This window comes from Halomonas shantousis (assembly GCF_054654615.1).
The window spans coordinates 2851492-2908297 of sequence record NZ_BAAIER010000002.1; the positions used below are offsets into that span (position 1 = coordinate 2851492).

52 protein-coding genes (2 of these 52 running past the window's edge) are annotated in these 56806 nt (G+C 63.5%); 10 read left to right on the forward strand and 42 right to left on the reverse strand.

Translation table 11 applies throughout. From position 1 onward, the window contains the following. The 3 genes from gshA to ACYQ12_RS13650 form a co-directional block, all read right to left on the reverse strand. On the reverse strand, positions 1-1378 hold the 5' portion of the coding sequence (gene gshA / locus ACYQ12_RS13640) for a glutamate--cysteine ligase (RefSeq protein ID WP_459872733.1). The gene continues 218 nt to the left of window position 1, outside the view; the window shows 1378 of its 1596 coding nt (coding positions 1-1378); it begins with the start codon at positions 1376-1378; its stop codon lies beyond the left edge, outside the window. Between the two features lie 194 nt (positions 1379-1572). Then, positions 1573-3942: a Tex family protein gene (locus ACYQ12_RS13645; RefSeq protein ID WP_459872735.1), complete on the reverse strand. Its 2370-nt coding sequence runs from the start codon at positions 3940-3942 to the stop codon at positions 1573-1575. 177 nt (positions 3943-4119) lie between these two features. Then, positions 4120-4356 (reverse strand): DUF1127 domain-containing protein, encoded by a 237-nt coding sequence (locus ACYQ12_RS13650; protein ID WP_459872737.1) that lies wholly within the window; start codon positions 4354-4356, stop codon positions 4120-4122. Between the two features lie 110 nt (positions 4357-4466). On the opposite strand from ACYQ12_RS13650, the gene ACYQ12_RS13655 reads away from it, so the two are divergent. After that, positions 4467-5321 carry a LysR substrate-binding domain-containing protein gene (locus ACYQ12_RS13655; RefSeq protein WP_459872739.1) on the forward strand — a complete coding sequence of 285 codons (855 nt, stop codon included), beginning with the start codon at positions 4467-4469 and terminating at the stop codon, positions 5319-5321. Between the two features lie 322 nt (positions 5322-5643). Here the strand turns inward: ACYQ12_RS13655 and ACYQ12_RS13660 are convergent, their stop codons facing one another. The 4 genes from ACYQ12_RS13660 to yrfG all read right to left on the reverse strand — a co-directional run bounded on the left by ACYQ12_RS13660 (position 5644) and on the right by yrfG (position 9481). After that, entirely contained in the window at positions 5644-7227 is a 1584-nt protein-coding gene (locus tag ACYQ12_RS13660; protein WP_459872741.1) for a phosphoenolpyruvate carboxykinase, read from the reverse strand. Between the two features lie 224 nt (positions 7228-7451). Continuing rightward, the gene (gene hslO, locus ACYQ12_RS13665) at positions 7452-8327 is read right to left on the reverse strand and encodes an Hsp33 family molecular chaperone HslO (RefSeq protein ID WP_459872743.1); all 876 of its coding nucleotides are present in this window, start codon (positions 8325-8327) and stop codon (positions 7452-7454) included. 41 nt (positions 8328-8368) lie between these two features. Beyond that, complete coding sequence (locus ACYQ12_RS13670; RefSeq protein ID WP_459872745.1) at positions 8369-8761, reverse strand: RNA-binding S4 domain-containing protein; 393 nt, start codon at positions 8759-8761, stop codon at positions 8369-8371. A 54-nt stretch (positions 8762-8815) separates the two neighbouring features. After that, positions 8816-9481 (reverse strand): GMP/IMP nucleotidase, encoded by a 666-nt coding sequence (yrfG, locus tag ACYQ12_RS13675; protein WP_459872747.1) that lies wholly within the window; start codon positions 9479-9481, stop codon positions 8816-8818. 83 nt (positions 9482-9564) lie between these two features. Here yrfG and nudE point away from each other — a divergent pair, with 83 nt between their 5' ends. Continuing rightward, positions 9565-10158 carry an ADP compounds hydrolase NudE gene (nudE, locus tag ACYQ12_RS13680; RefSeq protein WP_459872749.1) on the forward strand — a complete coding sequence of 198 codons (594 nt, stop codon included), beginning with the start codon at positions 9565-9567 and terminating at the stop codon, positions 10156-10158. 90 nt (positions 10159-10248) lie between these two features. Here the strand turns inward: nudE and ACYQ12_RS13685 are convergent, their stop codons facing one another. From ACYQ12_RS13685 to ilvD, 3 genes are all read right to left on the reverse strand, one after another. Continuing rightward, entirely contained in the window at positions 10249-10713 is a 465-nt protein-coding gene (locus ACYQ12_RS13685) for a hypothetical protein (protein WP_459872751.1), read from the reverse strand. A 179-nt stretch (positions 10714-10892) separates the two neighbouring features. Beyond that, a complete protein-coding gene (locus ACYQ12_RS13690; RefSeq protein WP_459872753.1) occupies positions 10893-11960 on the reverse strand; it encodes an oxidoreductase in 1068 nt (355 codons plus the stop codon). A gap of 111 nt (positions 11961-12071) precedes the next feature. Continuing rightward, a complete protein-coding gene (ilvD, locus tag ACYQ12_RS13695) occupies positions 12072-13916 on the reverse strand; it encodes a dihydroxy-acid dehydratase (RefSeq protein WP_459872755.1) in 1845 nt (614 codons plus the stop codon). 219 nt (positions 13917-14135) lie between these two features. On the opposite strand from ilvD, the gene ACYQ12_RS13700 reads away from it, so the two are divergent. Beyond that, positions 14136-14903 carry an SDR family NAD(P)-dependent oxidoreductase gene (locus tag ACYQ12_RS13700; RefSeq protein WP_459872757.1) on the forward strand — a complete coding sequence of 256 codons (768 nt, stop codon included), beginning with the start codon at positions 14136-14138 and terminating at the stop codon, positions 14901-14903. A gap of 81 nt (positions 14904-14984) precedes the next feature. Here the strand turns inward: ACYQ12_RS13700 and lon are convergent, their stop codons facing one another. From lon to nrdR, 9 genes are all read right to left on the reverse strand, one after another. Continuing rightward, complete coding sequence (gene lon / locus ACYQ12_RS13705; RefSeq protein WP_459872759.1) at positions 14985-17423, reverse strand: endopeptidase La; 2439 nt, start codon at positions 17421-17423, stop codon at positions 14985-14987. 114 nt (positions 17424-17537) lie between these two features. Next, positions 17538-18800: a DUF945 family protein gene (locus ACYQ12_RS13710; protein WP_459872761.1), complete on the reverse strand. Its 1263-nt coding sequence runs from the start codon at positions 18798-18800 to the stop codon at positions 17538-17540. A gap of 87 nt (positions 18801-18887) precedes the next feature. Then, positions 18888-19361, reverse strand: a complete 474-nt coding sequence (locus ACYQ12_RS13715) for a phosphatidylglycerophosphatase A family protein (protein ID WP_459872763.1) — start codon at positions 19359-19361, stop codon at positions 18888-18890. After that, entirely contained in the window at positions 19358-20326 is a 969-nt protein-coding gene (thiL, locus tag ACYQ12_RS13720; protein ID WP_459872765.1) for a thiamine-phosphate kinase, read from the reverse strand. Before thiL ends, ACYQ12_RS13715 begins: the two co-directional genes overlap by 4 nt. An 18-nt stretch (positions 20327-20344) precedes the next feature. After that, entirely contained in the window at positions 20345-20866 is a 522-nt protein-coding gene (gene nusB / locus ACYQ12_RS13725; protein ID WP_459872767.1) for a transcription antitermination factor NusB, read from the reverse strand. Beyond that, positions 20863-21345: a 6,7-dimethyl-8-ribityllumazine synthase gene (gene ribH, locus ACYQ12_RS13730; RefSeq protein ID WP_459872769.1), complete on the reverse strand. Its 483-nt coding sequence runs from the start codon at positions 21343-21345 to the stop codon at positions 20863-20865. The genes nusB and ribH overlap by 4 nt, the downstream gene beginning before the upstream one ends. A 171-nt stretch (positions 21346-21516) precedes the next feature. Continuing rightward, positions 21517-22680: a bifunctional 3,4-dihydroxy-2-butanone-4-phosphate synthase/GTP cyclohydrolase II gene (gene ribBA, locus ACYQ12_RS13735; RefSeq protein ID WP_459872771.1), complete on the reverse strand. Its 1164-nt coding sequence runs from the start codon at positions 22678-22680 to the stop codon at positions 21517-21519. Between the two features lie 184 nt (positions 22681-22864). Beyond that, positions 22865-23995: a bifunctional diaminohydroxyphosphoribosylaminopyrimidine deaminase/5-amino-6-(5-phosphoribosylamino)uracil reductase RibD gene (ribD, locus tag ACYQ12_RS13740; protein ID WP_459872773.1), complete on the reverse strand. Its 1131-nt coding sequence runs from the start codon at positions 23993-23995 to the stop codon at positions 22865-22867. A 52-nt stretch (positions 23996-24047) separates the two neighbouring features. Then, positions 24048-24536: a transcriptional regulator NrdR gene (nrdR, locus tag ACYQ12_RS13745; protein WP_459872775.1), complete on the reverse strand. Its 489-nt coding sequence runs from the start codon at positions 24534-24536 to the stop codon at positions 24048-24050. Between the two features lie 172 nt (positions 24537-24708). On the opposite strand from nrdR, the gene ACYQ12_RS13750 reads away from it, so the two are divergent. The 3 genes from ACYQ12_RS13750 (at position 24709) to crcB (ending at position 27304) form a co-directional block, all read left to right on the forward strand. Next, entirely contained in the window at positions 24709-24957 is a 249-nt protein-coding gene (locus ACYQ12_RS13750; RefSeq protein ID WP_459872777.1) for a GlsB/YeaQ/YmgE family stress response membrane protein, read from the forward strand. A gap of 102 nt (positions 24958-25059) precedes the next feature. Continuing rightward, positions 25060-26862 (forward strand): sugar phosphorylase, encoded by a 1803-nt coding sequence (locus ACYQ12_RS13755; RefSeq protein WP_459872779.1) that lies wholly within the window; start codon positions 25060-25062, stop codon positions 26860-26862. 64 nt (positions 26863-26926) lie between these two features. Continuing rightward, positions 26927-27304: a fluoride efflux transporter CrcB gene (crcB, locus tag ACYQ12_RS13760; protein ID WP_459872781.1), complete on the forward strand. Its 378-nt coding sequence runs from the start codon at positions 26927-26929 to the stop codon at positions 27302-27304. A 15-nt stretch (positions 27305-27319) separates the two neighbouring features. On the opposite strand, the gene ACYQ12_RS13765 is transcribed toward crcB, so the two are convergent. From ACYQ12_RS13765 to ACYQ12_RS13820, 12 genes are all read right to left on the reverse strand, one after another. Then, positions 27320-28540, reverse strand: a complete 1221-nt coding sequence (locus ACYQ12_RS13765; protein ID WP_459872783.1) for a glycosyltransferase family protein — start codon at positions 28538-28540, stop codon at positions 27320-27322. A gap of 3 nt (positions 28541-28543) precedes the next feature. Next, on the reverse strand, positions 28544-29416 hold the full coding sequence (locus ACYQ12_RS13770; protein WP_459872785.1) for an HAD-IIB family hydrolase: 873 nt from the start codon (positions 29414-29416) through the stop codon (positions 28544-28546). A gap of 255 nt (positions 29417-29671) precedes the next feature. Continuing rightward, positions 29672-30586 (reverse strand): 2-dehydro-3-deoxygalactonokinase, encoded by a 915-nt coding sequence (locus tag ACYQ12_RS13775; protein ID WP_459872787.1) that lies wholly within the window; start codon positions 30584-30586, stop codon positions 29672-29674. Next, complete coding sequence (locus tag ACYQ12_RS13780) at positions 30583-31269, reverse strand: 2-dehydro-3-deoxy-6-phosphogalactonate aldolase (RefSeq protein WP_459872789.1); 687 nt, start codon at positions 31267-31269, stop codon at positions 30583-30585. Before ACYQ12_RS13780 ends, ACYQ12_RS13775 begins: the two co-directional genes overlap by 4 nt. Positions 31270-31450: 181 nt before the next feature. Further along, positions 31451-32599, reverse strand: coding sequence for a galactonate dehydratase (dgoD, locus tag ACYQ12_RS13785; protein WP_459872791.1), 1149 nt, complete (start codon positions 32597-32599; stop codon positions 31451-31453). A gap of 128 nt (positions 32600-32727) precedes the next feature. Next, complete coding sequence (locus ACYQ12_RS13790; RefSeq protein WP_459868995.1) at positions 32728-34029, reverse strand: TRAP transporter large permease; 1302 nt, start codon at positions 34027-34029, stop codon at positions 32728-32730. Further along, positions 34030-34656 (reverse strand): TRAP transporter small permease subunit, encoded by a 627-nt coding sequence (locus tag ACYQ12_RS13795; RefSeq protein ID WP_459872793.1) that lies wholly within the window; start codon positions 34654-34656, stop codon positions 34030-34032. 95 nt (positions 34657-34751) lie between these two features. Then, positions 34752-35780: a TRAP transporter substrate-binding protein gene (locus ACYQ12_RS13800; RefSeq protein WP_459872795.1), complete on the reverse strand. Its 1029-nt coding sequence runs from the start codon at positions 35778-35780 to the stop codon at positions 34752-34754. Between the two features lie 91 nt (positions 35781-35871). After that, positions 35872-36651, reverse strand: a complete 780-nt coding sequence (locus ACYQ12_RS13805) for a FadR/GntR family transcriptional regulator (RefSeq protein ID WP_459872797.1) — start codon at positions 36649-36651, stop codon at positions 35872-35874. Positions 36652-36880: 229 nt separating this feature from the next. Then, on the reverse strand, positions 36881-38143 hold the full coding sequence (gene glyA / locus ACYQ12_RS13810; protein ID WP_459872799.1) for a serine hydroxymethyltransferase: 1263 nt from the start codon (positions 38141-38143) through the stop codon (positions 36881-36883). A 151-nt stretch (positions 38144-38294) separates the two neighbouring features. Then, positions 38295-40832, reverse strand: coding sequence for an ABC transporter permease (locus ACYQ12_RS13815; RefSeq protein WP_459872801.1), 2538 nt, complete (start codon positions 40830-40832; stop codon positions 38295-38297). Next, positions 40829-41545: an ABC transporter ATP-binding protein gene (locus ACYQ12_RS13820; protein ID WP_459872803.1), complete on the reverse strand. Its 717-nt coding sequence runs from the start codon at positions 41543-41545 to the stop codon at positions 40829-40831. The genes ACYQ12_RS13815 and ACYQ12_RS13820 overlap by 4 nt, the downstream gene beginning before the upstream one ends. Between ACYQ12_RS13820 and ACYQ12_RS13825 the strand changes: the two genes are divergently transcribed. Beyond that, complete coding sequence (locus ACYQ12_RS13825) at positions 41544-42191, forward strand: arylesterase (protein WP_459872805.1); 648 nt, start codon at positions 41544-41546, stop codon at positions 42189-42191. The two genes, ACYQ12_RS13820 and ACYQ12_RS13825, sit on opposite strands and share 2 nt — an antisense overlap. Positions 42192-42213: 22 nt before the next feature. Here ACYQ12_RS13825 and ACYQ12_RS13830 read toward each other — a convergent pair whose 3' ends face one another. Next, on the reverse strand, positions 42214-43101 hold the full coding sequence (locus ACYQ12_RS13830) for a DMT family transporter (RefSeq protein ID WP_459872807.1): 888 nt from the start codon (positions 43099-43101) through the stop codon (positions 42214-42216). Positions 43102-43236: 135 nt separating this feature from the next. Beyond that, the gene (locus tag ACYQ12_RS13835; RefSeq protein WP_459872809.1) at positions 43237-43506 is read right to left on the reverse strand and encodes an Rdx family protein; all 270 of its coding nucleotides are present in this window, start codon (positions 43504-43506) and stop codon (positions 43237-43239) included. Positions 43507-43675: 169 nt separating this feature from the next. On the opposite strand from ACYQ12_RS13835, the gene ACYQ12_RS13840 reads away from it, so the two are divergent. The 3 genes from ACYQ12_RS13840 (at position 43676) to ettA (ending at position 47144) form a co-directional block, all read left to right on the forward strand. Continuing rightward, a complete protein-coding gene (locus tag ACYQ12_RS13840) occupies positions 43676-45004 on the forward strand; it encodes an MFS transporter (RefSeq protein WP_459872811.1) in 1329 nt (442 codons plus the stop codon). Between the two features lie 111 nt (positions 45005-45115). Next, on the forward strand, positions 45116-45310 hold the full coding sequence (locus ACYQ12_RS13845; RefSeq protein WP_459872813.1) for a PA3496 family putative envelope integrity protein: 195 nt from the start codon (positions 45116-45118) through the stop codon (positions 45308-45310). Positions 45311-45482: 172 nt separating this feature from the next. Beyond that, positions 45483-47144, forward strand: coding sequence for an energy-dependent translational throttle protein EttA (gene ettA, locus ACYQ12_RS13850; RefSeq protein WP_459872815.1), 1662 nt, complete (start codon positions 45483-45485; stop codon positions 47142-47144). Positions 47145-47227: 83 nt separating this feature from the next. Here ettA and ACYQ12_RS13855 read toward each other — a convergent pair. The 9 genes from ACYQ12_RS13855 to ACYQ12_RS13895 form a co-directional block, all read right to left on the reverse strand. Then, a protein-coding gene (locus tag ACYQ12_RS13855; protein ID WP_459872817.1) for an IS3 family transposase occupies positions 47228-48588 on the reverse strand; the annotation gives its coding sequence in 2 pieces (ribosomal slippage) (positions 47228-48132 and positions 48132-48588; 1362 coding nt in all). Between the two features lie 119 nt (positions 48589-48707). Beyond that, on the reverse strand, positions 48708-48863 hold the full coding sequence (locus tag ACYQ12_RS13860; RefSeq protein ID WP_459872819.1) for a DUF1328 family protein: 156 nt from the start codon (positions 48861-48863) through the stop codon (positions 48708-48710). Positions 48864-49011: 148 nt separating this feature from the next. Then, positions 49012-49926 carry an LpxL/LpxP family Kdo(2)-lipid IV(A) lauroyl/palmitoleoyl acyltransferase gene (gene lpxL, locus ACYQ12_RS13865; protein WP_459872821.1) on the reverse strand — a complete coding sequence of 305 codons (915 nt, stop codon included), beginning with the start codon at positions 49924-49926 and terminating at the stop codon, positions 49012-49014. A gap of 57 nt (positions 49927-49983) precedes the next feature. After that, entirely contained in the window at positions 49984-51078 is a 1095-nt protein-coding gene (gene alr / locus ACYQ12_RS13870; RefSeq protein WP_459872823.1) for an alanine racemase, read from the reverse strand. 89 nt (positions 51079-51167) lie between these two features. After that, on the reverse strand, positions 51168-52622 hold the full coding sequence (locus ACYQ12_RS13875; protein ID WP_459872825.1) for a TolC family outer membrane protein: 1455 nt from the start codon (positions 52620-52622) through the stop codon (positions 51168-51170). A gap of 418 nt (positions 52623-53040) precedes the next feature. Then, positions 53041-54018 carry an RNA polymerase sigma factor RpoS gene (gene rpoS, locus ACYQ12_RS13880; RefSeq protein ID WP_459872827.1) on the reverse strand — a complete coding sequence of 326 codons (978 nt, stop codon included), beginning with the start codon at positions 54016-54018 and terminating at the stop codon, positions 53041-53043. Positions 54019-54130: 112 nt separating this feature from the next. Continuing rightward, positions 54131-55327 carry a peptidoglycan DD-metalloendopeptidase family protein gene (locus ACYQ12_RS13885; protein ID WP_459872829.1) on the reverse strand — a complete coding sequence of 399 codons (1197 nt, stop codon included), beginning with the start codon at positions 55325-55327 and terminating at the stop codon, positions 54131-54133. Further along, entirely contained in the window at positions 55320-56261 is a 942-nt protein-coding gene (locus ACYQ12_RS13890) for a DUF368 domain-containing protein (RefSeq protein ID WP_459872831.1), read from the reverse strand. The genes ACYQ12_RS13885 and ACYQ12_RS13890 overlap by 8 nt, the downstream gene beginning before the upstream one ends. Beyond that, positions 56258-56806 carry the 3' portion of a protein-L-isoaspartate(D-aspartate) O-methyltransferase gene (locus ACYQ12_RS13895; protein WP_459874527.1) on the reverse strand. 138 nt of this gene lie beyond the right edge of the window, so the window shows 549 of its 687 coding nt (coding positions 139-687); its start codon lies off the right edge, out of view; its stop codon occupies positions 56258-56260. Before ACYQ12_RS13895 ends, ACYQ12_RS13890 begins: the two co-directional genes overlap by 4 nt.

A 56806-nucleotide genomic window follows, 5' to 3' on the forward strand; every position in this document is an offset into this window, starting at 1 on the left:
CGTCACGCTCCAGCGCGGCCAGCAGCTGCCCGGACGGGGTCAGTCCGGCATCGTCGAGGCGCGGCGTCAGCGCGGCCAGCGCCTCGGCATGGGGCGTGCTGTCCTCGATCAGATCCAGCAGCTCGGCGACGCCGGCAAGTTCGGCGAAGATCTCCTGCGCCCGTTCACGCAGATAGCACTGGCGGCCGTGAACATCGAGACGCAGCTCAGGATCGCGGCCACGTTCCACCACCAGGCGACGGTTGTCATCCAGGCGATCGCACTCATCATCGGAGATCCATGGGCTTTCCGAGAGCAGGCACCACACCAGGAACGTGTCCAGGAAGCGCATCTGGGTCTCGTCGATTCCCATTGCCAGGAACGGGTTGAGATCCAGACAGCGCACCTCGATGTATTCGACACCACGCGCCTCCAGGGCCTGCGTCGGCGTCTCGTGATGGCGGGCCACCCGCTTGGGACGGATATCGCTGTAATACTCGTTCTCGATCTGCAGGATATTGGCATTGAGCTGCTGCCAGTCACCGTCGTTGTCGACGCCCAGCGCCTCGTAGGCCGGCCAGGGCGCCGAGATGGCGTGGCGCAGAGTGCCGACGTAGTTCGACAGTGAATTGAAACAGATGCGTAGCTGCGACTGGACCTTGTTCTGATAGCCCAGATCCGACATGCGCAGGCTGGTGGCATAGGGGGAAACCAGGGTCTCGCGCCCGTGCGCCTGGAGCTTGTCGGGCACCTTGCCGGTCAGGAAGCTGCGATCCAGCGCCGGCGAGGCGCCAAACAGATAGAGCAGCAGCCAGCTGTTGCGACGGAAGTTGCGGATCAGGTCGAAGTAGCGGCTCGAACGGTAGCCATCGAGATTCTCGTCGCCGCGTCCGTCCAGCTCACGCAGCAGCGGCCAGAACGCTTCCGGTAGCGAGACGTTATAGTGCACCCCGGCGATCGCCTGCATGATGCGGCCATAGCGAACGTCGAGCCCCTTGCGGTAGACATGCTTCATGGTGCCGATATTGGACGTGCCGTAATCGGCGATGGGCACGCTGTCGTTGCCTGCCAGTCGGCTGGGCATGCTGGCCGGCCAGATCAGCTCGTCCTCGAGATGACGATAGGTGTAGCGATGCAGATCGGCGAGAAACGCCATGGCATCCCCGGGCCGGCAATAGACGGGCGTGATGAACTCCAGTAGCGCCTCGGAATAGTCCGTGGTGATGTGCGGATGGGTCAGTTTCGACCCCAGGGCATAGGGGTGGCGCGTCTGGGCGATGCGTCCCCGGTCATCGACACGTAACCCCTCCTTTTCGATGCCGCGACGCAGGCGGCCGATTTTTCCCTGGCGGGCTGGCCCCTTAAGCCGGGCGATGGCGGTGGCGAGTTGCTCGGACAAGGTGAATACCCTATGTCATGGGAGAAGAAGGCCTTCTCCATTACGTTGCGCCGGCACCAATCCGGCGATCGTGCCATGAAGCGGATAGCGATGCCGGATGCTGAGCGCAGCCAGGATCCGGCAATGAATGTCACATTATGATGATCGCATCCAGGCTTGCAAGGTAAGCCCGCTTGGCCTGACGAAGTCCAGGGTCACTTGCCCCGGCGCGCCTTGAGCAGCGCTTCACCCAGCGCCCCCATCGGCGATGCCTCCACCGGGTTACGTGATGACCCACCGCGGCGGGCCTTCTGAGGACGCCCCTTCGACGCCTCACGCCCCTGGCGCGCGCCGCCTGCCGAGCGGCCCTCCTGCTTCTCGCCAGGCTCGTCGGAGAGGCGCATCGACAGACCGACCCGCCCCCGGTCGAGATCGATATCCATGACCTTGACCTTGACGATGTCGCCGGCCTTGACCACCTGACGGGGATCCTCGATGAACTTGTCGGACAGCGCGGAAATGTGCACCAGTCCGTCCTGATGGACACCGATATCGACGAATGCGCCGAAATGCGTGACGTTGGTGACGGTGCCCTCGAGAATCATGCCCGGTTGCAGATCGCTCAGCTTTTCCACGCCTTCACGGAACTCGGCGGCACGGAACTCGGGACGCGGATCGCGCCCCGGCTTGTCGAGCTCGCCGAGGATGTCGGTCACCGTGGGCACCCCGAAGGTATCATCCACGTAGTCGGCGGGCCTGAGCGACTTCAGGAATGCGCTGTCACCGATCAGACTGGCCAGTTCGCGGTCGTTCTTCTCGGCGATACGCGATACCACCGGATACGCCTCGGGGTGAACCGCGCTGGCGTCGAGCGGATTGACGCCATCCATGATGCGCAGGAAACCGGCACACTGCTCGAAGGTTTTCGGCCCCAGACGGCTGACCTTGAGCAGTTCGCGACGGTTCCGGAAACGCCCTTCGCTGTTGCGGTGCATGACGATGTTCTCGGCCAGCGCCGGGTTGAGCCCCGAGACCCGCGAGAGCAGCGCACCCGAGGCGGTGTTGAGATCGACCCCCACGGCGTTGACGCAGTCCTCGACCACCGCTTCCAGGCTGCGCGAGAGCTGCACCTGAGAGACGTCGTGCTGGTACTGCCCCACACCGATGGACTTGGGCTCGATCTTGACCAGCTCGGCCAGGGGGTCCTGCAGGCGCCGGGCGATCGATACCGCGCCGCGGATGGTGACATCGAGTTCAGGAAACTCGCGAGCGGCAAGCTCCGAGGCCGAGTAGACCGAGGCACCCGCTTCGCTGACCATGACCTTGGAGATCCGGTGTGGCGCCATCTTCGGTGCCACGCGCTTGACCAGCTCGGCGGCCAGCTTGTCGGTCTCGCGGCTGGCGGTACCGTTACCGATGGCGATCAGCTCGACGCCATGCCTCTCGACCAGCCGCTCCAGAACCATGAGCGACTCGTCCCAACGATTCTGCGGTGCATGCGGATAGATGGTGGCATGCTCCTTGAACTGGCCGGTGGCATCGACGACGGCGACCTTGCATCCCGTACGCAGCCCCGGATCCAGCGCCAGGGTCGTGCGCGGCCCCGCCGGCGCCGCCAGCAGCAGATCCCCCAGATTGGTGGCGAATACCTCGATGGCATCGAGTTCGGCACGTTCGCGAAGCCGCCCCATCAGCTCGGTCTCGAGATGGGTGTAGAGCTTGACCCGCCAGGTCCAGCGCACCACCTCGCGCAGCCAGCGATCGGCGGCACGACCCGAACCATCGCCTGACAGTTCGATGCCGACGTGCCGGGCGATGGCGACCTCGGCGGGATGAATCGGCGCCTCGTCCTCGTTCGGCAGCTTGATCGCCAGGCCCAGCACGCCCTCGTTGCGGCCGCGAAACATCGCCAGCGCACGGTGCGAGGGAACCTTCGCCAAGCGCTCGTCATGCTCGAAGTAGTCGGAGAACTTGGCGCCCTCCTGCTGCTTGCCATCGATCACCCGCGCGCAGAGCTCCCCCTCGTCCCACAGGCGATCACGCAGACGGCCGACCAGCTCGGCATCCTCGGCGAAACGCTCCATGAGGATCTGCTTGGCGCCGTCGAGCGCGGCCTTGGCATCCTCCACGCCCTTGTCGGTATCGACGTAGTCTGCCGCGACCGCCTCCGGCGTCAGGGTCGGATCATCGAGCAGAGCATCGGCCAGTGGCTCGAGTCCGGCTTCACGGGCAATCTGCGCCTTGGTGCGGCGCTTCTTGCGATACGGCAGGTAGAGGTCTTCCAGACGCTGCTTGGTATCCGCCTCGCGGATCTGGCCGGCCAGCTCGTCGGAAAGCTTGCCCTGCTCGTCGATGGCGGCCAGTACGGCCTCGCGACGCTCTTCCAGTTCGCGCAGATAGCGCAGACGCTCCTCGAGCGTACGCAACTGCCCATCATCGAGCCCACCGGTGGCCTCCTTGCGGTAGCGCGAGATGAAGGGCACGGTTGCCCCGCCATCGAGCAGCTCCACGGCGGCACTGATCTGCTGGGAACGTACGGCGAGTTCTTCGGCGAGGCGTTGGGTGATCTTGAGTTTGGCGTCCATGTGAACCTTGCAATACTGACGAACCGTGGCGCTGACATGGCACTTCACAAGCGGGCGACACGGCGGAACCGGAAGCCTGCACGGCGGCAGGCTTCTGCGAAATGGCGACAAGGTATCACAAACCCCGCCGCGTGCGCATCGCGGCGGCACGGCGGGAATGGAGGCGGCTCTCGATCATCAGTCGTGATCCCAGAACGGGCGGCGTGCTTCCCGCGTCACGTCAGCCCGCGACAGGCCGATATCCTTGAGAGTCGCATCGCTCAGACTCCAGAGTTGCAGGCGTTCGCGACGCAGTTGTCGCCAGCGTTGAATATGCGCGAACAGACGCTGCCAGCGTGCCGGACCCAATCCTGCGCGGCCTTCGCGCTCGGCCTCCTGATGCAAACAGCGTGCGGTTTCCTTCGTGAGCGCCATAACGGCTTTCTCCTGTCGTGTCGTTGACGGAAGAAAGTCTCGGGCTCAGGATGCAATCAATCCAACGAATGTTTTTGATCCTCTACATCAATGCTGCTGATGGAAATACCATGTTCCAGACCATCGATCATGAACTGCTGCGCACCTTCGTCGCCATCGTCGATCATGGTGGCTTCACGCGCGCCGCCGAAGCCGTCAACCGCACCCAGTCCGCCGTCAGCATGCAGGTCAAGCGCCTCGAAGAGGAGGTGATCCGGCGCCCCCTGTTCGAGCGCAGTGGACGCCAGGTTCACCTGACCAGCGAGGGCAACACCCTGCTCGGCTATGCACGACGCATCCTCGAGCTGCATGGCGAAGCGCTCAACGTACTGCGCCAACCCGACATGGTGGGCCGGGTCAGGATCGGCGTACCGGATGACTATGTGATGCGCTTTCTGCCGGGGATTCTTCGCTCCTTTTCGCAAACCTGGCCGATGGTGGATGTGGAAGTCCACTGCGCACCGTCGACCCAGTTGCTGTCGCGCCAGGACGGTAGTCTGGACTTGAGTATCGTGACCCGCGAGCCGGGGCAGGAAATGGGAGAATTGCTGCGTCAGGAGCCAATGGTGTGGGTCGTGGCGGAGAGCCACTCGCCCCATGAACAGGAACCGGTGCCGCTGGCACTGTTCGACGAGAACTGCTTCTGCCGTCAGCGAGCCTGCCATGCCCTGGGGCGTAACGGCCGGCGCTATCGCGTCGCGTACAGCAGTCCCAGCCTGGCCACGCTACAGGCCGTGGTCAATGCCGGGCTGGCCGTCTCGGTGCTCATGCAGAGCCTGGTGACATCGAACATGCGCATTCTCGGCGAGGCCGAAGGATTCCCCACGCTGCACAGCGCCTCCATCGTACTGCTACGTGCCGCCGAAGCGCCCTCGCCGGCCATCGAGGGGCTGGCGAGGCACATCATCGACGGATTCCGCGCCTAGCGGCCCCTGCTGGCTAGCCGGTCGCCACCGACACGAACTTGAGCGCCGCACCGTCATTGCACCAGCGCAGCCCGGTGGGGGCGGTCCATCCTCGAACGCCTACCCCAGCAGTCCTCCGGCTCCCGGCAATCCCGGAACATGGCGTCGTTGCACTCCCATCCTGCCAGGAGTCATGTCGCGCAAGCGTGCTCACGCGTCTTGTCATTATCCTGACATGCCCGGCCAGTTTAATGGCCGACATGACGCAAACAGGGGAAACCCGAAGGTTTCCCCTGTTAGATAATGACGGCATGCCCAGCGTATCCGCCGGGAGGCATGGCTCTCAGTCCTGACGAGGCCCCGCGGCAATGATAGATTCGTCGACGCCTTCGAATTTCTTGAAGTTGTCGATGAACTTCGCCGTCAATTCATGCATGTGGCGCTCATAAGCCGCCGTATCGTTCCATGCCTGGCGAGGATCGAGCAGATGAGGTTCAACGCCCTCGACTGCCACCGGCACATCCAGATTGAGCCCTTCGATGTGGCGGGTTTCGACGTCTCTCAGCGCGCCGGACTGGATGGCACTGATGATCGCCCGGGTGGTCGGGATGCTGAAACGGCTTCCGCCTTCGCCGTAGGCACCGCCGGTCCAGCCGGTGTTGACCAGATAGACCCGGGAGCCGAATGCTTCCACCCGCTTGATCAGCAGATCGGCGTACTCGCGTGCCGGGCGCGGGAAGAACGGCGCGCCGAAGCAGGTGGAAAAGGTGGCTTCCAGCCCGCTGGAGGAGCCCATTTCCGTGGAGCCGACCTTAGCGGTATAGCCGGAAAGGAAGTGATAGGCTGCCGCTTCCTTGGAGAGCAGCGACACCGGCGGCAGCACGCCGCTCATGTCACAGGTCAGGAAGACAATGGCGTTGGGCTCACCGGCACGGTTCTCCTCGACACGTTTTTCGACGTACTCGAGCGGGTAGGCGGCACGGCCGTTCTGGGTCAGCGAATCGTCGGTGTAGTCCGGCTTGCGCTCCTCGGTCAACACGACGTTCTCGAGCACCGTACCGAAGCGGATCGCACGGTAGATGATCGGCTCGTTCTTCTCGGTCAGATCGATGGTCTTGGCGTAGCAGCCACCCTCGAAATTGAAGACCGTGCCTTCGCCCCAGCCATGCTCGTCGTCACCGATCAGGTAGCGTGCCGGATCGGCGGAGAGCGTGGTCTTGCCGGTACCGGAAAGTCCGAAGAACAGCGTGGTCTCGCCATCCTCGCCGACGTTGGCACTGCAGTGCATCGGCAGCACGTCCTTTTCCGGCAGCAGGAAGTTCTGGACCGAGAACATGGCCTTCTTCATCTCCCCGGCGTAGCGCATGCCGGCGATCAACACCTTGCGCTTGGCGAAGTTGATGATCACGGTGCCATCGGAGTGGGTACCGTCGCGGGAAGGCTCGCAGGTGAAATGCGGCGCGTTGAGGATTTCCCACTCGCGCTTGTCACGAGGATTGAACTGACCGGGGCGCACGAACAGCGTGCGGCCGAAGAGGTTGTGCCAGGCAGTTTCGGTGGTGACACGAATCGGCAGGTAATGTTCGGGATCGGCGCCGACATGCAACTCCGACACGAAGGACTCGTTCTCGGCCAGGTAGTCCTCGACACGCTCCCACAAGGCGTCGAACTGGCTGCTGTCGAACGGCTGGTTGATGCTGCCCCAGTCGATCAGTTCGGCAGTGGACGGCTCCTTGACGATGAAGCGATCTTTCGGGGATCGACCGGTACGCTCGCCGGTGATCACCACCAGGGCGCCATTGGCGGCAAGCTGCCCCTCGCCACGGGTGACGGCGCGCTCGACCAGTTCGGCAGTGCTCAGATTGGTATTGACTCTGGCGGAACTCTTCCTTGAAAGGACCTGGGGTGATGCTTGGGTCATGGTCATTATCGTGTCCTGGGCCCGAAGGCCGTTCTCTCTCGTTTGCCTACGCGTTGTCATGTCTCGGCACCGGCCTTCGTGGGCAATGGTTTGCCTCTAATCCCAACCGGACGAGCCTAGGGGGCATTATGGCAAAAAAGCCAGCGGCCGGAAAACGGCACGGTTTCCAGCCACAGGACAGGGCCGGTTGCAGTGCCAGGGCCGCCTCGCTCCCATCCTAGTGCACAATCCTAGTGCAACGTGGGTGCCGGCGCATCGGGCGACTCTATCAGGGTCTCGATCTCCGCTGCACTGAAATGGTAGCGGGTATGACAAAAATGGCACTGTGTGTCCACTGCACGCTGCTCCTCGAGAATGCTGCGCAGCTCTTCCGCGCCCAGGGAGTAGAGCGCTCGAGCGATGCGCTCCCGGGAACAGGTACAGCCGAAGCGTAGCGACTTGGGCTCGAAGACCCGTGCCGTCTCTTCATGATAGAGCCGGAACAGCAGATCGCGCTGCTCGAGACCGAGCAGCTCCTCGTCGGTCAGCGTGCTGGCCAGATGCACCGTCCGGTCCCAGGCATCGGGGTCCCGGTTCGAGGCGTCATCGGGCAACTGCTGCAGCAACATACCGGCAGCACGCTGCCCATCCGCGGCCAGCCACAGGCGCGTTGCCAGCTGCTCGGATCGCGCGAAGTAATCTTCCAGGCATCCGGCCAGAGTCGTCTCCTCCACGGCGACGATGCCCTGGTAGCGGTTGCCTTCGCGCGGATCGAGCGTGATCACGATCTGCGCCTCGCCGACCAGCTCCGGCAATGTGGCGCTATCCCCAGGCAGGGCGGCCTCTTCATCGAGACGAGCGATGGCACGCAGCTCTCCACCGGGGTTGGATTCGGCCATCAACAGGCGCACCGGCCCCTTGCCGCGGACCTCGACACTGACGGTACCGTCGAGCTTGACGGTCTCGGTCAGCAGCGCCACGGCACTCAGCAGCTCGCCCAGCTGCCGGGCCACCGCTGCGGGATAGGCGTGCTTGTCGAGAATCTCGGCATAGGCCGCCTGCAGGCCGACGATCTCGCCACGCACGTTGGTATTCTCGAAAAGAAAACGTTGAATCTGATCAGTCATGAGCGTAGGAAGCCCCTATCTTGTGTAGCCTTGTGTAGCAGTCAGTCATCCAGCGTCTGGCGCTGGAAGCGGTGAAGGTCGCGGCGCTGTTTCTTGTCGGGACGCCCGTGAGGCGCCTGCATGGCCTGATTGGCGAGCCGCCGATTCTCGGTCTCACGCTCGCGCCGGGCCTGGCTGCCCGCCGTCTCCCGGTAGAGTTCGCGCGCCTCGGGGGCGCCTCGTCGCTGGTCGGACAGGGCCAGCACTTCGACTTCCCATGTATCCCACCCCTGGGGTACCTTGATCAGCGCTCCGATCTCGACGGTCTTGCTGGTCTTCACCCGGCTACCGTTGTATTGCACCTTCCCGCCTTCGATAGCCTTCTTGGCGAGCTGACGCGTCTTGAAAAAGCGCGCCGCCCACAGCCATTTATCAATACGAATGCTGTCGCTCATATCTCTCCAGTAGTCATGCTTCAACGCCACCAGCCGTCCCGGTACGCAATGCGATCAGGTATCGGGTCGGGAATCGGGGAACAGGGTCGCGAAACGATCGAGCACGATGAACTCCTCGAGTTCGCGCTCGGGGCGCCGACTGTCGGGCTGCAGGATTCCCAGGAGATGGCGTATGCCATATTCCCGGGCGCTTTCCAGCACGGCAGGGTTATCGTCGATGAACAGGGTCCGGGCGGGGTCGAAGGGTTCGATATCCTGCAGGGCGAACCAGAACTCGGGGGCTTCCTTGGGAAACCCCACATCCGCGGAAGAGACGATAGCGTCCAAGTACTCCTCTAGACCCGTAAGCGGCAATTTTAGTTCCAGGCTCAGGCGGTCGGCGTTGGTCGCCAGAACCACGCGGGGATGCGCCTGACGCAGCCACTTGAGAAAATCCAGCGCGTCCGAACGCAACCCGATGAGGTGCTGCACCTCCCGCTTCAGCGCCACGATATCGACGCCCAGTTCACGGCTCCAGTAGGCCAGGCTGTACCAGTTGAGCGTACCCTGCTCGCGGATGATGCGCGCCCGGATTTCATCCTGGGTGGATTCGTCCAGACGGTGCAGCTCGGTATAACGGCGCGGCAGATGCTCAAGCCAGAAGTGACTGTCGAAATGCAGATCCAGCAGCGTACCGTCCATGTCGAGCAGGACGGTATCGATGGCTTGCCAGTCAATCATGGTCTCGGGCTCCGCAATGGTGGAAATCGAATATGAGGGTCCCGTATTGTACTCGGGAGCCTACCCACACGCACGGAGACCCCATGCAGCCGCCTTCTTCCCAATCGCCGTCCCATCCAAAGCCCAGCGTTCTTTCCCGGCGCGAGGTGGCCCGCAGCCGCCTGTTTGCCATCGAGGAGATGGATCTACGCTTCTCCAACGGCGCCGAGCGCACCTTCGAGCGCCTCAAGGGCAGCGGCCATGGGGCGGTCATGATCGTGGCCATGCCCGACCCGGACCATGTACTACTGATTCGTGAATATGCCGCCGGCTTCGATGAGTACGCCCTGACCCTGCCCAAGGGACTCGTCGATCCCGGCGAGGATATCGTCACGGCTGCCAATCGGGAACTGATGGAAGAGTGCGGCGTCGGGGCACACAACATCGAGCCGCTGGTCGAGCTGTCCCTGGCCCCCAACTACATGAATCACCGTATGCACGTCATGTTGGCCAGCGATCTGTACGAGAAGCGCCTGGAGGGTGATGAGCCCGAACCCCTGATCGTCGAGACGCACGCCCTCGATGACATCTCCGCTCTGCTGACGCGCGAGGATTTTCATGAAGCGCGCGCCATCGCGGCGCTGTTCATCGCTCGTGATCGACTACGCAGCGCGCAACAGCCGCCCGGCTGGTGGTGAGGGCCATTCATGCAACAACGCCTTCACGGTTGCCGTGAAGGCGTTGATCGAGCTAGACACAATGAGTCCTGCTGATGCTATCGCCGGAGATCAATTCCCGGTAGCACTGCCACCCTTGACCTCGGTATCTCCCGGCTGGGTATTGGCGGTGCCCGTCTGGGTGCTCAGGTTATCCGACGGCCCGCTGGGAATATCGTCATCAGGCCGTGCACTGCCGGTAGCGCCGCCCTGACCGGAAGCACCGTCGCTTGCGCTTCCACCTTGAACCTCGGTGTCATGGGACTGGGTATTGAGCGACCCCGTCTGTGTGCTCAAGCCTTCCTGAGAGCCGCCGGGGATGTCATCGTTGGGTCGGACATCGGAGGTGCTGCCGCCTTGGCCGGAAGCGCCATCGCTGGCGGTACCGCCTGCCGCTTTGGTAGAACCATCCTGAGTATTGGCCGTACCGATCTTCGGATTGTCCATGGCGTTCTGCTGACCATTGTCAGCCGCCAGAGCCATTCCGGTTGGTGCTATCAGCAGAGCCGCCAAAATAGCGCTTGAAAATCCTTTCATGCTGAACCTCCTCATCCTTGGTGATTAGCATTGATCGCTGGTGTCGCACTGATCGTGTTTCACATAACGGCAAAATCAATGCGTAGTTATGACCCTAGAAACGAAGGCGCGATTTTGCAAACTTTCCCGCTTTTCAAACTGTAACCGCACGGCAACCGCTCTCTGCCGAAACGGCCGCGCTAGGCGTTATCCTGCCGTTCCCCGAGCGGCACCCAGCGCGCCTGGCGGGCACTTTCCAGGCCCGCCTCGATGACCGCCATGACCGCGACCGCCTCATCGATCGGCACCGGGTTCGGCTGCCGACCGAGAATGGCATCGCGCACCCCGGCGTAATAGGCAAGGTAATCGCCTGGCAAGGTCGGGATCTCGCTCGTCTCGGGCAGGTCGTTTCCGTCATACCCGGGGCCCAGCGTGAACGTCCCGTGACGAGTGTCCTCGCCCCACTGCGGCGCAGGCAGTTCACCCCGCTTGAGGCGGTCCTCCTGCGGGTCCAGACCATGCTTGAGGTAACTGCCGCGGGTGCCATGCAGCGTGAAGCGCGGCGCCGGTACGGCAACCAGGCTACCGGCATGCAACACCACACGCAGGCGGTCGTAACACAGCACCGCATGGAAATAGTCGTCGACCTGCGCCCCATCGCGCTGCATGGCAAGATCCAGCCAGATGTTCTGCGGCATGCCGAACAGCACCAGCGCCTGGTCGATCAGATGCGGCCCCAGGTCATACCACAGCCCGCCTCCCGGCGCGGGTGACTCGCGCCAGCGGTCGCGCACCTCCGGTTTGTAGCGATCGAAATGCGACTCGACATGTACCAGACGTCCCAGCGCTCCCCCATCGACAAGATTGCGCACGGTCAGGAAGTCGGAATCCCAACGGCGATTGTGAAACACGGACAGGACCTTGCCGCAGGATTCGGCATGCGTCTTCAGCGCCCGCGCCTCCTCGAGCGTGACGGTAAACGGCTTGTCGACCACCACATGCTTGCCGGCATCCAGCGCTGCCCTGACCAGCGGATAATGCGTATCGTTAGGCGTGGGAATGACCACCATGTCCAGATCATCACGGGCAAACAGCGCCTCGGGAGACGCCTCGACCTCGACCTGCGGCCAGTCGGCATGCACCTTGGCCGCATCCCGACTTGAGACCGCCACCAGCGACAACCCACGCTGCGCCGCCAGTAGCGGCGCGTGAAACGTCTTGCCGGCAAACCCGTATCCCACCAGACCGACCTTGAGTTCCTGGTTCATTGCAGCGCTCCTTTTCCTGTTGCAATCCTTGTCAGCCTACTCGCTTCTCCAAGCGATCGGGCCCGCACATTGCGGGCCCGAAGTCACCTCAACGATGCAGCAACCTACCCCTCAATCCAGCTTGGAAACATCGCGTACCGCGCCCTTATCGGCGGAGGTCGCCAGCATCGCGTAAGCCTTGAGCGCCGACGACACCCGACGCTCGCGCTTGATGGTCGGCTTCCAGGCGTCGCGCGCCCTGGCCTCCATTACCTGCCGACGCTGCGCCAGCTCCTCGCCGGAGAGCTTGACGTCGATGGAGCGATTGGGAATGTCGATGCGGATCATGTCTCCGCTCTGCACCAGCCCGATCGCACCGCCGGCGGCCGCTTCCGGAGAGACATGGCCGATGGAGAGGCCCGAGGTACCGCCGGAGAAACGCCCGTCGGTCATCAATGCGCACGCCTTGCCGAGCCCCTTCGACTTGAGATACGAGGTCGGATAGAGCATTTCCTGCATGCCCGGCCCGCCCTTCGGCCCCTCGTACAGGATGACCACGACTTCGCCCTCTTTCACCTGGCCGCCGAGAATATGCTCGACCGCCTGATCCTGGGATTCGACCACGTGAGCCGGCCCCTCGAACACCAGCACCGAGTCGTCGACGCCGGCGGTCTTCACCACGCAGCCGCTCTCGGCGATGTTGCCGTAGAGCACCGCCAGACCGCCTTCGCGGGAGAAGGCGTGGTCGAGATCGCGAATGCAGCCGTTGGCCCGGTCGCCATCGAGGCTCGGCCAGCGCGCCGCCTGGGAGAAGGCCTCCTGGGTGCGCACGCCGCCGGGGCCGGCCTTGAAGAACTCGACCACCTCGGCGGAAGGGTTGCGCATGATGTCCCACTCGTCGAGGGCAGCCTTGAGCGTATCGCCGTAGACGGTGGGCAGCGCGGTGTTAAGCACGCCGGCGCGATCAAGCTCGCCGAGAATACCCATGATCCCGCCGGCACGGTGACAGTCCTCGATGTGGTATTTCTGGGTATTGGGCGCCAGCTTGCACAGCTGCGGCACCTCGCGGGAAAGCCGGTCGATGTCGGCCATGGTGAAGTCGACTTCGGCTTCCTGGGCAGCGGCCAGCAGATGCAGGATGGTGTTGGTCGAGCCGCCCATGGCGATATCCAGCGTCATGGCGTTCCTGAAGGCGTCCTTGGAACCGATCGCCCGCGGCAGCAGATGAGCTTCGTCGCCTTCATAGTAGCGCTTGGCCAGTTCGACGATGCGATGACCGGCGGTTTCGAACAGGCGGCGGCGATCGGCGTGGGTCGCCAGCACCGTGCCGTTGCCGGGCAGCGCCAGGCCCAGCGCCTCGGTCAGGCAGTTCATCGAGTTGGCGGTGAACATGCCCGAGCAGCTGCCGCAGGTGGGGCAGGCGCTGCGTTCGATCTCGGCAATCTCGTCGTCGCTGTACTTGTCGTCGGCGGCGGAGATCATCGCGTCGATCAGGTCGATGCCGTGGTCGAGCAGCTTGGTCTTGCCCGCCTCCATCGGCCCGCCGGAGACGAAGATGGTGGGAATGTTGAGGCGCATCGCCGCCATCAGCATCCCCGGAGTGATCTTGTCGCAGTTGGAGATGCACACCAGCGCGTCGGCGCAGTGAGCATTGACCATGTACTCAACGCTGTCGGCAATGATGTCGCGGCTCGGCAGCGAATAGAGCATGCCGTCGTGTCCCATGGCGATGCCGTCATCCACCGCAATGGTATTGAATTCCTTGGCGACGCCGCCGGCCTTCTCGATTTCGCGGGCGACCAGCTGGCCCATGTCCTTGAGGTGGACATGGCCGGGAACGAACTGGGTGAAGGAGTTGGCAACGGCGATGATCGGCTTCTGAAAGTCGTCATCCTGCATCCCGGTGGCGCGCCACAATGCGCGAGCGCCGGCCATGTTACGGCCCGCCGTGGTGGTTCGGGAGCGATATTGGGGCATGGTGTCCTCAGCGATTCAGCTAGCCATCATGGGCAGCTCCAGGCGCTGAGCGTGCAGCGCGGGCCCTGACGGTCGTGTGGTAATCAGATTGGTCGATTATTGTGTCACGCAGGATGCCGGATTGCCTAGCATCTGCGGAGCGGCACGGCGGCATGTTCGAACCCCGTCGCTCGGAGTATCCTCAACGGATCGCTATCCATTCCAACCAAGGAGATTTGCATGCCTCAGCCAGCCCCCGTCGTCTTCATCACCGGCGCCACCTCCGGCTTCGGTCGCGCCTGCGCCCATCGCTTCGCCCAGGCGGGCTGGGCCCTGGTCCTCACCGGACGTCGCCGGGAGCGTCTCGACGAGCTTCAGCACAAGCTCGGCCAGCTGACGCCCGTACATGTCGCACAACTCGACGTGCGCGACGCCGATGCAGTCAAGCAGGTGGTGGCAGAGTTGCCCGAAGAGTTCCGTCAGGTCAAAAGCCTGATCAACAATGCGGGCCTGGCGCTGGGCAAGGCACCGGCTCAGGACTCCGACCTCGCTGACTGGCACACCATGATCGACACCAACATCAAGGGGCTGGTCAACGTCACCCACGCCCTGCTCAACCGGCTGATCGAGACCGGGGCCGGTGCCAGCGTGATCAACCTCGGCTCGGTGGCCGGGCAATGGCCCTACCCCGGCGGCCATGTCTACGGTGCTTCGAAAGCCTTCGTGCAGCAGTTTTCCTACAATCTGCGCTGCGACCTGCTGGGCACCGGGGTGCGCGTGACCGATATCGCCCCCGGCATGGCGGAGAGCGAGTTCACTCTGGTGCGCATGAAGGGCGATCAGAGCGCCCATGAGGCCCTGTACGGCAACACCACGCCGCTACAGCCCGAAGACATCGCCGAACAGATCTTTTACGTCGCCACCCTGCCCGCGCACATCAACATCAACCGCCTGGAAGTCATGCCGGTACGTCAGGCATGGTCGAACTTCGCCGTCGATCGCGACTGATCCCGAGATCGCGCGTCGAGCATGCAGACGAAGACACCGGCCGCAGCCGGTGTCTTCGTCCGCTCCAGTCGGTCGGCTCGATCAGCCAAACACTACCTTGGCAACGTCCCTGTAGGCCTTGGCGAAATGCACCGTGACACCCTCCTTGAGGTAGTCAGGCAGCTCATCGAAGTCACGCTTGTTGGCCTCGGGCAGGATCAGCTCGAAGATATCGCTTCTGCGCGCGGCGATGACCTTCTCGCGAATCCCCCCTACCGGCAGTACCTGGCCGGTCAGGGTCAGTTCGCCGGTCATCGCCAGTGGCCGGTCGATTTCCTGCCCCTTGGCCAATGACATCAGCGCCGTGGTCATGGTTACCCCCGCGGATGGACCGTCCTTGGGCGTGGCACCTTCCGGCACGTGCAGATGGATAAAGGCCTCGTTGAAGAACTTGGCGTCCGCGCCGTACTCCTTGAGATGACCCTGCGTGTAGCTGTAGGCGATGTTGGCCGACTCCTGCATCACGTCGCCGAGCTTGCCGGTCAGCTTGAGTCCACGCTGCAGACTATGCACCTGGGTGGCCTCGATGGGCAGTGTCGCCCCGCCCATGGCCGTCCACGCCAGGCCGGTCACCACGCCGACACCGCTCAGCACCTTCTCCTTGCGAAAGATCGGGGCGCCGAGATACTCCTCGAGATTGTTCACCGACACCTTGACCGTCGGCTCGTCGCCCTCCAGTAGCTTGACCGCCGCCTTGCGAACGATGCGGTGCAGCTGTTTCTCGAGCTGGCGCACCCCGGCCTCGCGGGCGTAGCCCTCGATCACCAGACGCAGCGCGGCATCGGTCAGGTTGATGCGCTTCTTGGGGATTCGGTCGCGCTCGAGCAGCTTGGGCCATAGATGGTGCTTGGCGATTGCCATCTTCTCCTCGGCAATGTAGCCCGACAGACGAATCGTCTCCATGCGGTCGAGCAGCGGGCCCGGAATGGTGTCGAGCTGGTTGGCCGTACACACGAACAGCACCTTGGAGAGATCGAGGCGCACGTCGAGATAGTGATCGAGGAAGTCGACGTTCTGCTCCGGGTCGAGCACCTCGAGCAGGGCCGAGGCGGGATCGCCCTGAAAGGACTGACCGAGCTTGTCGACCTCGTCGAGCATGATGACGGGATTCTCGACCTCGACCTCCTTCAGCGCCTGGACCAGCTTGCCGGGCATCGCGCCGATGTAGGTACGCCGATGGCCCTTGATTTCCGCCTCGTCGCGCATGCCGCCCACCGAAAAGCGGTAGAACCTGCGTCCCAGCGCCTCGGCGATCGAACGTCCTACCGAAGTCTTGCCTACCCCGGGCGGGCCGACCAGCAGCACGATGGAACCGCCGACGTCACCCTTGAAAGTCCCCTCGGCAAGAAACTCTATGATGCGATCCTTGACGTCCTGCAGACCGTCGTGGTCACGATCGAGGACCTGCCGTGCGTGCGCCAGATCGAGCTTGTCCTCGGAAGTGATCCCCCAAGGTAGCGACGTCAGCCAGTCGAGATAGTTGCGCGTAGTACCGTACTCCGGCGAGCCGGTTTCCAGCACCGCCAGCTTGTCCAGCTCATCGTCGATGCGCTCCATGGCCCGCTCGGGGACGGTCAGGTTTTCCAGACGTGCGCGGAACGTGTCGACGTCGTTCTCGCGGTCGTCCTTGGAGATGCCGAGCTCCTTCTGGATCACCTTGAGCTGCTCGCGTAGGAAGAACTCGCGCTGGCGATCCTGCATCTGTGCGTTGACCTGCTCGCTGATCTCCGTCTGCAACTGGGCGACCTCGATCTCCTTGCGCAGCAGCGGCAGCACCTTCTGCATACGCTCCATCACCGGCAGCGTTTCCAGCACATTCTGCAACTCCGGCCCCTTGGCCGAGGTGATGGCGGCGGCGAAGTCGGTCAGCGGCCCCGGCTCGTGGGGGCTGAAGCGGTTGAGATAGTTCTTGAGCTCCTCGCCGTAGAGCGGGTTGATCGGCAGCAACTCCTTGATCGCGTTGATCAGCGCCATGGCGTAGGCACGCGCCTCGTCATCCTCGGCATTGACCGGCTCCTTGGGATAGACCACCTCGGCCAGATACGGCGGCTTGCGCGACAGCCAGCGCACGACCCGGAAACGCCGCATGCCCTGGGCGATGAACTGGATCTGCTGGTCGTCCCCCTGGGCCTTGTGGACCTTGACGGCGGTACCGATATCGGGGAAATGATGATGCCCCAGTTCGTCGACATGGGCGTCGCCGACAAAGGCCACACCCACGGTATGGTGGGGCGTGTTGGCCACCCGCTCCATGGTTTCCTCCCAGCGCGAGCGGTTGATCACCAGCGGCTGGACCTGGGCGGGAAAGAAAGGCCGATTGTGAATCGGCAGCAGATAGATGCGCTCGGGCAGATAGTCGCGGGTCGGCACCACGGCACCGGCATTCTTCTGCCCTGACTCGCTGCTCCGATGCTCGTCCTGGCGGTTGTGCTCGTCGAGCTCAGTGAGAATGTCTGACTGATCCTGATCGCGTTCGCTCATTGGTCACCTTGAGTAAGTGAGGCCATAACCATTGCTCATGGAATGCGGGCGAACGCAGACAAGTTCAAGTGCATGCCTCTCACACCGAGGCAGTTGCCACTGTCGCGATGTGGATCAGAACAGTGCCGGCAGGGGGCGGCCATTGAGGGTGACGTTACCCTGGGTGACGAGCATGGTGAGGGTGCGTGTATCAAGAGGCAGCCCCAACTGCATGGCCAGCAGCGGCGGCACGTTATGCCAGGTGAACCGGCCATCGAGACGTTCGGCCAGATGCCGCCACTTGGCCTGCCCCTCCAGGCCCGCCAGGCGGGAAGCGTCCAGTGACTGGCCATCGAGCGTCATCTCGCCATTGCCGTGCATCTCGACGCCGAACATTGCACTCTTCAACTGCAGGCTGCGCAGGACCAGGCGTGGCGAACTCTCGGCCAGCGCCAGCAGGGACTGCTCGAATCGCTCACGCCAGGCCTGGGAAGCGCTCGCATCGAAGGACGTGGCGTCGATGGCGAGTCGAGGCCAATCCTCTGTCAGCTGCGCGAGCATCTCGCGCGCCGCATCACCCTCGAGCCGTTCAAGGCTGGCATTCACGTAACCGCTCAACAGCGTCTCGCCAGACACGTTCAGCGCCCCCAGGGCCAGATCGAGCTGGTAGCGCAATGCCTTGTCGAGCTGGACCCTGTCCCGGTACAGCAGATCCTTGATGACGAATGTCGGCCTCTCAGAGGAGCGCACTTCGACACGCTCAAGGCGCACTTCATTGCGTTGCTGGAAACGCCGGGAGTCGCCTTCAAAGCGGCCCAGCCAGTGAATGCCTTCGGACTCGACAAGTTCACCGCCCTGATCGGCCTGCCACGGCGCGATGTCGGCTTGTATCTCGAAATCATCCGCCTGGCCGGTCAGCGTCACTCGCGCACCGCCGAAATCCACGTGCATGGCGGGCTCCTGGTAGACATATGCCGGCACCTCGAGCGCCGCATCCAGCGAGGCATCCAGTGTCTGGAAAACGGCCTGCCAGTGCGGTTGCACTCCCTGCACGACATGTCGAGCCAGGGTCGGCCCAGCGTCCTCCACCGCTATCTGCAACTCGCCTTCCAGCCGAGTCGTCAGCAGGCCATGATCGGCCCGATACGGCAGAGCCAATCTTGGAGGAGACGGATTCTGCTGCTCGAGCGGCTCGAGGTACAACGTGCCGGCGGAATGGAACCAGCCTCGCTCGACGGCATCACGCCAGACATGCCGATCCGATGCTCGGTCCCACTCGGCGACGCGGCGCTCCAGCTCCCGCTCGAAAACATGACTCGACCAGGCCTGGCCTGCCAGATAGCCAGCGCCCGCCACGCCGACGACCGCCATGCCAGACAGCACCGCAATCTTGCGCATCGCTCCCTCCGGTATGAATGCAGAGGCCTACCTGCAAGCAGGGCCGTTTGTCATTACTCTCCGGGACTACACGCCCAGGGATCGGGCCTAGTGCAGCCAGAACCACAAATGCATCGAACTCCAGGCATAAACCCCGGCCAGAACGTCATCGAACATGATGCCGAAGCCGCCCGCCACGCGGCGATCAACCCAGCGGATCGGCCAAGGCTTGATGATATCGAAGAGACGAAACACCACGAACCCCCATAGCGCCGCCTCCCAGGAGAAAGGCACCGCCGCCATGGTCAGCCAGTAGCCGACGAACTCATCCCAGACGATACCCGAATGGTCGTGGACGCCCAAGTCTCGTGAAGTCTTGTCGCACAGCCAGATACCGATCAGTGCCGCCACGCCGATCACGCCCAGATAGGCGCCCAGCTGCAGCCCGGCCATGGCCCAGTAGAAAGGGATGGCCGCCAGGGTGCCGAAGGTACCCGGAGCGAAAGGGACGGCTCCACTGCCGCAGCCGAAGGCTAGAAAGTGAACGGGGCTGCGCCACACGCTCGCCGGCGCACGATTCATGATGCCCCTCCTTGAAAGTGCTGCCAGCCGGCCGACGACTCCGCCCCGGCGTCCGCCGGGAATGTGCGAATCCCGGGTTGCGCGGTGAACGTGCCGATCACGCTCAGCGTCAGATCGTGAGCGGACAGGCGCTGCTGTGCCGTCGTCACGGAGTACTCGGGCAACGCCACCAGCAGTTCATAGTCGTCGCCACCGCACAAGGCTGCGTGTCGTGCGCCCTCGCCCCCCAGCACCGCGTCCAGCCCCGGCGCGAGGGGCAGCCGCTCGAGATCGAGTTCGGCGCCCACACCGGACGCTCGGCACAGATGGCCCAGGTCCGCCAGCAGGCCATCGGAAATGTCCATGGCTGCGCCGGCCAGTCCGCGTAACGCCTCGCCCGCCGCCAGACGCGGCTGAGGCAGCAAGTAGGCCGAGAGCAACGGATCGGCAAGATCGCGAGCCCCCTGATTCCAGTTGTGGAGGCCACCGTGCCCGCCGCCCAACGTCCCGGTCACGGCCAGACAGTCGCCCGGGCGTGCCCCGTCACGCCGCAGGGCGGTACCGGCAGGCATCTCGCCATGAACCGTCACGCTGATGGCCAGCGGGCCGCGCGTCACATCCCCCCCGACCAGGGCGACCCCCGTCCGCTCGCACAGTGCATGGAAGCCACGCGCAAAGGCTTCCAGCCAGTCGGGGTCGGCCTCGGGTAGCGTCAGCGCCATCAGGCACCAGCGGGGCCGGGCACCCATCGCGGCAAGATCGCTCAGACTGACCGCCAGCGCCCGGTGCCCTATCGCCTCGGGTGGCGCATCCTCGGGAAAGTGCACCCCCACCACCGACGTGTCGACGCTGACGGCCAGCGTTTGGCCAGGCGCAGGAGTCAGTAACGCACAATCATCTCCTGGCCCCAGTATCACGTCCGCCCCCGTCTGCGGATGACGGGGCGACGCAAAGTAGCGGGCGATCAGCTCGAACTCGCTTGGCATCTGGTTCGCCATTTCGACTCAACGCCGCCGCGCGTTGACCTCGGCGCTACGCAGGCGCCCCGCCAGCTTGTCGAGAATACCGTTGACGTACTTGTGCCCGTCGGTGGCACCAAAGGACTTGGCCAGTTCGACCCCCTCGTTGATGACCACGCGATACGGCACCTCGAGGCGCCGCGATAGCTCATAGGCACCCAGACGCAGGATGGCCAGCTCGATGCGGTCGAGCTCCTCGAGACGGCGGTCGAGCAGCGGCGCGATGGCGTCATCCAGTTCGCGCTGATGGCGCGCCACGTTGTGCAGCAGATCGTGAAACAGCGCCAGATCGGCGATTTCCATCACCTTGACCCAGTTCTCGTGGACCTCGAGATCCTCGTCGGCGACCTGGCTACGGAACTCTGCCTCCACCGCAGTGATCGATTTTCCGGTCATCTGCCACTGGTAGAGCGCCTGTACCGCCAGTTCCCGGGCGGCACGCCGAGCCTGCTGGGACTTGCTCGGTTCGCGACGTGTCTGGCCCGGCTCGCGGCGCTGCTGGCTCATTGCTCACCCCCGAATCGCTTGAACAGCGAGACCATCTCCATCGCCGCCATCGCCGCTTCCGCGCCCTTGTTGCCGGCCTTGGTGCCGGAGCGCTCGATCGCCTGCTCGATGGTATTGACGGTCAGCACCCCATTGGCGATGGGCGTGTCGAACTCCAGCTGCAGGTTGCCGAGCGCGGCATTGCAGCCGCCGGCGACATACTCGAAATGCGGTGTGCCTCCGCGAATCACCGCCCCCAGGGCAATTACCGCATCGGGTTTGACCACGCGCAGCGCGCGCTTGACTGCCAATGGCAGCTCCCAGGCACCGGGGACATGGACGATATCGATGTTCTCTTCATCGACACCATGACGGACCAGGCTGTCGACGGCGCCCTCCACCAGGCTATCGACGACATGGTGGTTGAAACGCCCCACGACGATGACGTAACGACCATCGACGTCGGTATAGCTCCCTTCGACTTGAGAGATCGGTTGCATTGTCTGATTCCGGCTTGATAAGGCGCGATACCGTCACGCCACCCTCGGGCTGGCGCGGCGGCACACTGATTGAACATGGTTGGCAAGTGGCTCGACACCACTCGCCTCCTCGGGGCACACCGCTATCACAAGATGTGCCCGCGAGGCGACAAGGGGAAGCCATTTTACTGGCTAGAGGCTCTCCGGGGTATCGCCACCGACGCGCTCCACCACTTCGAGATCGAATCCCGAGAGTGCGGAGAATTTCCAGGGTGAGCTCAGCAGGCGCATCTGACCCACGCCCAACTGGCGCAGGATCTGCGAGCCGGTGCCGATGGCCAGATAATTGCCGGAGCCGTCGGAATCGCCGCTGCGCGGTGCGCGCCGGTGCCCCAGGAACACGTCGAGCTGGTCCTTGAAGTCCAGTCGGGGGCGGCCGTCATCGAGCAGTACGAAAACCCCTGCCGGGGCATTGGCGATTTCCGCCAGCGCACTGTGTGCCGTCCAGCTCTGGGTGCCCTCGCGCTGCAACCCGAGCAGGTCGCGTAGCGTATCGCCGATATGCACGCGCACGGTGGTCGGCCGGTCGGCCTGAGGCTCGCCCTTGACCAGCGCCAGATGATGCGCGCCCTGGATACGGTCGCGAAACACGTTAAGCATCAACTCGCCGCTGGCGGTCTCCACCCTCTCGCGCTCGACGAGTTCGACGGTCTGCTCGTTATGAATACGGTAGTGGATCAGGTCGGCGATGGTGCCGACCCTGATGCCATGCTCCTCGGCGAAGCGCTCGAGTTCGGGGCGGCGCGCCATGCTGCCGTCCTCGTTCATCACCTCGCAGATCACGCCGCTGGGATCGAGCCCCGCCATGGCCGCGAGATCGCAGGCCGCCTCGGTATGGCCGGCTCGACGCAGCACGCCACCGGGCTCGGCCATCAGCGGAAAGATATGCCCGGGCTGGACGATATCCGACGCCTTGGCGTCGCGCGCCACCGCGGCACGTACCGTACGCGCCCGATCCGCGGCAGAGATGCCGGTGGACACGCCGGTGGCGGCTTCGATGGACAAGGTGAACTTGGTGCCGAAACCCGAGCCGTTGTCACGCACCATCAACGGCAGGTTGAGCCGCTCGCAGCGCTCACGCGTCATGGGCAGACAGATCAGTCCGCGGGCATGCCGGGCCATGAAGTTGATATGCTCGGCCTCGACCTTCTCGGCGGCCATGATGATATCGCCTTCGTTCTCGCGATCCTCATCGTCCATGAGGATGACCATCTTGCCCTGACGGATGTCTTCGACCAGATCCTCGATGCGGGCCAGTCCCTGCTGGGAAGCCGCACCCTGTGTGGGAAGCGCCATGAGTTCTCCGAATGTTTCTAGCAAGAGACGGAAGGTGCCCGGGCACGCGTTCCCGCCTCTGTAATCACCGAGGTGTGTCGTCGGGCGGCGACGGTGGCGTCACCCTTTTTCCACACCTCCGCTCAGGTCGGCGCTCAGAGTACCCTTCTGTCACGACGTACGCCAGTGCGAGCCGTGCGAATCCTCAGCTCACGCGCTCGGGACGCGCGATGATGCGCCAATCGCGCCCGAAGGCACGAATATCGTCGATCGCCAGAGGCCGCTGCTGTGCCATGCGCTCCAGCCCCGGCAGGGCGAACAATGGCCGTGCTTCGCCGCCCAGCAACGTCGGCGCGACGAACAGATGCATTTCATCGATGCGCTCGGCATCCAGCATCGCCCCAGCGAGTGTCGCCCCGGTCTCGAGGAGCACCTCGTTACACGCCTCCTCGGCGGCCAGATAGCGCAGCAGCGCGTCGAGGTTGACGCGCCCATCCTCGCCGGGAGGCAGCTCGATGACCTCCGCCCCGGCCCGCTCGAGTGTCTCGCGTCGTGCCGCATCCCGGACGGCGGTGGCGATCAGCGTGCGTCCGGGCTCACGCAGGCAGGCTGCCGCCAGCGGCAGGCGCAGCCGCGAATCGACGATCACGCGCAGCGGCTGGCGCATGGCGATCTCCTCGCTCCTCGCCCCGCCTAGCTGATCGGGGCGTACCGTCAGCCGGGAATTGTCGAAGATGATCGACTCCACCCCTGTCATCACTGCACTGGAGCGTGCCCGCAGCCGCTGGACCTCGGCCCGGGCCGCAGGCCCGGTGATCCATTGCGACTCGCCGCTGGCCATGGCCGTACGGGCATCGAGACTCATCGCCATCTTCAGGCGCACGAAGGGACGGCCCAACTGCATGCGCTGGATGAAGCCGGGATTCAGCGCGCGCGCATCCGCTTCCAGCATGCCGACTTCCACGGCGATGCCGGCATCTTTCAGCAGGGCCAGACCACGCCCGGCCACCTGCGGATTGGGATCCTCCATGGCAACCACGACTTTCTTGACGCCCGCCTCGATCAGCGCAATAGCGCAGGGACCGGTGCGCCCCTGATGCGAGCAGGGCTCCAGCGTGACGTAGGCGGTGGCGCCCCGGGCCTGGTCGCCGGCGGCACGCAGGGCGTGAATCTCCGCATGCGGCTCGCCGGCCCGCTCATGCCAACCCTCGCCGATCACGCGGCGATTCTTGACCAGCACGCAGCCGACGCGCGGGTTGGGATGCGTGGTGTAAAGACCGCGACGCGCCAGCTCCAGTGCGCGGACCATGTAGGATTCGGGAGTGGCCTTGGCCATGGCATTTCCTTGTATGACGCTTGGCAGACACGGGGCTCGACAGGAAATTCGCTCAGCGCGGCTCGCTGTCCTCACCGGGCAGGAAGCCGGGCTCCTGCGCCAGTCGATCGATCTCGGCGCGAAACTCGTCGAGATCCTGGAAGCGCCGGTATACGGAGGCGAAGCGGATGTAGGCGACCTGATCGAGTCGCTTCAGCGCCTGCATGACTTCCTCGCCGATGTCCCGCGCTCGGATCTCCCGCTCGCCCCGTGCCCGCAGCCGTTGGCGGATGCGCTCGACCGCAGCCTCGGTGGATTCCGCGCTGACCGGACGCTTCTCCAGAGCCCGCAGCATGCCCGACCGCAACTTCTGCTCGTCGAACGTCTCTCGCGAGCCATCGGCCTTGATGACCCGAGGCATGAGCAGCTCAGCGGTCTCATAGGTGGTGAAGCGTTCGCCGCACACGGCGCACTGGCGGCGGCGGCGAACCTGGTCGCCTTCGGCCACCAGGCGCGAATCCGTCACCTTGGTGTCGTGCGTACCGCAAAAGGGACAATGCATTGATCGAGTTCCGCATACAGAAAAGCAGGATAATCGGCTACCGGGCAGCCCGGACGCAGCATTCTCTCAGTGTAACGTTTCCCTTCCCGGGGCGGAAACGTACTTGCGAGAAACCGCAAGGCCAACCAAGCTGAAACAGCGTTACATCACTTCCCGAGCCAAGGAGGACTGTATGGGAATTCTCGCCTGGATCGTGTTCGGCCTGATTGCCGGCATCATTGCCAAGGTTATCATGCCGGGAAAGGACCCCGGTGGCTTCATAGTCACCATCATCATCGGCATTCTGGGGGCCGTGGTGGGCGGCTGGATCGGCACTGCGCTCGGCCTGGGCAGTGTGGACGGCTTCAACTTCGGCAGCTTCGTGATCGCTGTCCTCGGCGCTATCATCTTGCTGGTCCTGTACCGCGTCGTGCGCCGCTGAAACTACGCCAAACCCGCCGCTGAACGCTTTGACACGTCCTCTGCAAGACTTCCCGCGAGCGGTGGCGCGCCACACGCCTTTCACCTGATCAGGAGATCTTTCATGACAGACAGCTCTTCGTCCTCGCCGTCCCCCGGGCTCAGCGAGTCCGACTTCCTTGAGTGTGCCGAGGCCCGCCTGAAGGAGATCTATGGCCCGAGATCCGCCGAAGTGCTGCGCCGTCTCACGACCCTGCTGATGCACCAGCGCGGTGCCATCGGAGCGGCTCCACGCCCGCTCTGGAGCGAGCGTGACCAGATATTGATCACCTACGGCGATACCCTGACCGATGGCGAGCGAACGCCCCTGGAAGTGCTGGACGACTTTCTCGTCGAACGGCTTCCCGACACGTTCAGCGGCGTTCACGTGCTGCCCTTCTTTCCCTGGAGCAGCGATGACGGCTTCTCCGTCATTCACTACCGCGAGGTCAGCCCCGCCCTGGGCGACTGGGAGCACATTCGCCGCCTGGCCGAGCATTACGATCTCATGGTGGACCTGGTCATCAATCACGTCTCCCGCGAATCGCTATGGTTCGTCGATTACCTGACCGGCACCCAACCGGGACGCAACTATTTCATCGAAATGGACCCCGACACGGACCTGACACAGGTGGTGCGCCCACGCAGCTCGCCACTGCTGATTCCTGTCGCCACCCGCCGCGGTACACGATACTTGTGGGCCACCTTTTCCGATGACCAGATCGATCTCAACTTCGCCAACCCGGACGTACTGCTCGAATTCATCGGCATCCTGCTGTTCTACGTCCAGCAGGGAGCACGCATCATCCGCCTCGATGCCATCGCCTTTCTGTGGAAGGAGGTCGGCACCCCGTGCATCCATCTGCCCCAGACACATGCCGTGGTTCGCCTGTTGCGGGCCATCCTCGATCACGTCGCCCCGGGCACCCTGCTGATCACCGAGACCAACGTGCCGCATCGCGAGAACCTCAGCTATTTCGGGCTCGAGCGCCTCGGCGGCCAGGGTCGACAGCCCGACGAAGCGCACATGGTCTATCAGTTCACCCTGCCACCGCTGCTGGTGCACACCCTGACCAGCGGCGACGCCACGGCACTGGCCGATTGGACCCGTACCCTGCCTGTGCTGCCTGCCGGCTGCACCTATTTCAACTTCACCGCCAGCCATGACGGCATCGGCGTGCGGGCCCTGGAGGGGCTGCTACCGCCTCACGAAGTCGAGGTGCTGCTCGAACTGATGCATCGCTTCGGCGGCTACGTGAGCATGAAGGCCAACCCTGACGGTATCGACTCGCCTTACGAGATCAACATCACCTATTTCGACGCCCTGAAGGGCACCCGGCGAGGCGCCGATCCCTGGCAAGTGGAACGCTTCCTGTGCAGTCAGCACCTGATGCTGGCGCTACAGGGTGTGCCCGGCGTCTATATCCATTCGATGACGGCGACCCTGTCCGATCACGAAGGCGTGGAGCGCACCGGGCATCTGCGTTCGATCAACCGGCGCCGCTGGCAGATGGAGGAGCTCGACGAACTCCTCGACAGCCGCAACACGCCTACCCGGGAGGTCTTCATGGCCCTCAAGCGCCGACTCGGCATTCGCGCCAAGGAGCCCTGCTTCCATCCCGAGGCGACGCAGCGCGTGCTCGAGACGCCCTCGGCCCTGTTCGCCATCGAGCGCGGCCCGCTCGCCGACGGCCGCCGCCTGCTGGCGATCTACAACGTCAGCAACAAGCGCCAGCCACTGCCCATCGCAGAACTCGACGAAGGCCACTGGTTCGATCTGCTGGAAAACGCTCCCTGGACGCCCGGGGAACGCCGGGAACTGCGCCCCTATCGCAGCCTGTGGCTGGTACAATCCCCTGACACGGCGGAATCGCCGCAACGCGTCTGATGGCCGCGGCGGCATGCCGCGAGAACTGGAACCATGCCTTGGGAAACAGGGGGGACAACCTTTTATGTGGCTCTCGATCCTCGCCATCAGCCTGGGCGCTGCCATCGGCGCCAACCTGCGCTGGTGGCTGAGCGTCCAGCTCAACGGCAGCTTCACGCACGTGCCGCCGGGCACGCTGGTCGCCAATCTCGCCGGCGCCTGGCTGATCGGGGTCACGATCAGCTTTTTCACGCACTCCTCGATCAGCACCGAATGGCGGCTGTTCGCCGTGACCGGTCTGCTAGGGGCACTGACCACGTTCTCCACCTTCTCGGTGGAGATGGTCACCGCCCTGCAGTCCGGCAAGTGGGCCATGGCCCTGGCGGGCACGCTGGCCCATGTGCTCGGCTCCTTCGCCATGACCTATGTCGGCATCATGACCTACGCCTGGTTCCGGACCTGATGACGGACACCCCTTCTAGACCTTGCCGAGGTTATCCAACTCCACCGCTTCATGCATGCGCTCGGGCAGATCGGGAACGGCGGCCTGCACGCGGTTCCAGCTGGGAATGAAAGGCTTGTCGCGAGGCGAGTCCAGGAACGACGAGCCGGCTTCCATGATGTTGTTGGCGAACAGTTCCACGGCCTGCTCCTCGGCATGCCGGTCGAGCTTGAGGCCGTTCATGATGGCGTCGTTGTCGTAGGATTCGATGAGATCGAGCGCGATGCGATAGTAGGTGGCCTTGATGGTGCGGAAGCACTCCGCGTTGATCTGCACCCCCAGCGTCGCCAGCTTGCGATAGATCGCCTTGGCGATGTCCAGGCTCATGCGGTTGAGCCCGCCCGACGCGTCGTCTTCCGATATCGGCTGATGCTTGTGATCGTAGTTGTCGGCGATGTCCACCTGACACAGGCGCTTGGTGGAATAGTTGCGATGTACCTCGGAGAGCACCCCGATTTCCAGCCCCCAGTCACTGGGAATGCGGATGCCATCGAGCACATCGGCGCGCATCGAGAATTCTCCCGACAGCGGATAGCGGAAGCTGTCAAGATAGTCCAGATACGGCAGCGGGCCGAAGATCTTCTTCAGCGCACGCAGCATGGGCGTGATCATCAGCCGCGCCACCCGACCGTTGAGCTTGCCGTCCGCGATACGCGAGTAATAGCCCTTGCAGAACTCGTAATTGAACTGCGGATGCGCGACGGGATAGATCAGCCGTGCCAGCAACCCCCGGTCGTAGGTGATGATGTCGCAGTCATGTAGCGCCACCGCCTCGGCACGCCCCGAGGCCAGCACATAGCCGCTGCAGTACCAGACATTACGCCCCTTGCCGGGCTCGTGAGGCGAAATCCCCATGTCCTCGAGCTCGGCATCCAGCGCCTTGAGGCGCGGGCCGTCGTTCCACAGAATGCGATGATGCTGAGGCAGGCGTGAGAAAAACTCGCGCGCGTAGAGAAACTGCTCGCGGTCGGCGCGGTCCAGGCCGATGACGATTTCGGAGAGATAGGGCACCCTGGCCAGCTCATCGACGATATGCGCCAGCGCTGGCCCCTCCAGCTCGGAAAACAGTGACGGCAGGATCAGGCCCATGGGACGGCGTTTGGCAAAGCGGACCAGATCGGCCTCCAACGCCTCCACCGGCCGTCGAGTCAGGTTGTGAAAATCGGTAACGATTCCGTTCTGATAAAAGTCGCTCATGGCTCAGGCTCCCTTGGATGTCATCACAGCCGCGAATTCCCTCTCCCACCAGTAGGACACACCCTCGGCCCAGCCAACAGGTCCCCGTTCCCGGGTACGGTACACGCTGTCCGGCTTGCCCAGCGACATCGGATGGTCGTGACGACCTCGAATCAGTACCGCACGATCCACGGCCTCCAGCAAGGGGATATCGTTGGGGCCATCCCCCAGCCCCAACGTCATGGGGACATGACCACGCAACGCCGTGAAACGCTCCATCAGCCAGTGTACCGCCTGCCCCTTGTCGACCGCGCCCATGACATGCCAGAAGCGTCCGCCCTGCGTCAGGCGCAGGTCGTCGGCTTCCAGGATGCGGTGAAAGGATGCCAGGCTCTCCTCGTCTCCCTCCCAGATCAGCGGTTCGCTTCCCTCCCGCTGGATGGCCAACTCCGCGCGATCGCCTGGCAATCCTGTCAGCGCCATGACCTCATCAAGCGACATCTCGCCCATGCCGCGAAAACGCAGTCCCAGCCGCTCCCGCAGGACCCGCAAGCGTTGGCGGATGAAGGCGACGTCCACCCCCGGCATCTTGATCGTCATACCGTCCGGTGCGGCGGGATCGCGGTCCAGCCGGGCATGCTGCCAGGCAGGCGGCAGACCGATGACGGCGCCATTTTCGGCAATGAAGGGACATGCGGTAAGGCCCAGCTCCTCGCGCAGGGTGAGCAGTTCGGCGCTGGTCTTGCTGGTGGTGGGAATGACGGGAATCTGCTCGGCCGCCAGGCGCTCAAGCCAGGGGGCCGCCGGCTGCCAGTCGTAGGTATCGTGGTCCAGCAGGGAGCCATCGAGATCGGTGAAGACCAGCAGTGCGGCCTTGTGCTGGGACAGTTGCATCATCGTGTCACCTTCATTGGGCTTGCCCCATCTGTATGCATTGCACCCGCCCGAAACGGGCGCCTCATACAGGGAAGGTAGCACGTACCATGCCATTTCCATGCCTGAACCGGTTGGCGGGTTACAGGCACGCCGCCAGGGGGCATCTCACCCAGGTCGCATTGGCATGGGGACCAAGTCCCGCACCATTTCGATGCAATACGGTGCGGGGATATTCGCCAGGCCGAAGCCCTGATGTCACGTTCAAAAGCCCTGACGTCACGTTCGAGAGTGGCGAGCGACAGTCTGCAAGCCGGCCAGGGTGGCAGCATCGCTGTCGAAATAGGTCACCGCCAAGCCTGCGGCCTCCAGTGCCAGGGTGTAGGGAACCCGCAGACTTTCGGCACCGACCAGTATCACCGATGTCAGGGCCGGACGCGCCTCGCGCATGGCGCGTACCTCCTCGCCGATGACCACGCCTGACAGGAAACTGCCGACCTGTTCAGCGGCCAGCCCGGCATACAGATGGCGGCTGCGCGCCTCGAACAGCGCATGCAGCATCCCGCCGGGGCAGCCTGCCCGCGCCAGGCCCTGACAGAAGGCCGCTTCATCGAACGGCGCATCCGGGCGAGCCGGCTCACCCGGCAGCGTATGAAAACGCACGGCGTGATACAGCTCCCCGGTCATCACCGTGGTGAAGTCGACCAGACGACTCTTCTCGAGCCGCGCCCACTTGCTGTGCGTTCCCGGCAGACAGCAATCAGCCTCGCTGACATCGGCCAGCGTCAGCGCACCGAACGCCTGAATCTCCTCGCCGCGCATGACGTCGACATGCTCCGGCGTGACGACCTTCACCCCCGGAACGATCCAGGCATTGGCCAGCCCCGGGGCCGGCACGATATGCGCCGCCAGATCCGCCGCGGTGACCGGAAGATCAAGCTGCGGTGCCTCCGACCAGCCGCGCTTGGAGCCGACCATCCCCGCCAGGTAGACCGGGACCTCGCCATTGGCGCGCCAATCGCCCACCTGCGCTTCGCAGTAGTGGGGAAACTCTGCGGTGGACAGGGAACGCAGGCCGGCATCCGAGCGGCGACTGTCGAGACATTCTCCGCTCTGCGTATCGACCAGAAAGGCGCGAAAGTTGCTGGTTCCCCAGTCAATGGCGATCAACCGCTGCGCCGAGCCCGCACTCATTGATCGCCCTCGTGCTCGAAGTGCGTCGACAGGGTGGCCAGCTCCTGTAGCCGACGCCATTCGGCCACCAGCTCGCGGGCGATCCCGCCTATCTCGGCGGAGGCGTGTCCCGGCATGTAGAGGTTGCTGCCGAAGCCGAAACCGCCGATACCGACACTATGCCACTCGCTCATGTTGTCCTTGTTGACCCCGCCCACGGCCAGCACCGGCAGGTCGGCAGGCAACACGGCACGCAGATCCTTGTAGTAACCGCATCCCATCCTGGCCGCTGGAAACAGCTTGAGGCCCCGAGCGCCGGCCTTGGCCGCCGCGAACGCCTCACTCGGCGTCATGCAGCCGACCAGCGGCGCCAGGCCATGCTCGACACCGGCGCGGATCACCTCGGGGTCGGTATTGGGTGTGACCATCAGCGGTGCCTCGAGCTCGGCAAGACGTCTGACATCCTCGGTCGTCAATACCGTGCCGGCGCCGAACACCACGTCATCAGGGCAACGCTTGGCGATCTTTTCCAGGCTCTGCCAGGCGAAGGGAGAGTTAAGAGGCACTTCGATCATGCGAAACTCCGCCTCGACCAAGGCATCGAAGACTTCCTCGATCTCCTGCGGATGGATACCCCGTAAAATCGCTACCAGTGGCAGTTCCTGCATGGCCGCTTCCAGCGCGGCACGGCGTGTATCGTTCATAGCTTCCTCCAAGGTTTTCAAGGCTCACCGATGCGGCCAGAGCCTTTCGAGCGAAGGTCGGACCGAGGCGTCCAGCTGAGGCGAAAACGGCCCAGGCGACGGAGTGTCGGCACGCATCAATGCGTGACCCTGGGCGTTTTCAACGCCGCATGACCGAGCGCGGATGACTCCCGCCCACCGGTCACCACTCGGCGATCGAGCCATCCTCGTGTGTCCATACCGGATTGCGCCAGCGGTGCCCGACCTTGGCCCGTTCCTCGACGAATGCCTCATCGATCTCGACGCCCAGCCCCGGCCCGTGCGGAATCTCGAGATAACCGTCGCGGATGGTCAACGCCGATTTGTCGACCAGATAGTCGAGCACGTCATTGTCCTTATTGTAGTGAATGCCCATGCTCTGCTCTTGGATGAACGCGTTGTGCGAGACGGCATCGAGGTGCAGCGAGGCGGCCAGGGTCAACGGCCCGAGCGGACAGTGCGGCGCCAGGGCCACATCGTGGCACGAGGCCAGCGAGGCGATCTTGAGCCCTTCGCTGATCCCGCCGCAGTGCGACAGGTCGGGCTGGAGGATATCGACCATGCCATCGGCGAGCAGATCGCGGAACTGGTAACGGGTATGCAGTCGCTCGCCGGTAGCGATGGGATAGCCCAACCCGGTGGCGATATGCTTCAGGCTCGGCAGATGCTCGGGCAGTACCGGCTCCTCGACGAACATCGGATGGAAGGGCTCGAGTTCGCGCAGCAGCGCCTTGGCCATCGGGCGATGGACACGCCCATGGAAGTCGACCGCAATGCCGAAATCGGGGCCGCCCGCTTCGCGTGCCTCGGCGACCCGCGCTACCGCCTCGTCGATCTTGGAATGGGAATCGACGATCGCCATCTCGGCGGTGCCGTTCATCTTGAACGCCGTGAAGCCCTGAGCCTTCAGCGTCTTGACGCCGTTGCCGATATCATTGGGACGATCGCCGCCGGTCCAGGCGTACATGCGCATCTTGTCGCGCACCGCCCCGCCCAGCAGCTGATGCACGGGCACGCCCAGGTCGCGCCCCTTGAGATCCCACAAGGCCTGATCGATCCCCGCAATGGCGCTCATTAGGATCGGCCCGCCGCGATAGAACCCGGCGCGGTACATCATGTTCCAGAGATGCTCGATACGGTGCGGGTCCTGGCCGATGAGGTAATCCGACAGCTCATGTACCGCAGCCTCGACGGTCGCGGCACGTCCTTCGATCACCGGCTCGCCCCAGCCGAAGCAGCCTTCATCGGTCTCGATCTTGAGAAACAGCCAGCGCGGCGGTACCTGCCAGGTTTTCAGCTTGGTAATTTTCAAGACGTCACCTATCTAAAGTGATGAGTAGCTCGGAGCAGTTGAGAGTCCGAAACGATGAAACGCAGGGCCTGCAGGCCAACCGGGCCTCAGCTCGGCCGGCCTGCGGGGCCCCGCGTTTTCGACTCGCCTTACACTAGCCACATGGCCAGGTTCGGATAGAACAGCAGCAAGGCCAGCACGCACAGCTGGATGGCGATGAACGGCAGCAGCGAGACGAAGATGTCCTTCAGGCTGATGCCCGGGGGCGCCACGCCCTTGAGATAGAAGGCGGCCGGGCCGAATGGCGGCGACAGAAACGATACCTGCATGTTCACCGCGAACAGGATGCCGAACCAGATCGGGCTGTAGCCGAGCTGCTCGACGATGGGCACGAAGATCGGCAGGGTCAGCATTGCCACCCCGATCCAGTCGAGGAACATGCCCAGCACCAGCAGGATCGCCATCATCACCAGCATCACCACGATCGGCGCCACGTCGAGCCCCATGATCATCTGCGAGATGAAGCGGTTGCCCCCCATCAGGTTGTAGACCCCGACCAGCGCCGCGGCGCCGATGCCGATCCAGATGATCATGCCGCAGGTGACCAGCGTCTGCCCCAGGCTCTGGTGCAGCGTCTTCACCGAGAACTCGCCGCGCGCGACGATCGCCAGCAGCACGCCGAACACGCCCATCGCCGCCGCCTCGGTGACCGAGGCCACCCCGCCGTAGATCGAGCCCAGCACCAGAAAGGCGATCAGCCCCGGCACGACGATCGCCTTGAGCGCCTGGCCCTTGGTGGCGAAGGTGCTCTGGCGGTCGGCCTCGGTCATCGGCGGGCCGAGCCTGGGGTTGATCAGGCAGCGCACCAGCACGTAGGCGATGTAGCTGCCCATCAGCAGCAGCGCCGGGGTGATGGCGGCGGTGAACAGGTCGGCGATCGACTCGGACGCGATCAGCCCGTAGATGATCAGCACGATCGACGGCGGCATCATCGTGCCCAGCGAGCCGCCGGCGCAGACCACCCCGATCGACAGGTGCTTGTCGTAGCCCAGGCGCAGCATCTGCGGCAGGGCGAGGATCCCCAGCAGCACGATCTCGCCGCCGATGATGCCCGACAGCGCGGCGAGGAAGAACGCCACCACCACGGTCTGGATGGCGACCCCGCCCGGCAGGCGCCCGGCGAACACGCGCATGGCGTTGAACAGATCCTTGGCGATGCCCGATCGGTCGAGCAGCGAGGCCATCAGCACGAACATGGGCACCGCCACCAGCGAGTATTCGGTGACGAAGCCGTAGACGCGGCTGGTGACCAGCGGCAGGGCCATCGGGCCGAACCAGCCGAAGGTGAAGGCCAGCGCCACCAGCCCGGTGATGAAGGCCAGCGGCAATCCGGTAACCAGCAGGGCGAAGATCGCCCCGACCATCAGAAGCGTTCCGTCGGCGATATCCATTTACACGGCTCCCTCGTTATCGCTCGGGGGGATGGCGGGCTTGCCGCGCAGGGACTGGATCAGGTGAATGAACGACTGCACGCACATGAGGATCAGCGCGGCCATGATGATGCCCTTGACCAGGGCGGGAAACGGCGGGTTCCAGGAGGTCCCGGAGCGCTCCAGATGCCACTCGCCGAGCGGGTTGTGCGAGGCCTCCCAGAACATCACGTAGGCGGCGTAGCTCATCGCCAGGCAGAAGCCGAAGGTGACGAAGTCGTTGAAGCGATCGAGCCACCGGCGCAGGCGCGGCCCGGCGCTGTCGTAGAGCACGCGCACGCGGATGTGGCGATTGCTGGCCAGCGCCGCCGGTCCGCCCAGGGCGAAGGAGACCGCCACCAGCATGACCACGCTCTCGTGAACCCAGGAGGTGGGCGAATCGAGGCCGTAGCGCATGAACACCTCGTAGACGCTGATGGCCATGGCGATGAATACCAGCCAGGCGGCACCGCGGGCGCACCACACCACGCCGCGATCGAAGGCGCTGCGCACCTCGTCGCCTTCGCTCTGGGGCCCGCCGACGGGGCTTTCGGCGCCTTCCTGGTGCGACAGGGCGGCGTAATCGGTGTCCGGTTTCTCGGCGGACATAACACCTCCACGCGGGGCGCCAAGGCGCCCCGCTCATGCTGAATCGTTGTCGAAGAGCGATCGGGGCCGACCCGTGGCCCGATCGCTCCAGGGAGTTACATCAGGTTGTGGTCTTCGAGATAGGCCACCACGGAATCGTAGATCTTCTGGTTCATCTCGCTTCTTTCCGCCCAGGCAGCCCATTCATCCTTGGCGATGTTGCGGAACTTGGCGCGCTCTTCGGGCGCCATGTCGATGATCTCGATATCGGGGTCCTGACGCGCTTCGCGGACCGCGGCCATGTCGCGGGTCTTGAGCTCGGCGACCATCTCGTAGGCCATGGCGTCGACAGAGGTTTCCAGAATCGCCTTGAGGTCGTCAGGCAGGCTGTCCCAGATCTGCTTGTTCAGCGACACCGAAACCATCGGCAGCGAGTGGAAGCCCGGATAGTTGGGGTAGTTGGCGAACTCGTGCAGGCCCTGAGCCTGGTTGGTGGCGAACACGGTATAGTCCGCGGCATCGATCACGCCCTTCTCCAGGGACGTGTAAACCTCGGAGCCCGGCAGGTTGACCGGCGTGGCGCCCGCCTTCTCGAAGATGTTGTAGACCATGCCTTCCGGCGCACGCAGCTTGAGCCCCTTCATGTCCTCGATGGTGCGGATCGGCCGGCTGGAGGGCAGCGACTCCAGGCCGGTGGCCGCCGCGCCGATCAGGTGCAGGCCATAGGGTTCGACCAGCTCGTTGTAGAGTTCCTCGCCACCGGCGTTGTTCATGTAGTCGAGGAAATCGTAGGGGTCGCTCCAGGCGCCGACCAGGTTACCGATCATGCCGAAGGCCGAGTTCTGGCCCGTGAAATAGCTGGGATCAGTCATGTGACCCTGAAGGATGCCCGACTTGACCGCCTGCAGGGTCTGGTTGGCCTGGACGACGGCGTTGACCGGCAGGATCTCGATCGAGATACGTCCGCCGGACATGGCCTCGACATCCTCGGCCCACTCCTTCTTGATCTCGAACTGCGGCTCGCCGGAGGTCTCCGAGGTCTGGAAGGTCCATTCGTACTCGGCTGCCTGGGCGACGGATGCCATCATCCCCAGGGCAATGGCCGAGGCAACACCGAGGAGCTTGTGATGCGTGCGTGCGGTCATGATGCACTCCTTATTATGTGAAACGGTAAGCTTCGGGAGGTTGTGATGGCGGGTCGATTCCGCCGCGTTACGAGCACCGACATGCCGGCACTCATGATACCGCCGCACCGGAGTGCAGCAATGACGGCAATGCCTTGGGAGACTCGGGCACGCCTAGATCACGCCCGGTCCGCTCCAACACGGCCAGCGCCGCGGCATGCGCCGCTTCAGGCTGGCGCAGGCGAATGGCCTCCATGACACGCCGATGGCGTATCATGCTGTCGTTCAGCTCGTTGGCGCTATGATTGGAACGCTGCACCAGCAGCGTGATGGAAGGGCGCAGGACATGACTCAACTGCGCCCACACCAGATTATGCGTTGCCGCGAAGATCGCCTCGTGAAAGGCCACGTCGTAATCGTCGTGACTCTTCCCTTGCCAATGCAGGTCGGGTTGCTTGAGCGCCTCGATCATCCCCTCATAGGCCTTCTCGATGTCCAGCAGATCCACCGCCGTGGCGTTCTGCGCCGCCAGCCAGGCGACGAACGGTTCCACGGAGACCCGGAAAGCGAAGATTTCGCGTTGAAAGCGCGGGTTGGGCTGCGCATAGCGCGCCATCCACTCGGTGACCTTGGGATCGAGCAGGTGCCACTCGGCAAAATCGCGTACCCGCGTACCCTGCCCCGATATCCGTACCACCAGACCGGCCGCAACCATGTTCTGCAAGGCACTGCGCACCGTACTGCGGCTGACGCCATATTGGTCGCACAGATCGAGTTCGCGCGGGATCAGGTCCCCCGGAACATAGCGACCACTGAAGATCGCCTCGGCGAGCAGCTCGGCGATATCGGGACGTGACCCTCGGGTACTGCTAACGGTATCAGGCGTGGGCATCGCTCTTCTCTGCCATCAAGTAGGACTAGAAATAATCTATGTCCGACATAGCTGCAACCTATGATACCGACCGCTCATGTTAGACCATGGTCTAAAAAACTATTTAACCATTTGTTTTATATAGGAATATTCATTTCGGTAATGTGGGCGAGATAGCCTGGCTGCCGACATAAAAAATCCCCGCCGGCAGCTGCCGGCGGGGACGATACGAAAGCGCAGGAAAAGGATTTCAGCGATAGACGGGGAAGCGTGTGCAGACGGCTTCGACCTTGCCGCGCACCTCGTCCTCCATGGCACTGGCGTCGCCCTTGACCATGGCGTCGAGAATGTCGCAGATCCAACCGGCCAGATCACGGCACTCAACCTCGCCGAAGCCGCGGGTAGTGACCGCCGGGGTACCGATACGCAGGCCGGAGGTGACGAACGGGCTCTGCGGATCGTTCGGCACGGCATTCTTGTTGACGGTGATGTGCGCACGGCCGAGTGCGGCATCCGCGTCCTTGCCGGTGATGCCCTGCTTGATCAGCGACAGCAGGAAGAGATGGTCTTCGGTGCCGCCGGAGACGATGTCGTAACCACGCTCGATGAAGACACCGGCCATCACCTGGGCATTCTTGACCACCTGCCGCTGATAGGCCTTGAACTCATCGCTCATGGCTTCCTTGAAGCAGACCGCCTTGGCGGCGATGGCATGCATCAGGGGGCCGCCCTGGCCACCGGGGAAGACGGCGGAGTTGAGCTTCTTGTAAAGGTCGGCATCGCCACTGGCGGAGAGAATCAGGCCGGCACGCGGACCGCGCAGCGTCTTGTGCGTGGTGGTGGTCACCACATGCGCATGCGGCATCGGACTGGGGTAGCAACCGGCGGCGACCAGACCGGCAATGTGCGCCATGTCGACGAACAGGTACGCGCCCACCTCGTCGGCGATCTCGCGGAACCGCGCCCAATCGATGATCCGCGAGTAGGCGGAGAAACCGGCGATGATCATCTTCGGCTGATGCTCGCGTGCCAGGCGGGCCACCTCGTCGTAGTCGATCAAGCCTTCATCGTTCAGGCCATACTGCACGGCGTTGTAGTGCTTGCCCGAGAAGCTCGGCTTGGCGCCGTGCGTCAGATGACCACCCGCGTCGAGGCTCATGCCCAGCACGGTGTCGCCCGGTGTGACCAGTGCCTGGAATACCGCACTGTTGGCCTGGGAGCCGGAGTGCGGCTGGACGTTGGCGTAGCTGGCCCCGAACAGCTCGCAGGCACGATCGATGGCGAGCTGCTCGACCTTGTCGACGAATTCGCACCCCCCATAGTAGCGCTTGCCGGGGTAGCCTTCGGCGTACTTGTTGGTCAGCTGCGATCCCTGCGCCTGCATGACGCGCGGGCTGGTGTAGTTCTCGGAAGCGATCAGCTCGATATGCGCTTCCTGGCGAGCAACCTCTTGCTCCATCGCTTGCCACAGGGCGTCATCGAAACCGGCAATCTGCATGTCACGGGTGAACATCGGCGGGGAACCTCGACTCAGGGATGATCAGCACGGCGGGAACGCCGCAGGACAAATAGGAAGGCCGCCATGATACCTCACCCCCCGGCGGCTTTCACATGAAACGGCGTCATGCCGACCCGAGGATGGCTCATTCACACCGGCCCCGCTCTCACACTTCGCCCAGCAGGCGCAGGCTATCCATGGGCGTCTGCCGGCGGACACTGCGTGACAGCAGATAGCCGATCACGCCGATGGCCAATGCACCGCCCAGCGGCATGACCAGCCACATCTGCCAATGCAGGCGAGGCGCAAGGTCCAGCCAGCCCAGATAGATGCCCGCAGCTGCGACCTCCGCCAGCAGCGCCCCCATCAGCCCACTGGTCAGCCCCAGCAAGGCGAACTCGGCTGCCTGCATTCGCGAGATCAAGCGATTGCCGGCGCCAAAGGTCCGCAGCAGTGAACTTTCGTGTGCGCGCATCGGCCGGCTGGCCGTCATCGCGGCATAGAGTACGCTGATCCCCGCCAGCAGCACGAACCCGAGCACGAACTCCACGGCCCGGGTCACCTGGGCCAGCAGTTCGCGGACCTGTCCGAGGATGGCGTCGACATTGAGCAATGAAATGCCGGGAAACTTTCGTACCAGTTCACCGATCAGCGCCTGGCCCTCCTCGTCGAGATGAAAGGCCGTGATATAGCTGTGCCCGAATCGCTCAAGAACGCCCGGCGGGAAAATGACAAAGAAATTGGGCTTGAAACTCTCCCAGTCGAGACTGCGCAGGCTGGTGATCTGTCCGGTAATCTCCTGACTGCCGATGGTGAAAGTGGTCTGATCGCCCAGCCCCAGGCCGAGGCGGTCAGCCAGCCCCTGCTCCATGGAGATCGGTACCGCGCCTGTCTGGATATCCTGTTCGTCCAGCGTATCGAACCACTGCCCGGCCACGAGGCGATTGCCCTCCGGCAGACTGGCCCGCCACGTCAGGTTGAGCTCACGGTGCAAGGCATTGGCATCACGTTGCTCTGCGGGTACCGCATCACGCGGCAGTTCGCCATTGATGGCCGAAACCCGTCCCCTCACCATGGGATACAATACGGCCGGTTCGTCGGTCCGCCCCTCCAGCAGGGTATTGAACGGCTCGCGTTCGGCGGGCTGGATGTTGATGGCGAAATAGTTCGGTGTGTCCTCGGGCAACTGGGCCTGCCAAGTGGTCAGCAGATCGCCGCGCACCAGGGCGATCATGGCCATGGCGGCAAAGGTCACGGCAAAGGCCAGCAGCTGACCGAGACTCGCCTGTCGGCGTCTGGCCAGCTGACGCCCTCCCAGACGCAAGGCTTGCCCTCGCCCAGCGCCTGCGGATGCTCCGCCCGGCACGGCTTGCGCCAAGTGCAAAACGATCGTCAGCAATCCCCGCCCCAGTAACCACAGTAGCGCCAGCGCCACCAGCCCACCGGCCAACAGACCGGCCGACAGGGCGAGATCACCCGAGTACAGCCACAACAGCGCGCCGAACACCAGGCTGGCCACACCGACCACGGCCCACGCCGAGGCGGGCAGCGGGTCGAGTTCGCGGCGCAGCACCTTGAGCGCACTGACACGCTGCAGCCGCAGCAGTGTGGGACCGGCAAAACCGACCAGCACTGCCAGTGCCGTGAGCACGCCAAGCAACAAGGGCAGCGGTCCCGGCGGCGGTAATTCCAGCGGCAGAAAACGAGTCAACAACGCCAACAACCCGGCCTGCCCCACCAGCCCCAGTAGCGCCCCCACCCCCGACGCGGCCAGCGCCAGCCACAGCAGCTGCAGGCTGAAAAGCCATGCCAGTTGACGCTGCGTACCGCCGAAGCAACGCAACAGGGCCGCCGTGTCCAGATGCCGATCGACGTAACGACGCGTGGCCATGGCGACTGCAACTCCCGCCAGCAGCACGGCGGCCAGACCGGCGAGACTGAGATACTTTTCGGCCCGCTCCAGTGCGCTGCCCAGGCGCGGGCGATCCTCACGCACATCCTGGACACGTACCCCCTGCGCTTTCAGTGCCTGCAGGCGATCTTCCACCGCGGCCACCGCAGCGGGCGCGCCCCGTGCCAGCAGCTCGTATTCGACCCGCGATCCAGGCCGGATCAGCTCGGTAGCGCCGAGGTCCGCCAGGTTCATCATCACGCGGGGATTGAAGCTGGCAAAACCGGCCTGCTGATCCGGCTCACGCTGAATGAAACCATCCAGCGTCAACACGGCATTGCCGAGCCGGACCTGGTCGCCAAGTTCGACGCCCAGCAGAATCGCCAACCTTGGCGCCGCCCACAAGGTGCCGGGTGACGGCCCGTGGGCCACGGCCTCCTCCCCCTCGCGACGCTCCACATGTACCTGCCCGTACAGCGGATAGGCCTCGTCCACGACCTTGACGCTGACGGGTTGAAAGGCATCCTCATGGCTGAGCATCGAGACCAGATCGACCTGAGTGCTGGTCATCAAACCGACGGATTCGAATTCATGGCGCAACGAAGCGTCAAACGGGCTACCCTGTTCCAAGACTAGGTCGCCACCCAATAATTGGCCGGCCTGCCGCGTCAGGGCGCGATCGAGCCGGTCAAGAAAGAAACCGATCATGGTCGAGGCGGCGACCGCCAGGGCCAGAGCCAGGAACAGGGCGCGCACGTCGGCAGCGCGCATGTCTCGCCTCAGCCCCTTGGCGGACAGAGCAAGCAATCTCATGCCTCCACCTCATCGGGAAGCACCTCATGGAGCTTGCCGTTTTCGAGGCGCAGGCAGCGCTGGCAGCGTCTGGCCAAGCTATGATCATGGGTAACCAGCACTAAAGTCGTGCCCGCCTCGCGGTTGAGTTCGAACAACAAATCGATGATCTTTCTACCCGTGGCGCGATCCAGGTTGCCGGTAGGCTCGTCGGCGAACACCAGTTCGGGCCGGGTGACAAAGGCACGGGCCACCGCAACACGCTGTTGCTCGCCCCCGGAAAGCTGTTTGGGCAGGTGATCGAGGCGTTCACCCAGGCCCACGCGGGCCAGCGCTTCACGGCCACGGCGCGCCAAGTCCCCCTGAGGGACCAGCTCCAGTGGCAGCAGGACGTTTTCCAGCGCCGTCAGGGTCGGCAGCAGCTGGAAATTCTGAAACACGAAGCCGACCCGGCCAGCACGCAACTTGGCACGCCCGTCTTCGTCGAGGTCGGGCATGGACTCGCCGAACAGGGTCAGCTCACCGGAAGTCGGGCTGTCGAGTCCCGCCAGCAGGCCAAGCAGTGTCGACTTGCCGGCACCGGAGCTGCCCAGGATGGCCACGCTCTCGCCGGCGAACACATCGAAGGCCAGCTCGTCGAGAATGGTCAAGGACCGCTCGCCGCTGGTGACCCGCTTGCCGAGGCGGCGAGCATGTAAAATGGATTTCCGTGACGCACACAAGGAGTTGGACATGGTGGAAGGTGTTCCTGTTTTCACGCGTTTCCTGGCGTGGAGCGGATTAGTGGCCACATTGTGGCTAGGCGCTGTGCAGGCAAATCCAGTATACGCCGACACGCTGCTGGTCATGGGCGACAGCCTTAGCGCTGCCTACGGCATCGATCGCGAACGCGGCTGGGTTCACCAGCTCCAGGAGCGCCTGGGCGACGAGCACGAGGTCATCAATGCCAGCATCAGTGGCGAAACGACCTCCGGCGGCATGGCGCGTCTACCCGAGCTACTCCAGCGACACGACCCGGACATCGTGCTGCTCGAGCTTGGCGGCAACGATGGGCTGCGTGGGCTCTCGCCCCATCAGATGAAGCTCAATCTGGCCAACATGATCGAGAACAGTCAAGCCGCCGGGGCCCGCGTGCTCCTGCTCGGCATCGAGATGCCGCCCAACTATGGCTCGACCTACGTCGATGCGTTCCGCGGCGTCTTTCGCCAGCTCGTCGACGAGTACGATGTGCACCTGGTGCCCTTCATCCTCGAAGGTGTGGCGCTGACCGAGGACATGATGCAGGAGGACGGCATTCATCCCAACGGCAAGGCACAGGCGACCATACTGAACAATGTCTGGGAAAAGCTCGCGCCGATGCTGGATGAGCCCCAGGATTGACAGAGCCGCCACGGAATTCCGTTCAGGCCGGTGTCGACGCGGGCGCCCGTTGCAGCTGCTGCAACCCCAGCCCGGCCAGGATCAGCGCCAGCCCCACCAGCGTCGAACCCAGAATCGGTTCGCCGACCACGAGATGCAGCAACAACAAGGACACCGGAGGTGACAGGAAGATCAGATTCGAGATCCGGGCCGTCCGCGATATCTTGTGTACGGCAAGTTGCCAGAGGACGAAGGCTACGCCCATTTCGAACAGCCCTACGTAGACTCCCGCGCCCAGGCTCTGCCAGCCATACCAGCGGAACCCCGGTCCCAGAGCGATCAGTAGCGTGAACACCGGCAGGCCGACAGTGAAGTTCTGCCACTGGGCTACCAGCGGCGCGCGCCGATCACGGGCATTGAGTAGCCAGTACAACGCCCATAACAGCGTCGACCCCAGCGCCATCCCGACCCCGAGCGGATCGGCGAAATGCACCTCGAACACCGCCCCGCGCGTGGCGATGGTCCACACGCCCGCATAGGCGACGAGTCCCGCCATCATGTCCATGGCGGTCAGCCGTTGTCCAAGCAACGGCACGGCCAGCAGGGCCATCGTCAACGCCCAGGTATAGTTGAGGGCCATGGCCTCCTGCCCCGGCAGGCGATCGTAGGCGGCAAACAACATCAGGTAATAGGCCACGGGATTCATCAGTCCCGCCCATAACGCCGTGCGCCAGCCCTCCCCCAACGCCTGCCGGAACTTCCCCTGCCAGGCGACCAGCACGCCCATCAGGGCCCAGGAAACGATCGCGGCGATCCACATCAGCTCCACCGGCGTCATGTCCTGCAGGGCCAGCTTGAAGGCAGTCGCCACCGTCGACCATAGCGCCACGGCCCCCAGCCCATAGAGTATCGCCTCGCGGTCTTGCGTCATGTTCTCTTCCCAACGTCGAGCCATGCTCCGGTAACGTCCCGAATGGCGGCGGTCCCTTTGTCGGTCGTCGACCGTTCCTTTTTTCTTAACGCTTCGTTCGATGTATCACCCACGCAAGCGGTGACAATGACCGGTTCAGCGATCGATGTGCCCCAGGTCACGCTGCGGATCGAGCCGATCCCTGACGCGGCGCTTGAGTTCCTTGATATCGGGAAACCCCCCGTCACGCTTGCGCTCCCAGAGGGTTTCCTCGTCGAAAAGCACTTCGAAGTGTCCGCCATGACTGGGCGCCAGAGCGACCTGTTCGAGATCCTCGCCGAAGGTGGAGAGCAGCTCCTGGGCGTACCAACCGGCACGCAGCAGCCATTGGCATTGGGTACAATAATGGATACGAACGCGGGCCATGGATATCTTCCTCGCTGAGTCATGTTGAAAGGTCGTCGATGCTTTACGCCCATGACAGCGGTTGTCGGGGCTTTCCTGTCGCCATGATGCGCTGGGCAAGCGGAATGGCTCAAGCCGGCCGTGCCCGTCCCTTACGTTTCGTTCATTGACTGCAACAAGGAAGGATTGCATGGCCGACAGAGCCATCACCCAAAGGCGCCTGTACGAGTGGCTAACGGGTGACGACGACAACCGGATGTGCCGGGATATCTCTGAAAGCGCCTGCCGCGCCCAGCCAGGCAACTTTTTTCGACATCTGGTCGCGGCACTGGGCAACAAATTGGCCGATGAGCTTTCCAGCGCCCGCCTGGTATTGCCCTGGCTGCTGGGCGCCATAGGCGCGCCGGTTTGGATGGTGGGCCTGGTCGTGCCGATCCGCGAAGCGGGTGCGCTATTGCCGCAGCTACTGATTGCCGGCTACATCCGGCTCAAGCCCATCCGCAAGTGGGTGTGGATGATCGGCGGCCTCATCCAGGCCGTCTGCGCTGCGGGATTCGCCCTGCTTGCGCTGTTCGGGCATGGCTCCTGGGGCGGTGCCCTGGTATTGATGACGCTGACGGCGCTGGCGCTGGGCCGAGGACTCTCTTCGATCGCCACCAAGGATGTACTCGGCAAGACCATCGCCAAGCAGCGTCGCGGCAACCTGATGGGCTGGAGCGCCAGCATGGCCGGTGCCGTGACCCTGGCTGCCGGTGCATTGCTCATGCTGTTCGAGAACGATCGCGGCGGGCCGGTGCTGGCGGTTCTGCTGGGCGTGGCGGCTCTGGGGTGGGTCGTCAACGCTGCATGTGCCGCCCTGATTCGCGAGGCGCCCGGCGCGACCCAAGGTGGCAATAATGCCTGGGAGAGCATTAGCGACGGCATACGTCTGATGCGCCAGGATCGCCACTTCCTGCATTTCAATCTGTCCCGCGCCCTGCTGCTGTCCAGCGCCCTGGCGCTTCCCTACATCGCGCTGCTCGGCCAGCAGCAAAGTGGCACTGAACTGAGCGGCCTGGGCCTGATGATCGTCGTCTCGGGGCTTGCCGGCATGATCGCCAATCCGATCTGGGGCAAGCGGGCCGACCGTTCGAGCCGTGGCGTCATGCGCGATAGCGGTATCGCCGCCGCGGCCTGCTGTATTGCCGCCGCCCTGATCGCCTGGGCGCCGGGCGACTGGAGCCACGCGACCTGGCCTTACGCCGCTGTCTATGCCGCACTGATGATTGCCCATGCCGGCGTGCGCATGGGCCGCAAGACCTACGTGCTGGATATGGCGGATGAGGGTCATCGCGCCCTGTATGTGGCCATGTCCAACACCTTCACGGGAGTACTGATGCTGGTGCTCGGCATGATGATCGGTTTACTGGCACAGTGGGCCGGCAGCGCCGGGCTGTTGTTGATTCTGGCCGTCTGCGCGCTGGGCGCCGCGGTCTCGGCGCACCGCCTGCCCGAGGTGGAAGCGGAAGCAGAAACGTAGTCGCGCCGGGGCGCACCGGAAAGATTTCGCCGCAAGGGGTTGCATCCGACATCGCGAGACGCTATATAGCCGAAAACATCAACGGGATGTTATTCCACGGGAGGGTCTCGCATGAGCCGTGAGGATTTCGCCGACGAGCAGGATTTTTTCGATGCCGTCAACGACGAGCACTTCAGCCGTCCCCGCAGCAGTCGAGCCGACACGCTGCGCGTCCGGCGTCAGGTGGAGGCCCTGCTCGAGGAACGTCGCCTGAAGCGGGCCATCGAGGACGACTGGCTCAACGATTACAGCGACGAGGAAGAGTAGCCAGCGCTGTGCCCCGCTGTTTCGCCGATGTTCCGTGACGGACGCCCGAAGGCGTCCGTTTTCGTTCATGCCGATGGCAGTGGGGGGAAGCCGCCAAGGCGACACTGGCCTTTAAGGCGGTCGGCCACTATCATTTAAAGCCATTCTTCACCCTCCAACGAACCGGATATCCATGGCGCAATACGTTTACACCATGAACCGGGTGGGCAAGGTCGTGCCCCCCAAGCGTGAGATTCTCAAGGACATCTCGCTGTCCTTCTTCCCCGGCGCGAAGATCGGCGTACTCGGTCTCAACGGTGCGGGCAAGTCCACACTGCTGCGGATCATGGCCGGGGTCGACACGGAATACAACGGTGAAGCCCGGGCAATGCCGGGCATCAATGTCGGCTATCTGCCCCAGGAGCCGGAGCTCGACGACGACAAGACCGTCCGCGAGACCGTCGAGGAGGCACTGTCGCATATCACCGAAGCGCAGCAGAAACTCGACGCCGTCTACGCCGCCTATGCCGAGCCGGAGGCCGACTTCGACGCCTTGGCCAGTGAGCAGGCGCGTCTGGAAAACCTGATCGAGGCGGCCGATGCCCACAACCTCGAGCGCAAGCTGGAAGTGGCTGCCGAGGCGCTGCGCCTGCCGGCCTGGGACGCCAAGGTCGGTGTACTCTCCGGCGGTGAGCGCCGCCGCGTGGCACTATGCCGTCTGCTGCTGTCGAGCCCCGACATGCTGCTGCTCGACGAGCCGACCAACCACCTCGACGCCGAGTCCGTCGCCTGGCTGGAGCGCTTCCTGCACGACTACAGCGGCACCGTGGTTGCGATCACCCACGACCGCTACTTCCTGGACAATGTCGCCGGCTGGATTCTCGAGCTCGACCGCGGCCACGGCATCCCTTTCGAGGGCAACTACTCCCAGTGGCTGGAGTCCAAGGAGAAGCGCCTCGAGCAGGAAGCCAAGCAGGAGGCCTCGCGTCAACGCGCCATCAAGCAGGAGCTCGAGTGGGTCCGCCAGGGCGCCAAGGGCCGTCAGGCCAAGAGCAAGGCGCGCCTGAACCGCTTCGAGGAGATGCAGTCCGGCGACTACCAGAAGCGCAACGAGACCAACGAGATCTACATTCCGCCCGGTCCGCGCCTGGGTGACAAGGTCATCGAACTGCACAACGTCTCCAAGCGCTTCGAAGACAGGGTGCTGTTCGAGGATCTCTCCCTCCAGGTGCCCAAGGGCGCCATCGTCGGCATCGTCGGTGGTAACGGTGCGGGCAAGTCGACACTGTTCAAGCTGATCAACGGCACCGAGCAGCCCGACACCGGCGAGGTCGTGGTAGGCGATACCGTGGATATCGCCTATGTCGAGCAGTTGCGTGACAATCTCGACGACAAGCAGACGGTGTGGCAAGCGGTCTCCGACGGCCAGGACATGCTCAACATCAATGGCTATGAAGTCTCGTCGCGTGCCTATGTGGGACGCTTCAACTTCAAGGGCACCGATCAGCAGAAGCGTCTCTCCGAACTCTCGGGGGGCGAGCGTGGCCGCCTGCAGCTGGCCCAGACCCTGAAGCAAGGGGCCAACGTGCTGCTGCTCGACGAGCCTTCCAACGACCTTGACATCGAGACCCTGCGCGCCCTGGAAGAGGCCCTGCTGGCCTTCCCCGGCTGCGCCATGGTGATCTCCCACGACCGCTGGTTCCTGGATCGCATTGCCACGCACATCCTGGCCTACGAAGGTGAGTCCCAGGTCATGTTCTTCGAGGGCAACTACAGCGACTACGAAGCGGACTATCACAAGCGCGTCGGCAGCGACACGCCCAAGCGCATGAAGTACAAGCGTATCGACGCCTGATCGGCCCTCTCCGCTCAGCCGTGCCCACGATGTAAAAGAGCCCGCGGAATTTTGAAGTGACCCCCAATAGTTGGACGGTTCATTCAGTCGGCGCTCAAGGCCTGAGTCCTGTATTGCACGGGGCTCAGGCCTTTTAGTTTCATCTTGATTCGCTCGTGGTTGTAATAATGGATGTACCGGTCGAGGCCCTGCTGCAACTGCTCGACAGTGTCGAACCGGCTCAGATGGAAGTACTCGGCTTTCAGGGTGCCAAAGAAACTCTCCATCGCGGCATTGTCCAGGCAGTTGCCCTTGCGTGACATGCTTTGCGTCAGCGCCTGCCCTGCCACCAGGGCACGATAGGCGGGATGCTGGTAATGCCACCCCTGATCGGAGTGCAGCAGTGGCCGGTCCGAGTTCTTCAAGCGGCCAAACGCCTGATGCAGCATGCGCTTCACCAGTGAGAGGTCGGGACGCCTACCGGTCTGATAGGCCACGATTTCGCCGTTGTAGAGATCCATGATGGGGGAGAGATACAGCTTCTGCCCGTCGATGTTGAACTCCGTGATATCAGTGACCCACTTCTGGTTGGGACCGGGGGCCTGAAACTGGCGGTCGAGTACATTGGGAGCTACACGCCCTACCGATCCTCGGTAAGCGCGATACCGCTTTGGCCGAACCAGAGATTTCAAGCCCAGTTGCTGCATCAAGCGCTGGACAGTCTTATGATTGATCGTCTCGCCTGCCTGGCGGAGGACAGCAGTGATACGACGATAGCCATAGCGCCCTTGGTGACGTTCATAGGTTGCCTGGATACGCGCCTTCAGGGAGGCGTACCGATCGACAGCGTCCTGCCCCTTGATCCGGAAGTAAAACGTACTGCGCGGCAGCTCTGCCGCACGTAGCAGCAGAACCAGCGGATGCTCATTCCTTAACCCTTGGACGGCTTGGGCTTTTTGCCCCGCATCGCCGCCCGCTTCTCGCGGGTCAAGGCATCGAGCTTTTTTAGGTAGGCGTTCTCCGCCCGCAGGTACGCCAGTTCCTCGAGCAACTCCTCGTGGGAGCGTTCGCGATCAGGCGGGGGTGGCGATGAAGAAGGCTTCTTGGCCATCGGGTGTCGTCCCTTTCGCTTCGGCGCCAGCGCGCTCAATCCTCCACTATGATACTGCTGTTCCCATCTGCCAATAGCACCACACTCACGGATATCGAACAGGACAGCAGCCTGGCGCCGTGACAAGCCATCCCGCCACATCCTCTCAAGTACCGCCAGCTTGAATGCCGCACTGCGGTGACGGTACTTCCTGCGCAGGCCCAGCGCGCCATGCTGCCGGTAGTTGTCCCGCCATTGCCGTAGGCTCGACTCGTCCAGGCCATGCTGGCGAGCCAACTCCCTTAGGCTGGTGTCCTCACGTAAACACTGCTGCACCACCCGCAGCTTGAACCTTTCGTCGTACTGCTTCTTCATAAAAACACCCCGAAGGTTGGCTTGGCTGTCCAACTTTCGGGGTGCAGTTCATTTCCGCGGGCTCTTTTGTCTGGTTGACATCCTGCTGCTCGAGCGGCGCCTACGCCGGCCCGTCAGGGCTATTTCCGGCTGCGAATCAGGGAAATGACGAAGAGCACCAGGAAGACGAAGAAGAGCACCTTGGCGATGGTCGCGGCGGCACCGGCGATGCCCCCGAAGCCCAGCACCCCGGCAATAATCGCAATGACCAGAAAAATGATCGCGTAGTTCAGCATGTTCAGCATCCTTGTTCGGCTTGGGTTTCCTTACTGGCCAATCGTTGGCCTCGGTTACACCTTAGAGAATCGTAATGTTTTGGCGTTCCGTCAAGATTCGTCTTGTTCAGGGTAGACAAGTGCGCCGTGGAATAACCGGAATGGCAGCTCAGTAGAACTTGGCCTCTCCCGCTGGCCGGGTCTTGAAGCGACGGTGCAGCCACAGATACTGCTCGGGATGACGGCGAATCGCGCCCTCGATCACCGCGTTCACCTGGGTGGCATCGGCAACCTCGTCACCGGATGGAAAATTTTCAAGTGCAGGAAGATATTCCAGCGTATAGGTGCGGTTATCGGGGTTGCGGTGAAAGATCAGCGGCATGACGGGGGCACCGGTCATGCGGGCGATCTTGGCCGTGAGCTTGATCGAGGCCGCCTGGATACCGAAGAACGGCGCGAAGACGCTGACATCGCGACCGAAATCCTGATCGGGCGAGTACCACACCGCATGTCCCGCCTTGATGCGCCGTACCACGCCACGCAGATCGTGCCGGTCGATGGCGGCGCCAAAGATATGCCGACGCGCCCGGGTCATGAAGCGCTCGAACAGTGGATTGTCGTGCGGGCGGTAAACGACGTCGGCGGGGAAGAACAGCGAGTGCAGCGCCCCGCCGAGATCCAGCGTCGAGAAGTGAATGCCGATGATCAGCGCCCCCTTGCCCTGGGCCATGGCGCGCTCCATATGCTCGGCGCCCTGGAAGGTCACGCGGTGACGCAGATGCTCGGGATCGCGGCACCAGCCGGTGGCCGTTTCGAGAATGCCGATGCCATTGGCGATGAAGGTCTGCCGTACCAACCGCGCGCGCTCCTCCTCGCTCTTCTCGGGAAAACACAGCGCCAGGTTGGTTTCGGTGATGCGCCGCCGGCTGGTCGCGAAGCGCCAGGCGAGAACGCCGATCGTTCGCCCCACCATCAGCTTGAGTCGCCAGGGCAGCCAGGCACCGATACGCATCAGGATAATGGCAAGCCAGGTAGGCCAGTAGCGAGGGTGCGCAAAGTGGTCAGGAAAGGCTTTCTTGGCCATGTTACTCTCGAGTCAGCACAATGCGCCCCATTGTAGCGGATTTCTGCCCTTCAGCGGTCAATCGACACCGGCGCCATGATAGCGGCGCGGCACTCGCGGCAGCACCCCGGTCAGCAGGGTGTAGCTGATGGTGTCGCAGTATCCGGCGACCTCTTCCACCGGCAGCCCCTCGCCCCAGAGCGTGACCGTGCTGCCGACGCCTGCGTCGGGCAGGTCGGTGAGATCCACCGTGAGCATGTCCATCGACACCTTGCCGGCCAGCCCCGTTCGCTGCCCGTCCACCAGCACCGGCGTGCCATCGATGGCATGACGATCGTAACCGTCCCCGTACCCCGCCGCGACCACGCCGATGCGCGACGGACGCGGCGCCCTCCAGCGTCCGGCATAGCCCACCGGCTCACCCGGTGCCAGTTCCTGAACGGCAATCACCTCCGAGCGCAGCGTCATTACGGGCTTGAGGGAGCGGCTGGCATCGTTGGCCCCTTCCAGCGGATCGCAGCCATAGAGCATGATGCCCGGACGGTTCCAGTCGCCATGGGCCTGCGGCCAGGCCAGCGTAGCGGGCGAATTGGCAAGACACACGGGAGCGTCGAGCCTTGTGCGCAGAGCCTCGACACTGGCCATCTGGCGCTGGAAATATTCGGGATCCAGCGCATCGGCCGTCGCGAAGTGTGTGACCAGATGCAGATCGCTCACCTGCTGCGGGGCCGCCTTCAGCCGCTGCCAGACCGATTCGAAACTTGCCGCTCCGAACCCCAGACGATGCATGCCGGAGTCGAACTTCACCCACGTCGGAATGGGGCGACGAGGGTGGTAGGCAAGAAGCGCCTGAACCTGCCACTGACTGTGCACGGCCGTCCATAACCCCAGCGAGTCGATCAGTTGCAGTTCGGTGGCGTCGAAAAACCCCTCGAGCAGTACCACGGGACGGGTGATGCCGGCCTCGCGCAGCACAACGGCTTCTTCGATGCAGGCCACGGCGAAGGCCGGCGCGATATCCTCCAGTGCCCTGGCGCAGGCCACGGCTCCATGCCCGTAGGCATCGGCCTTGAGCACGGCCAATGCCTGGCTATGCGGCGCGAGGTCGCGTGCAAGACGGTAGTTGTAGCGTAGCGCATCGAGATCGATGTCAGCGACCAGAGGCCGGGACATGCCAAGCTCCTCCGCAAGTGGAAAGAATCAGAGCTCGACGCCTGCCGGTACCACGCCGTGACGCCATGATACCGGCAAGCGCCAGTACATCAGGAGGAAGGCGGCGTTGGCCGTGCCCCGATATCGTCCAACCCACGGCTCATGGTGCCGCCGTCAGGCAGTGTCAGGGAAACCGTCTGGTCCTCGCGCAGCCATTCATTCAATTGCTGGATGACTTCGGGCTCGAGAATCCCCGCCTGTTGGCGCAGGCTCAGCAGGTTGATGATGTAGTCGTAACGCGACTCGGCGTAATTGGCCAGAGCGTTGTAGAGATTCTGCTCCGCCGTCAGCACATCGACGATATTACGCGTACCGACCTCGTATCCGGAGCGGGTCGCTTCCAGCGCACTGCGGTTGGAAACGATGGCCTGGCGGCGGGCCTCGATCGTTTGCACGTTGTTGCTGACCAGAGTGAACAGGGAACGCACCTGCTGGGTCGTGCTGCGACGCTGAGACTCGAAATCGTACTGTGTCGCTTCCAGCTCATAGGTATTCTGGCGAATCAACGCCAGGGTGGAGCCGCCATTGAAAATGGACCAGTTGAGGCTCAGGCCGACCTGAGCTCCCTCGTTGTGCCCACGCAGCGCGTCCTGGTCGTTATCGGAGTACTGATAATTGGCGAAGGCATCCACGGTGGGATAGTGCTGCGCACGGGCAATATCCACTTGGAAACGGGACAGATCGATGCCCTCCTGGGCCGCCTGCACGACAGGGCTGTTTTCCATGGCCATCGTCACCCAGGCATCGCGGCTGACAGGCTGGGGAGGCTCGATGGGGATATCCTCGGCCAAGCCCTCGATGCTTTCATAACGCCGCCCGGTCAGCTCCTCCAGTTCCTCGAAGCTGACCTGCAGGTCGCTTTCGGCGGCAATACGCTGCGCCCGCGCCAGATCGAAGGTCGCCTGCGCCTCGTGAACGTCGGTAATCGCGATCAATCCGACTTCGAACTGCTCGCGCGACTGCTCGAGCTGGCGCCCGATCGCCTTCTCCTGCGCCACCAGCGCATCGAGCACGTCCTTGTCGCGCAGAATCTCGAAGTAGGCCGCGGCGACGTTATACAGCAGGCTCTGCTGATCGCCCTCGAGCAGCAGCGCCTGCTGTCCGATCTGCTGCTCCGCCAGCTTGAGCTCGTAATAGTTTCTGGCATCGAACAATGCCTGGGTGACTTCCAAGCCGGCGGAAACGGAGTTGTAACGGTCATCACCGGCCGCGCTGCTGCCGGCGCCCCCCCCCGCAGCGCCCGACGACTGGCTCTCGATGGTTTCGCTGTGGGCCACTTCGCCGCTGGCTCCGACTTGAGGCAGCAGGTCGCCACGCTGAACGTCACGTGCTTCCTCGACACTGCTGAAGGTTGCCCGGGACGAGTTCAATGCAGCGTTGCTGGCCAGCGCATCCTGAGTGATGGTCCATAGATCGGCGGCCTGTGCCTGGGAAGCAAGGGAGACAGCTAGCAGTAGCGGCAGCAAGCGGAACTTTGCGATCGACGATGACGGATCTTGCGACATCGGAATATTTCCTTTCATGGGACGGTCTCACCGTCCGGTTGTCGATACCACCGGCTGGCCAGAACCTTGCAGGCGAATAGGCATGAACGCTCAGGCAGCGACAGGATCCTGTAAGCCGGTAAACGGCATTATGGCCAAGGATAAACCCTGTGCCCTAGAAGCAATTTTACATACAATGCCGCATGTAACGACGCAGATCAATCCGGCAATATGCTTTGCAGGCAAACAATCTTAACAGATTCCCGCCCTCCTCGGGATGGCAGGCTGCCCAATCCGCATACTGCGCTCAGCACCGCCGGTAGACAATCGAGCGCTCCGGAACGGAGACATGTCTCATGACCGCCAGGCCATGAGGCACTAACGACAACGCCCCTGGCTCCAGACGGGGCCAGGGGCGTTGCTCATCGGCACGGTTGGCTTACTCGAAAATGGACTCGAGCGACAGCCCCTGCTTCTCCAGCACTCGGCGCAGCTTTTTCAGCGCTTCCACCTGAATCTGGCGAACCCGCTCGCGCGTCAGGCCGATCTCCTCCCCGACCTCCTCGAGCGTTGCCGCCTCATGGCCGCGCAGCCCGAAACGGCGAATCACGACTTCCATCTGCTTGTCGGTCAGCTCGGCCAGCCACTCGTCCACATGTTGCTTGACGTCGTCGTCCACCAGGGTGGACTCGGGCCCTTCCTCGTTCTCGTCGGCCAGCGTATCGATCAACGGCTTGTCGCTTTCGCCGCCCAGCGGATAGTCCACCGAGGAGACGCGCTCGTTGAGCCCGAGCATCTTCTTGACCGTACCCACCGGTTTGTCGAGATGGTCGGCGATTTCTTCGGCCGTGGCTTCATGATCGAGCTTCTGGGTCAGCTCCCGCGCGGCCCGCAGGTAGATGTTGAGTTCCTTGACGACATGAATCGGCAGACGGATGGTACGCGTCTGGTTCATCAACGCCCGCTCGATGGTCTGGCGAATCCACCAGGTGGCATAGGTGGAAAAGCGGAATCCGCGCTCGGGATCGAATTTCTCGACGGCCCGGATCAGGCCCAGATTCCCTTCTTCGATGAGGTCCAGCAGCGAGAGTCCCCGGTTGAGATAGCGGCGCGCGATCTTGACCACTAGACGCAGGTTGGACTCGATCATGCGTTGCCGGCCGGCCGGGTCGCCCTTCTGGGCAAGACGGCCGTAATGCACTTCCTCTTCCGGAGTCAACAGCGGCGAGAAGCCGATTTCGTTGAGGTAGATCTGCGTGGCGTCAAGACTCTGATGGTAGGTATTTTCCTCGCGGTTCAATGCCTTCTCGAAGGCGCTCTCATCCTTGTCATCCGCTGAGTCACCGACTTCGGCATCCGCCCCGTTGTCGATGGTGTCGAGCTCAACATCCTGAATATCCTGTTCAAGCATGCTCATATCCATACCCCATTGCTGTGCTGCTGCCTGGTTAACGCGACCGCCGCGCACGGCCATCGAAGCGACGGCATGACCTTTTGTTATTCTGGTGTCGTTTCCTTCCTGCAACGCATCAACGTGCCGGCAGGAACTTCAACGGGTCCTGAGGCTGACCATCCTGGCGAACCTCGAAGTGCAGCTTGACCCTGTCGGCATCGGTTTGTCCCATGGTCGCAATCGTTTCTCCGGCTTCGACGACGTCGTTCTCCGCCACCCGCAAGCTATCGTTGTGGGCATAAGCACTCAGGAAATGGTCGTTATGCTTGAGAATGATGAGATTGCCGTAACCACGGACACCGCTGCCGGCATACACCACGATACCCGGGCCTGCCGCTCTAACAGGTTGCCCCTTTTCGCCGGCGATATCAATGCCGGCGGTAATGCTGGATCCATCATTGAACTGCCCAATGATTTCGCCGTCGACAGGCCACTGCCACGGCACCTCCTTGACCGGCGTGTAGGTGCGCGAGGCACGTGACTCGGATACAGCGGACTCGTCTGCGACGGAGGCTCCCGATGCCTGTGTGGAGCCCGCTGCGCTCTGCGAATCCGCCTGCGCGCTGGATGACGACGCCCTCTCCGGGGATACCGTCTGGGATGCCTGGGTCGAGGATCGAGTCGTGTCGCCACGCGGTGCCGGTTGCTCGGAAGCCGCCTGCGTCGATGCCGCGACCTCCCGCTCGCTGGCGATCTCCACCTGCTCGGCACGCTCGCGAGCCGAGAGTTCACCGCCTGCGCCAGCACTGGCGTAGTCGTAGATGGGGCCGGGACCTTGCGCTCCGCCCGTTGCCGCCGCTGCGGCCAGGGCATTGTCGCTGGGCTGCGAATCGTCCTGGCCGGCCTGAGGCTGGCGGGTCAGGCGGCGGTTGCGCTCGATGGCGCTCTCGTCGGGAGCCAGCCAGTCGGCGCTGCTCCCTGTCGTGCCCGCTGCCTGGCTTCCTCCCAACGGGGTCATGACTACCCCCTGCTGACGATTGCCCGAGCCTGCAGTAGCCACCGAGGTGCCGTTTCCTCCCTGCAGGCGCAGCTCCTGCCCCGGCTGCAGCCGATAGGGAGGACTGATGCCGTTGAGCTGAGCCAGCTCACGAAAATCCATGTTCTGCTGCCAGGCGATCCCGTACAGGGTTTCGCCAGCCTTGACAGTGTGGGTGGCACTCGGCTGGCTGACACGGCTGGCCGACAGATCGCGCACTTCCGGCGCTCCGCCGGAAGAGGCGCATCCCTGCAGACCCATCGCCATCACGGGCACGAGCCACAAAGCCTTACGCATTGGAACAATCCTTCTTGAAAGGTGATGAACTACGCTCGCCCACGATCAATACCAGCACCAAGCCCAGCAGCATCAGCCCGATGACCGGAAACAGCTGCGCAGGCTCGCCGGTGATCGTGGCGTAGTCTCCGGGAAGCAGATAGCGGTAATCCAGAGGCACGACCTGATTGTTGGGTCCCAGGCGGTAGCTGACCAACTCCCGCCACGGCCAGAGTAAAGGGAGCGAACCGATAATGAAACCGATCAGCAATTGCAGGGTGGCGGCGCGATAATGGCGAAACAGCCAGGACAATACTCGTGAAAAGGTGAACAGTCCTATCAGGCAGCCGACACCGAACTTGATGATCAACATCAGATCGAAGCTTTTGATTCCTTCCATGACCGTACCGTAGAGCCCCATGACCAGCAGCAGGAAGCTGCCCGAGACACCGGGCAACAACATCGCACTGATGGCTATCGCACCGCCGACGATCAAGACCCAGGTATCGGCCGCGGAGGCGGCCGGCAACAGGCTGGGCAACAGCTGGGCAATTATCATTCCCAGCAACAGCGGCAGCACATACCATATCCGCCACCGGGGCATCTCCCGGCTGACGACCACGGCCGAGGCCAGCACCAGGCCGAAGAAGAACGCATTGAGCAGCAGCTCATGAGAGACCAACAGCCAGGTCACCAGGTGCGCCACACTCACCAGGCTGATGCCGATCCCCAGCACCAGCGGGATCAGAAACCCCAGATTGAGATGCACCGCCAGCCCCTTTAGGCCGCCACGGCGCCAGGCACCGAACGCCTCGGGGCCGAACTGGCGGACGGTATGGATCAGCTCCTCATAGATACCCGTCACGAACGCGATAGTGCCGCCCGATACGCCCGGCACCGCATCAGCGGCACCCATCCCGGCGCCTTTCAAGAACAGCTTAAGCGATCGCTTCACCGTATGACTCCTTCCAGTAGCGGCACGAACCGAACCTCCTCGAGCCGCACATGTTCCAATGATTCGCCTCGACGATGCACGCGGGTCAGCCACTGGCGACCGTCGTCGTCCTCCAGCGGAGCAATCAGCGTCCCGCCGTCACGCAACTGGGACAACAGTGTTTCCGGCAATTCACTGGCGCATGCCGTCAACAGGATCACATCGAAGGGCGCGGCCTCCGGCCAACCGTTGCCGCCATCGGCATGACGCAACCGCACATTGCCGGCCTGCAGCTGCGCCAGCCGTGCGCGGGCTCGCGCCTGCAGCGCGGCAATCCGTTCCAGACTCCACACCCGGGAGATCAGACGTGCCAGTACCAGGGTCTGATAACCCGAGCCGGTGCCGATCTCGAGTACCCTCTGCGGCGTGGCCGCCAGAACCAGCTCACTCATTCTCGCCACCATCCATGGCTGTGACAGGGTCTGCCCATACCCCAGCGGCAGAGCGGTATCCTCGTAGGCGCGATGCGCCAGCGCCTCGTCCACGAAGAGATGACGCGGCTCGCG

What these genes read in the sequence shown, in the direction of transcription:
- ACYQ12_RS13645 (WP_459872735.1), bottom strand. Translation starts at nt 3,942, where the DNA reads ATGGACGCCAAACTCAAGATCACCCAACGCCTCGCCGAAGAACTCGCC.
- ACYQ12_RS13650 (WP_459872737.1), bottom strand. Translation starts at nt 4,356, where the DNA reads ATGGCGCTCACGAAGGAAACCGCACGCTGTTTGCATCAGGAGGCCGAG.
- ACYQ12_RS13655 (WP_459872739.1), top strand. Translation starts at nt 4,467, where the DNA reads ATGTTCCAGACCATCGATCATGAACTGCTGCGCACCTTCGTCGCCATC.
- ACYQ12_RS13660 (WP_459872741.1), bottom strand. Translation starts at nt 7,227, where the DNA reads ATGACCATGACCCAAGCATCACCCCAGGTCCTTTCAAGGAAGAGTTCC.
- hslO (WP_459872743.1), bottom strand. Translation starts at nt 8,327, where the DNA reads ATGACTGATCAGATTCAACGTTTTCTTTTCGAGAATACCAACGTGCGT.
- ACYQ12_RS13670 (WP_459872745.1), bottom strand. Translation starts at nt 8,761, where the DNA reads ATGAGCGACAGCATTCGTATTGATAAATGGCTGTGGGCGGCGCGCTTT.
- yrfG (WP_459872747.1), bottom strand. Translation starts at nt 9,481, where the DNA reads ATGATTGACTGGCAAGCCATCGATACCGTCCTGCTCGACATGGACGGT.
- nudE (WP_459872749.1), top strand. Translation starts at nt 9,565, where the DNA reads ATGCAGCCGCCTTCTTCCCAATCGCCGTCCCATCCAAAGCCCAGCGTT.
- ACYQ12_RS13685 (WP_459872751.1), bottom strand. Translation starts at nt 10,713, where the DNA reads ATGAAAGGATTTTCAAGCGCTATTTTGGCGGCTCTGCTGATAGCACCA.
- ACYQ12_RS13690 (WP_459872753.1), bottom strand. Translation starts at nt 11,960, where the DNA reads ATGAACCAGGAACTCAAGGTCGGTCTGGTGGGATACGGGTTTGCCGGC.
- ilvD (WP_459872755.1), bottom strand. Translation starts at nt 13,916, where the DNA reads ATGCCCCAATATCGCTCCCGAACCACCACGGCGGGCCGTAACATGGCC.
- ACYQ12_RS13700 (WP_459872757.1), top strand. Translation starts at nt 14,136, where the DNA reads ATGCCTCAGCCAGCCCCCGTCGTCTTCATCACCGGCGCCACCTCCGGC.
- lon (WP_459872759.1), bottom strand. Translation starts at nt 17,423, where the DNA reads ATGAGCGAACGCGATCAGGATCAGTCAGACATTCTCACTGAGCTCGAC.
- ACYQ12_RS13710 (WP_459872761.1), bottom strand. Translation starts at nt 18,800, where the DNA reads ATGCGCAAGATTGCGGTGCTGTCTGGCATGGCGGTCGTCGGCGTGGCG.
- ACYQ12_RS13715 (WP_459872763.1), bottom strand. Translation starts at nt 19,361, where the DNA reads ATGAATCGTGCGCCGGCGAGCGTGTGGCGCAGCCCCGTTCACTTTCTA.
- thiL (WP_459872765.1), bottom strand. Translation starts at nt 20,326, where the DNA reads ATGCCAAGCGAGTTCGAGCTGATCGCCCGCTACTTTGCGTCGCCCCGT.
- nusB (WP_459872767.1), bottom strand. Translation starts at nt 20,866, where the DNA reads ATGAGCCAGCAGCGCCGCGAGCCGGGCCAGACACGTCGCGAACCGAGC.
- ribH (WP_459872769.1), bottom strand. Translation starts at nt 21,345, where the DNA reads ATGCAACCGATCTCTCAAGTCGAAGGGAGCTATACCGACGTCGATGGT.
- ribBA (WP_459872771.1), bottom strand. Translation starts at nt 22,680, where the DNA reads ATGGCGCTTCCCACACAGGGTGCGGCTTCCCAGCAGGGACTGGCCCGC.
- ribD (WP_459872773.1), bottom strand. Translation starts at nt 23,995, where the DNA reads ATGGCCAAGGCCACTCCCGAATCCTACATGGTCCGCGCACTGGAGCTG.
- nrdR (WP_459872775.1), bottom strand. Translation starts at nt 24,536, where the DNA reads ATGCATTGTCCCTTTTGCGGTACGCACGACACCAAGGTGACGGATTCG.
- ACYQ12_RS13750 (WP_459872777.1), top strand. Translation starts at nt 24,709, where the DNA reads ATGGGAATTCTCGCCTGGATCGTGTTCGGCCTGATTGCCGGCATCATT.
- ACYQ12_RS13755 (WP_459872779.1), top strand. Translation starts at nt 25,060, where the DNA reads ATGACAGACAGCTCTTCGTCCTCGCCGTCCCCCGGGCTCAGCGAGTCC.
- crcB (WP_459872781.1), top strand. Translation starts at nt 26,927, where the DNA reads ATGTGGCTCTCGATCCTCGCCATCAGCCTGGGCGCTGCCATCGGCGCC.
- ACYQ12_RS13765 (WP_459872783.1), bottom strand. Translation starts at nt 28,540, where the DNA reads ATGAGCGACTTTTATCAGAACGGAATCGTTACCGATTTTCACAACCTG.
- ACYQ12_RS13770 (WP_459872785.1), bottom strand. Translation starts at nt 29,416, where the DNA reads ATGATGCAACTGTCCCAGCACAAGGCCGCACTGCTGGTCTTCACCGAT.
- ACYQ12_RS13775 (WP_459872787.1), bottom strand. Translation starts at nt 30,586, where the DNA reads ATGAGTGCGGGCTCGGCGCAGCGGTTGATCGCCATTGACTGGGGAACC.
- ACYQ12_RS13780 (WP_459872789.1), bottom strand. Translation starts at nt 31,269, where the DNA reads ATGAACGATACACGCCGTGCCGCGCTGGAAGCGGCCATGCAGGAACTG.
- ACYQ12_RS13790 (WP_459868995.1), bottom strand. Translation starts at nt 34,029, where the DNA reads ATGGATATCGCCGACGGAACGCTTCTGATGGTCGGGGCGATCTTCGCC.
- ACYQ12_RS13795 (WP_459872793.1), bottom strand. Translation starts at nt 34,656, where the DNA reads ATGTCCGCCGAGAAACCGGACACCGATTACGCCGCCCTGTCGCACCAG.
- ACYQ12_RS13800 (WP_459872795.1), bottom strand. Translation starts at nt 35,780, where the DNA reads ATGACCGCACGCACGCATCACAAGCTCCTCGGTGTTGCCTCGGCCATT.
- ACYQ12_RS13805 (WP_459872797.1), bottom strand. Translation starts at nt 36,651, where the DNA reads ATGCCCACGCCTGATACCGTTAGCAGTACCCGAGGGTCACGTCCCGAT.
- glyA (WP_459872799.1), bottom strand. Translation starts at nt 38,143, where the DNA reads ATGTTCACCCGTGACATGCAGATTGCCGGTTTCGATGACGCCCTGTGG.
- ACYQ12_RS13815 (WP_459872801.1), bottom strand. Translation starts at nt 40,832, where the DNA reads ATGAGATTGCTTGCTCTGTCCGCCAAGGGGCTGAGGCGAGACATGCGC.
- ACYQ12_RS13825 (WP_459872805.1), top strand. Translation starts at nt 41,544, where the DNA reads ATGGTGGAAGGTGTTCCTGTTTTCACGCGTTTCCTGGCGTGGAGCGGA.
- ACYQ12_RS13820 (WP_459872803.1), bottom strand. Translation starts at nt 41,545, where the DNA reads ATGTCCAACTCCTTGTGTGCGTCACGGAAATCCATTTTACATGCTCGC.
- ACYQ12_RS13830 (WP_459872807.1), bottom strand. Translation starts at nt 43,101, where the DNA reads ATGACGCAAGACCGCGAGGCGATACTCTATGGGCTGGGGGCCGTGGCG.
- ACYQ12_RS13835 (WP_459872809.1), bottom strand. Translation starts at nt 43,506, where the DNA reads ATGGCCCGCGTTCGTATCCATTATTGTACCCAATGCCAATGGCTGCTG.
- ACYQ12_RS13840 (WP_459872811.1), top strand. Translation starts at nt 43,676, where the DNA reads ATGGCCGACAGAGCCATCACCCAAAGGCGCCTGTACGAGTGGCTAACG.
- ACYQ12_RS13845 (WP_459872813.1), top strand. Translation starts at nt 45,116, where the DNA reads ATGAGCCGTGAGGATTTCGCCGACGAGCAGGATTTTTTCGATGCCGTC.
- ettA (WP_459872815.1), top strand. Translation starts at nt 45,483, where the DNA reads ATGGCGCAATACGTTTACACCATGAACCGGGTGGGCAAGGTCGTGCCC.
- ACYQ12_RS13860 (WP_459872819.1), bottom strand. Translation starts at nt 48,863, where the DNA reads ATGCTGAACTACGCGATCATTTTTCTGGTCATTGCGATTATTGCCGGG.
- lpxL (WP_459872821.1), bottom strand. Translation starts at nt 49,926, where the DNA reads ATGGCCAAGAAAGCCTTTCCTGACCACTTTGCGCACCCTCGCTACTGG.
- alr (WP_459872823.1), bottom strand. Translation starts at nt 51,078, where the DNA reads ATGTCCCGGCCTCTGGTCGCTGACATCGATCTCGATGCGCTACGCTAC.
- ACYQ12_RS13875 (WP_459872825.1), bottom strand. Translation starts at nt 52,622, where the DNA reads ATGTCGCAAGATCCGTCATCGTCGATCGCAAAGTTCCGCTTGCTGCCG.
- rpoS (WP_459872827.1), bottom strand. Translation starts at nt 54,018, where the DNA reads ATGAGCATGCTTGAACAGGATATTCAGGATGTTGAGCTCGACACCATC.
- ACYQ12_RS13885 (WP_459872829.1), bottom strand. Translation starts at nt 55,327, where the DNA reads ATGCGTAAGGCTTTGTGGCTCGTGCCCGTGATGGCGATGGGTCTGCAG.